Raw genomic sequence first — 56,223 nt, forward strand, 5'->3', positions numbered from 1 at the left:
CTCCCAGTGCCCGGGCACCACACGCCCCTCGGCGTTGACGGGGCGCTCGTCGATGTAGACGGGGTCCTTGATCCGCGGAGCCGGTGGTGGCTTCCGTCCGCCACGTCGAGTGGTGCGCCCGGAGCGCAGTGCTAGCAGCTCGCGGGCCAGGGTGGACACCGGGGTGGCATAGATCCACTGGTAGATCGCCTCGTGAGACACCCGGCAAGCCTGATCGTCGGGATACTCGGTCGGCAACCGGCCCGCGATCGAGGCCGGTGACCAGCCACGACGCAGCAGAGCGTGCACGATCCCGCGCAACCGCGGATAGCGGTCCACCGCGAGCTGCTTCGGGCGCGCCCGCGCCGCCTGGGCCCGTTCCTGCGCTGCCGCGGCCCGGTACTCGTGGCGTCCGCCGTGGCGACGGACCTCACGAGAGATCACCGACGGATCACGACCCACCACCGAGGCGATCTGCTTGTAGGACAAGCCTTCCGCCAGACCCCTCGAGATCTCCTCCCGATCCGACAACATCAACATTTCACGCACGGAACATCCTGTCCCGCCCAACTCGCCAAGATCAAGTGCTACGACCGGCAGAACTCACCAAGTTCTTGAACAGCATTGATGATGCCAGCCTTGAGAGCTCGATCATCTGCCGTACGACTACCATTCGGATCTGATCACTGGCTCCCGTCGCTCAAGGCGTACAGCTCGTGGAACGCCGACGGGAGCTCGCGGTGAATCGCGTGTTCCACCGCGGCCACTCGGTCGTGCGGGGCAGGCGGGTTCGGGGCGTGCATGTCATCGCTTGCGGCCCACGCGCTCAGGACGCTGGAAATGCGGAGTGACACGACGAGACCCTAGCTGGTCGTGACCGGACCCCGTCCTGATCGGATGACGACATCGGTGATGCCGACCCGGCCGCCGCGCACCAGGACACGGTGGCGCTCACGAGTCGGGACGGTCTCCCGGTCGGCAACCCGCGAATCGCGTCCTGTCCGTGGCGGCTCGCCCGGTGGTCATCGTCCGGCCGTCGCGGCGCGTTCGCGGTTGGCGCGGATCTCGTCGTGGTGGTCGGCAGCCCAGCCGATCAGCGACGTGACGATCTCGTGGAGGCCGTGCCCCAGCGGGGCGAGGGCGTACTCGACGCGCGGGGGGACCTCGGCGTAGGCGGTGCGGGTGATCAGGCCGTCCTGGTGGAGCTGGCGCAGGGTGAGGGTGAGCATGCGCTGGGAGATGCCGGGGACCTGTCGTTGCAGGTCGGTGTAGCGCAGTGGTCCTGACTGCAGGACCGCGATGATCAGCAGGCTCCACTTGTCGCCGACGCGGTCGAGGGTCTGGCGGATGAAGTCCATGTGTTCGGCAGGAATGGCCGCACACGGCCCGATCGCCGCCGCTCCTGCCGCCGTCTCTCGTTCCGCGGTCGTCTCCATGACGCACATTCCTCTCCGGCACGCACACCGATGTGCCTTTTGTATCGCCTCCCATGCTGGTCCATCATGGCGTTACGCACAAGTCGTAAGTAATGGAGGCGCGTGATGAAGGTGGAGATCTGGTCCGATGTGACCTGCCCGTGGTGCGGGCTGGGGAACCACCGGGTGGCCAGGGCCATCGAGCGGTTCGAACACGCGGACGAGGTGGACCTGGTCCATCACTCGTTCCCGCTCGGCGGCAGCTTCCCGGAGGGGCGCACCTTCTCCGTCCGTGAGGCCCTGCTCCGCCAGCACGGTATCGGCGGCGACCGGGCCGAGGCCTCGACCCGGCGGATCGAGAAGCTCGCCGAGAGCGAGGGCCTGACCCCCTACCGGGTGTTGGACAACGAGGTCGGCAACACCGATCTGGCGCACGAGTTCCTCGCCCACGCCAGCGCCCAGGGCCGCAACCGCGAGGCCTGGGACCTGATCTTCGGGACCTACTTCGGCAGGGCCGAGCCGGTCTTCTCCCTGGAGGACCTGCTGGGTCTGTCCGACGAGCTCGGCCTGGACCGCGAGCAGACCCGCCAGGCCCTGACCGACCGCCGCTACCGCCGGCAGGTCCGCGACGACGCGGCCCGCGCCCAGCGCCTGGGGGCGACCGGTGCGCCGTTCATCGTCGTCGACGGCCGTTACGGCGTGCCCGGCGCCCAGGACAGCGACAGCCTCCTCGAGCTGCTGCGCACGGCCTGGGACGACAGCCACCCCCTGACCCTCGCCACCGCCGGCGGCGATGCCCCGGTCTGCGGGCCGGACGGCTGCGCCGTCCCCGAGCGCGCCTGATCCACCCCTGAACTCCACCCCTGCACTCCTCGAAAGGCACTGCGATCACCATGAGCACCCTGCTGGTCCTCGGCGGCAGCGGCCGCACCGGCGCCCACGTGCTGGAGCACGCGGCCCGGCGCGGCCACCTCGTCCGCGCGCTGGTCCGCAACCCCGACGCGGTGCGGGCGCCGGCCGGCGTCGAGCTGGTCCAGGGCACCCCCGCGAACATCGACGACATCCGCCGGGCCGCGAAAGGCACCGAGGCGGTGATCAGCGTGCTGAACAACGCCCGCGCGTCCGACAACCCGTGGGCCAAGCCGGTCAGCCCGCCGACGTTCATGACCGACGCCGCCCGCGACACCCTCACCGTCATGGGCGAGCAGGGCATCCGCCGCATCGTGCTGACCTCCACCCAGGGCGCGGGCGACGACTGGGCCCGGCTCAACCCGCTGGTCAAGGCGTTCATCACGCTGTCGAACGTCAAGGTGGGCTTCGACGACCACACCGGCGTCGACCAGGTCGTGCGCGCCTCGTCCGACGTCGACTGGACCCTGGCTCGCGCCGTCGCCCTGACCGACAAGCCCGCCTCCGGTCCCGTGCGAGCGGCCGAGGCCGGCACCGAGAAGCCCGGCACGACGATCAACCGCGCCGACCTCGCCCGGTTCCTCGTCCAGACCGTCGAGGACGACGCCTGGATCCGCCAGGCGCCCCTGGTCTGGAACGCACGCCGCTGACCCACTCCGTGATCCACATCCGCCTCATGCGCAACAGCGCTCCGAGCTCGGATGCGCCGTCCGTCGATCGCGACGCCGGACCGGAGTGACCTGACAGCAACCGGCACCCCACCTCCCGAGGACCGCGAGGACACCAGCATGACCAGCACGCTCAGCGGCAAGACCGCCCTCGTCACCGGATCCAGTCGCGGCATCGGCCGGGCCATCGCCCTCGGCCTCGGCCGGGAGGGGGCCCTGGTTCTCCGCGATCGGCTTCAACGCCGTCCTGCTGGTCCTCGCCGTGCTGGTGGCCTGGAGCCGCTTCGGCCCGTACGGCCTCTGAAGCCGCCCGTCACGAGAAAGAGAGTTCCCTGGATGAATGCCGGACGGGTCAACGCCGATCGATCCTCGAAGAAGGCTCGGTTCATCAAGCTCGGGCCGGGCGAGGCCCTGGAGACCCGCGTCGACATCGCACCGCTCTACCTGCTCAAGGCGGGCGCGGCTCACACCGACGGCCAGTACTCGGTCCTCGAGGTGTCGGTGGGTCACGAACTCCCGCTCCACATCCATGAGACCGCCGACGAACTCTTCTTCCTGTTGGACGGCACCCTCCGGGTGACCTTCGACGACGAGCGGCACGAGGTCGGCCCGGGCAGCTTCATGTTCCTGCCGGCCGGGGTTCCCCATGCGATCAAGCCGGTGGGGGAGACCGTGCCGCGTGTTCTGCAGATCTCGGTTCCCGGAGGTTTCGAGCACTTCATCGAAGACATGGTCGAGCTCCAGGCCAAGGGTGACGCGATGGAAATCGATTCCGAGGAGTTCCGGGAGTTCGCGCGCAAGCACGACTGGACCCTGATCGGGTCGACCGGAAGCGCCGATCCCGACCCCGACCGACCGCAGGCCTCGTAGCCGCGGACGACGACCCACCGCCAGAAGGCCGGGCCCGACGGGGTCCGGCCGTACGGCGTCGCGGGCTACGGTCGCCGCATGGTCGCCCCGTCCGCACCCACCGTCCGTGCCGCCGTGCCGGCCGACGCTCCCGGCATCGCCGACGTGTGCACCCGGGCCTACCGGGCCACCTACCGGGACCTGCTGCCGGAGTCGTTCGTCGACGACGTCGTCGCCCGCTTCTACGACGAGGCGCGGGTCCGCGCCGAGACGGTCCCGGCCCCGCCGCACTGGCTGGGCTACGTGGTCGCCGAGGAGACCGGCTCCGTGGTCGGCGCGGCAGGCGGAGCGGTCACGGGCGAGTGGGTCGGCGAGCTCTACGTCCTCTACCTCGACCCGGACCGCCGGGGCGAGGGGATCGGCACCCGGCTGCTCGACCACGTCACCGGGCAGCTGCGCGGCCACGGCGCGACCGAGATGTGGGTGAGCGTCGCCGAGGGCAACGACCTGGGCATCCCGTTCTACCGGGCCCGTGGCTTCGTCGAGCACGACCGCGTCCCGATGCACACCTCCGACGTGGCCGACGGGCTGTGGTCGCTGCGCATGCGCAGGGACATCACCCGCCCGGACTATTGATGAGCCTAACCTCACCTGATGGGGTACGACGGCGCCGGCGAGGGACGCCGCCGTGGAGGTGGCGCAATGGTGCGGGCACGGGCACGACTGGGCGGACTGATCGCGACGGTGCTGGTCGCCGTCGTCCTGGCGGGGTGCGGTGGACCCGCCGCACCCGCCGCGGCACCCACCGGGGCGACGATCGAGCACCGCTACGGCACCACGACGGTTCCGGCGCAGGCCGAGCGCGTCGCCACGGTCGGCTGGAACGACCAGGACTTCGTGCTGGGGCTCGGGGTCGTCCCCGTCATGACCCGCTCGTGGTTCGACGCCTACTGGAGCTTCCCGTGGGTGCGGGCCGTGACGAAGGGGGCCGAGGTCCCGCGGTCCGGTGAGGACGGCATCGACCTGGAGGCCGTCGCCGCGAGCCGGCCGGACGTCATCATCGCGATCTACGAGGACATCGACGAGGACATGTACCGGAAGCTGTCCGCGATCGCGCCGACCGTCGTGCAGTCCTCCGCGTACCCGCCGGAGAAGACCCCGTGGGACGTGCAGCTGCTCACCACGGGCAAGGCCATCGGCCGGGAGGACCTCGCCGAGCGGCGTGCGGCCGGAATTCGTGACCGGATCGCCGCGGTCCGCGCGGCCCACCCGTCGTTCGCCGGGAAGGTGCTCGTCGAGGACTTCGGGCCGGAGAACGGCGGGCACTACCTGATCCCGGCCGGCGACCCGCGGCGCGCGCTGTTCGACGCGCTCGGCTTCGCGACGCAGGAGCACTCCGGGGACGTCAGCGAGGAGCGGCTGGACCTGCTCGACCGCGACGTGCTGTTCGTCAACGGCGCGACCGAGCAGCAGATGACGGCGTCGGTGCCGTTCGCCCGACTCGACGTCGTCCGTGAGGGCCGCACGCTCTACACGACGTTCTCCGACCCGCTGGGCGGCGCGTTGTCCTACGGCGGCCCGGACGCGTTGCTGTACGCGATCGACCAGCTGGAGCCGCAGCTCGCCGCCGCGACGACCCGCTGACCGCTCAGGCGGTGTGGGTGAGCGTGGCGGCCACCCCGGTCGCCCCGGCCAGCACCAGCACCTCCACTGCGGCCCACACCAGCACCGGGAGCCGCCCTGCCCGCAGCCGGGACCGGGTGATGCCACCGAGCGCGGCGGCGACCGCGAGCAACACGACCTTGGTGGCCACGACCGCGCCGTAGGCGGTCGTGACCAGCTCGACGGGTGCGGAGAGCCGTGCGGTGGCGGCCAGCGCCCCGGACACCCCCAACGCCACCACGGCGCCGAGCGCGAGCCGGGAGAACCGCGGCAGCGCGACCGCGAGCACGTCCGTGTCGCGAGCGGTGACCAGCACCGCGCCCAGCCCGCCGAGCCACAGCAGCGCCGCCGCGACGTGCACGACGACCGCGGGCACCGCGAACCAGGCGACCGTGGACGCCGCGGTGTGCCCGGTCGCCACCGGGGCCGCCGCTGCGACGACGACCAGCACCAGCGCGAGCGCGGCGGGCCCCGGCCCGGTGCCCGGCCGCGCGGGCCGCGACCCGGCGACCCCGGCCAACGCCAGCGCCGCGGCCACCGCGACGAGCTGACCGGTCCCGGCGCGGGGCCCGGTCAGGAACTCCAGCACGTCCGGTCCGCGGACCTCGGTGAGCCTCCGACCGGACACCAGCGCGCCGCGGACGAACGTCTCCGCCACCAGCACGGCCGACCACAGCGGGGCGGCGGCGGTCAGCACCCGGTCGGCACCCGGCGTCCGGCCGGGGGCGAGCAGCACGGCCAGTGCCGCCCCCGCCGCGACGACTGCGAGGAGGTCGGCCGCGGCCCGTGCCAGGGTCTGCGCGAGGTCCGCGGCGACCCCGTCCGGCCCGATCCCGCGGGTGACCACGGCGACGACGACCGCAGCCCCGAGCAGCACGGCACCCCACCCGGCGACGGCCGGAGCGGGCTCGCGCACCCGGCCGCCCGGCGTCCCGGCGCCACCGTCGCCCGGCACACCGTCTGGCGGGATGCCGTCGGCCGGGACGCCGTCGCCGTGGACGGAACCGGCGATGGTCAGCCCCGCGACCGGCGCAGCGCGAACGCCGCCCCGGCCCCGATCACCACGACGGCCGCCACGCCCCACGGCCAGACCGGCGGGCCGCCGTCGTCGGCCGCGGTGGGGACGGTCTGCGGCGCGGCCTCGGGCTCGGCGGCGGTCGCAGCCGCGGAGGTGCGCCCCGGGGTCGCGGCGGCCGCGCCCGGCCCGGGGGAGGTGAGGGTGAACGGCACCGTGCCCGAGACGGGGTGGCCGTCGTCGGAGACCACCCGGTAGGTGATCGTGTAGCCGCCGGCCGCACCGAGCGGGCGCAGCGGCACGGTGAGGGTGGCGCCGTCGCCGGTGGCGGGGCCCGCCGCGTAGTCGGTGCCGCCGGGGCCGGTCACCGAGACGGTGGCGTCGGCGGCCGCGATCTCCTCGGAGAAGGTCAGCGACACCGATGTCGGCGCGGTGCCGACCTGCGCGTTCGCGGCGGGACTGCTGGACTCGAGCTCGGTGTGCGCCCAGGCCGGCGAGGCCCCGACGAGGAGGGCGAGCAGCACGGCGGGGAGGGCGACCGCGAGGCGGCGGAGTACGGGGCTCACGCCGGGTTGGTCGTCGCGCGGTCGGCGCGGGTTCCGGAGGTCACCCGCACGGAGCAGCCGTCAGCGCCAGGACGGGAGCCACAGCTCGGCCTGCCAGTGCGCCGCGGTGATCGGGTCACCGACCAGGATCGGCCACAGCCACACGAAGTTGACCCCGATCAGCGCCACCCACGTCGCGACGACGAGCAACCCGTTCCGCCGCCGGCGTGCGCTCATCCGGGAGTGGCCCAGCATCTGCCCCATCGCCAGCACGACGCCCAGGACCAGGAACGGCACCACCGGCATCATGTAGAAGAAGTACATCTGCCGGTCGAGGTTGAGGAACCACGGGAGGAACCCGGCGCCGTAGCCGACGAGCACCGCCGTCCAGCGCCAGTCGACCCGGGTCACCGCCCGCCACAGCCCCCACAGCAGCACCGGGATCGCCGGCCACCACAGCGCCGGGGTGCCGATCAGCATGACCGCCGAGACGCACTCGGTCTCCCCGCAGCCGGTGGCGTCGTCGGCGTAGCGGTAGAGCATCGGGCGCAGCCCCATCGGCCACGTCCAGGGCTTCGACTCCCAGGGGTGCGCCCCCGCGGACCGGGTCGTCAGGTTCTCGTGGAAGGCCAGGGCCTGGCCGTGGTAGTACCAGAGCGAGCGGAGCGCGTCGGGCACCCAGGCGAACGCGCCGCCGGTCCCGATCTCCCGGCCGACCTGGTGCCGGTCGATCCCGGTCTCGCTGCCGAACCACGCCCACCAGGACCCGACGTAGGTCAGCACCGGGATCAGCACGAGCGCCCACAGCGCAGGGGCGACGTCGCGGACCATCGTGCCCACCCACGGACGGGCGACCCCCGCACGGCGGCGCACCGACACGTCCCACAGCACACAGAGCAGCCCGAACGCGGCGACGTAGTAGGCGCCGTTCCACTTCACCGCCGACGCCAGGCCGAGCGAGACGCCCGCGGCGAGCCGCCACCAGCGCACCCCCCACCGCGGGCCCCAGACGGTCTCGGCGACCCGCCCCTCGGCGACGACCCGCGCCATCCGGGAGCGGACGTCGTCGCGGTCGGCGAGCAGCGCGGCGAACGCGGCCACCACGAACAGCGCGGAGAAGACGTCGAGCATCCCCATCCGCGACTGCACGTGCGACAGCCCGTCCGCGCACAGCAGCAGCCCCGCCAGCCCACCGAGCGCGGTCGAGCGGGTCAGCCGACGGCCTGCGCGGACGACCAGCAGGACCGTGAGCACCCCGGCCAGCGCGGCCGAGACCCGCCAGCCGACGCCGTCGTAGCCGAACACCATCTGACCCAGCGCGATCAGCTGTTTCGCCAGCGGTGGGTGGACGATCTTCTCGTAGCCGGGGTTGCTCTCCACCCCGCCGTTGCGGACCATGTCCCACGCCTGCGGGACGTAGTGCTTCTCGTCGAAGACGGGCGTCCCGCGGTCGGTGGGCTCGCCGAGGTCGTAGAAGCGCAGCAGCGCCGCGACCAGCACGACCCCCGCGGTGACCAGCCATCCACGCAGCCGGTCCGACGGCGGCGGCGCACCGAGCCGCGCGGCCGGGCCGGGATCGGCGCGGCGCAGCGTGGGCGGGGTGCCCCGCGGGATCAGGCCGGGCTCGGGTGCCGCTCCGGCGACCCGGCTCCCGGGATCGGCGCTCGTGGTGGCCATCGCGTCCGATCGTAGGCTGGCCCGCGTGACTCCCGCCCCCGACTCCACGCCCGACACGGCCCCGACGACCGGTCGTCTGGTCCTGGCCGCGACCCCGCTGGGCGATCCGCGGGACGCGTCGCCGCGGCTGCGGGAGCTCATCGCCACCGCGGACGTGATCGCCGCCGAGGACACCCGCCGGTTCCGGCACCTCGCCGCGGCGCTGCCGGTCACCTACACGGGCCGGATCGTGAGCCACTACGACGCCGTCGAGGCCGAGCGGCTGCCCGGCCTGCTGTCCGCGGTCCGCGACGGCGCCACCGTGCTCGTCGTCTCCGACGCCGGGATGCCCGCGGTCTCCGATCCCGGATACCGGCTGGTCGCCGCGGCCGCCGCCGAGGACCTGCCGGTCACCTGCGCCCCCGGACCGTCCGCGGTGACGACGGCGCTGGTGCTGTCCGGGCTGCCGTGCGAGCGGTTCTGCTTCGACGGCTTCCCCCCGCGGCGCTCCGGTGAGCGCCGGCGCTGGCTGGAGACCCTGCGCGACGAGCGCCGTGCGGTGGTGTTCTTCGAGTCGCCGCGGCGCACCGCGGACACCCTCGCCGACGCCGTCGCGGTGCTGGGCGCCGACCGCCGCGCCGCGGTCTGCCGGGAGCTGACCAAGACCCACGAGCAGGTCGTCCGCGGCACGCTGGGCGAGCTGCACGAGTGGGCGGTCTCCGGGGACGTGCTCGGTGAGGTGACCGTGGTGCTGGCCGGTGCCGAGGCCCGCGAGGCCCCGCCGGTGGAGTCCCTGGTCGACGCCGTGCGCGAGCGCACCGACGACGGCGAGCGCCTCAAGGACGCCGTGGCCGCCGTGGCGGAGGCCGCGGGGGTGCCCAAGCGCGACCTCTACAACGCCACCCTCGCCGCACGGGACTGACGCCGCACCCCGCGGGCGGCCGTCGCACCCGTCGCGGCCGGTGCGAGGACGCCCGTCCGGGGTGCGCCGGCGGGCCGGGACGGGCGCGCCGTCAGGCGGTCGCGGGCGTGCGCGTCGGGAGCGCCCGCATGACGGGCTCGACGCAGCGCGCGGCGATCGGGCCCAGCACCGCCATGATCAGCACGTACGCCGTGGCCAGCGCGGACAGCTCGGCGGGCACGGCGGCGTAGCCGACGGCGAGCCCGGCGATGACGATGGAGAACTCCCCGCGCGCGATCAGTGCCGCCCCGGCGCGCGCCCGGCCCATCCGGCCGATCCGCGCCCGCTTCGCCGCCCACCAGCCCGTGGCGTACTTGGTCGCGGTGGTCGAGACGACGAGCACCAGCGCCCAGCCGAGCACCGGCGGGATCGCCCGCGGGTCGGTCGAGAGCCCGAACACCACGAAGAACACCGCGGCGAACAGGTCGCGCAGCGGCTCCAGCAGCTTGGTGGCGTTCTCCGCGGTGGACCCGGAGATCGCGATGCCCAGCAGGAACGCCCCGACCGCGGCGGAGACCTGCATGGCCTGGGCGAACCCGGCGACGAGCAGCGCGGCACCGAGCACCTTGAGCAGGAAGACCTCGCGGTCGTCGGAGTCGACGACCGCCGAGACGTAGCGGCCGTAGCGCAGCGCGACGACGAGCACCACCGAGATCACCGCGAGCGACACCGCGACCGCACCGACCCCGCCCCACAGCGTCACGCCGAGCAGCAGCGCGGTGAGGATCGGCAGGTACAGCGCCATGACGAGGTCCTCGAACACGAGCACCGACAGCACCACCGGCGTCTCCCGGTTGCCGAGCCTGCCCAGGTCGGACAGGACCTTCGCGACGATCCCGGAGGAGGAGATGTAGGTGACTCCGCCCAGCACCATCGCCCCGACCGCGCCCCACCCCAGGACCAGCGCGACCGCGACGCCGGGTGCCGCGTTGAGCACGATGTCGACGATCCCCGCGGTCCAGGACCGGCGCAGCCCGGTGACGAGCTCGACCGCGGAGTACTCCAGCCCGAGCAGCAGGAGCAACAGCACGACGCCGACCTCGCCTGCCAGCGAGGTGAAGTCGCCGATGTCGCCCAGCGGGACGACCCCGCCCGCCCCGAACGCGAGTCCGCCGAGCAGGTAGAGCGGGATGGGGGACAGACCGATCCGCTGGGCGAGCCTGCCGAGCAGTCCGAGCCCGAAGAAGACGGCGCCGAGTTCGAGCAGTTCGAGTGCGGTGTGGTCCACGGCTACCGGGGCGGCCTCAGCCGCGCGCGAGGATGTCGGCGGCCTGCTCCAGCTTCTCGGCCGTCCCGACGGCGATCACGATGTCCCCGGCCGCCAGCACGTGGGCCGGCGTCGGCGACGGGATCACCTGGCCCGCGCGCATGATCGCGACGACCGAGACCTGGGTGCGGGTGCGCAGCGCGGTGTCGCCGAGCGGACGGCCGTCGAACGGGCTGTTGAGCTTGATCGGCATCTTGCGGGTGGTGATGCCCGGCAGGTCCGCGTGCTCGTCCTTGAGCTGGTTGACCAGCTGCGGGGCGCCGAGCAGGTTCGCCAGTGCGCCCGCCTCCTCGGTGGTCAGCGGCAGCTCCGCGACGCAGGCGTCCGGGTCGTCGGCACGGGAGAGGATCAGGTCGATCTTCCCGTCGCGGTGCGCGATGACCCCGACCCGGCGGCCGCTGCGCAGCTCGATCTCCTTCCGCACCCCGATCCCGGGCAGCGGCGTCACGTCGACGTTCACCCCCGCAACGGTACGCCGCGCACGCCTGCCGGTGGAAACACGCTCGTGACCGGCACCGCCGAATGAGCGGGTCCGGCCGGGGGTAGCCGGAGACCATGCCTTCGGACCTGCCCCCGCACGTGATCGTGCTGTTCGGCGCCACCGGCGACCTGGCGAAGCGCAAGCTCTTCCCGGGCCTGCTCCACCTGCGCAACGAGGGACTGCTGCCCGAGGACTTCCGGGTGATCGGGTCCGGGCGGCACTCGCCCGGTTCCGACGACGAGTTCCGCGACCGCATCCGCGACGCCCTGCCCGACGACACCGGCTGGGACGCGTTCGCCCCGCGGCTGAGCTTCGTCGTCTCCGACGCCGAGGACGGTGCCGACCTGGCCGACGCCGTGCGCGCCGCGGAGAAGGAGCTCGGCGGCGACGACGCCGACGTGCGCCGGCTCGTCTACCTCTCCGTCCCGCCGGCCGCGATGACCCCGATGGTCGCGATGCTCGGGGAGACCGGGATCGCCGAGCGCTCCCGGCTGGTGCTGGAGAAGCCGTTCGGCACCGACCTGGAGTCGGCCCGGGAGCTCAACGCGGGCCTCAAGGAGGTCTACGACGAGCAGGACATCTTCCGCATCGACCACTTCCTGGGCAAGGAGTCGCTGCAGAACGTGCTCGCCCTGCGCTTCGCCAACGGCCTGTTCGAGCCGGTGTGGAACCGGCAGAACATCCGCTACGTGCAGATCGACGTGCCCGAGGAGATCGGGATCGAGGGCCGGGCGTCGTTCATGGAGTCCACCGGCACGTTCCGGGACATGATCTCCACCCACCTGTTCCAGATCCTGGGCTTCGTGGCGCTGGAGCCGCCGTACGAGATCGCGCCGGACGCGCTGCACACGGAGAAGGCGAAGGTCTTCCACTCGATCCGCCCGCTCGACCCGTCGCGGGTGGTGTTCGGCCAGTACGCCTCCTACCGCGACGAGGAGGGCGTCGCCGACGACTCGACCGCCGAGACCTTCGTCGCGCTGGAGACCTACGTGGACGACTGGCGCTGGTTCGGGGTCCCGTTCTTCCTGCGCACCGGGAAGCGGATGGGGGCGACCCGGCGCACCGTCACCATCGGTTTCGACGAGCCGGCGCTGACGATGTTCCCGGGCGGCTCGTTCACCGGCGCCGCCACCGGCAGCGCGCCGACCGAGCTGGTCGTCGAGCTGGCCGACCAGGTCACCGCCGAGCTCGACGTGCGGGCGAAGGTCCCCGGCCCGGAGCTGAAGGTCGGACGCGGGCGGATGCGGCTCGACCTCGACGGGATCGGCGACCCCGACGACGCGCTGGAGGCCTACGAGCGGCTGCTCCTGGACGTCATGAAGGGCGACCGCACGCTGTTCACCTCGACCGAGGAGGTCGAGCGGCTCTGGGAGCTGTGCGACCCGGTGCTCGCCGACCCGCCGCGGACGCAGACCTACGCCGACGGGTCCTGGGGCCCGCAGGACGCGCTCGACCTGCCCGGCCCGCGCGGCTGGCGGGTGCCGGAGTGAGCCCCACCCGTTCCGACGACTACCTGCCGATCGCCGAGCACGGCATCGTCGGGGACCTGCGTTCGGCGGCGCTGGTCGGCACCGACGGCACGGTCGACTGGTTCTGCCCCGGCCGGTTCGACGCACCCAGCGTGTTCGCCTCGCTGCTCGACGCCGGCCGCGGTGGGCACTGGCGGCTCGCGCCGTGCGTCGACGGGACCGAGCTCGCCAGCCAGCAGCAGTTCTACTACCCCGACTCCAACATCCTCATCACCCGCTTCCTCACCTCCGACGGCATCGTCGAGGTGCAGGACTTCATGTCGTTGCTGGGCCCGCACGACCCGGACCACCGCCAGCGCCTGGTCCGCCGGGTCACCGGCGTCCGCGGCTCGGTGCCGATGACGGTCGAGGTCGTGCCCCGGCCCGACTACGCCCGGGAGACACCGAAGGTGGAGACCGCCGGGGCGGGCATCCGGTTCACCGGCAGCGGCGTGACGCTGGACCTGACGTCGTCGGTGGAGCTGGAGGTCACCGACCACGCGGCGGGCGCGGAGTTCCGCACCGCCGAGGGCCGCACCGAGGTGTTCGTGCTGGAGGTCGACGCGACCGACGAGCCCACGGCCTGCGACGACGCCGCGGAGGAGCTGTTCACCGGGACGGTCGCGTTCTGGAAGGACTGGCTGGCGCACTCGTCGTACACGGGGCGGTGGCGCGAACGGGTGCACCGCTCGGCGCTCACCCTGAAGCTGCTCACCCACGAGCCGACCGGGGCGGTGATCGCGTCGCCGACGATGGGGCTGCCCGAGCAGCTCGGCGGCGAGCGCAACTGGGACTACCGCTACGTGTGGATGCGCGACGCCGCGTTCACCCTCTACGCCCTGCTGCGGCTCGGGTTCACCGAGGAGGCCGGGGCGTTCATCGGGTGGCTGTCCGGGCGGTTCGGCTCCACCCGCGACGGTGAGCAGGGCCCGCTGCGCGTGATGTACACGATCGACGGCGACGAGACCCCCGACGAGGTGGAGCTCGACCACCTCGAGGGCTACCGCGGCTCGCGCCCGGTGCTGGCCGGCAACGGCGCGTCCGCGCAGCTGCAGCTCGACATCTACGGCGAGATCATCGACTCGGTCTACCTCTACGACAAGTACGGCGACGGCGTCGGTCACGCGGACTGGTCCCACCTGTGCACGATCCTGGACTGGCTGCGCGAGCACTGGGACTCACCCGACGAGGGGATCTGGGAGACCCGGGCGGGACGCCAGGACCACGTGTTCTCCCGGCTGATGTGCTGGGTCGCGGTCGAGCGGATGATCCGGATGGCGCGCCGGCGGGGACTGCCCGGCGACGTGGGGGCCTGGACCACCACCCGCGACGAGATCTACCACCAGATCATGGACCGCGGCTGGGACCCGGACGTGGGACCGCGCGGGTCGTTCGTGCAGCGCTACGGCGCCCGCACGCTGGACGCGTCGGTCCTGCTCATGCCGATGGTGAAGTTCTGCGCACCCACCGAACCGCGGTTCCTCGCCACCCTGGACGCGATCAACGACGACCTCGTGGTCGACACCCTGGTGTTCCGCTATGACGTCGAGGACTCGCCCGACGGCCTCGACGGCGAGGAGGGGACGTTCTCGATGTTCTCGTTCTGGAACGTCGAGGCGATGACCAGGGCCGGGTGGCTGGAGCAGGCCCGGATCGCGCTGGAGAAGATGTTCTCCTACGGCAACCACCTGGGCCTCTACGCCGAGGAGATCGGCCTGACCGGGGAGCAGCTGGGCAACTTCCCGCAGGCGTTCACGCACCTGTCGCTGATCAGCTCGGCGATCAACCTGGACCGGGCGCTGGGGTGAGGCTCAGCGGGTGAACAGGCACGCCTCGTAGAGCCGGGCCCCGTGCTCCAGGGCCTGCTCCCGGGTGACCGGGCTCTCCGGGTCCAGCCAGGCGAGCACGGTCTCGCCCATCCCACCGAGGCAGAAGTGCCCGGCGACGCGCAGGTCGTCGGGCTCGATCCGGCTGTCGGCGGCGCCGGCGACCATGAGTTCGGCGAAGCCGCGGTTGGCGCTGCGCCGGCGCGCCACCAGCTCCGGGCAGCCGACCGCGTCGATCAGCGCGACCACCCGTCGCGGGTCGCGGTCGACGTCGTCGAACCACGCGGTGAGGGCGGCCCGGATCTGGGCGGCCGGGTTCGGGGCCGCCGACTGCACCGCGGCCATCGTGGCGGCGGCGCGCTCGTCGACGACGTGGTCGAACACCGCACACCCGAGCTCGACGCCCGAGGCGAACTCCGCCGCGGCCGAGGCGGGCAGCCCGGCCCGCTCCGCGGCGGCTCCGGGGTCGACGGCGGACCAGCCGCCGTCCACCCACTGCTGCAGGGCCGCGTCGAGGAGGGCCTCGCGGTCCCGTTCACCCCGCTCCATGGGCGTCACTATGGCACCGGCCGGGCGGGTGGCCCCGGTTTCCGGGCCCTATCACCATCTTTGGTGATGTGCCGCCGCAGAAGGCGTTGGCGGCGATGAATACGCTGGAGGGCATGAGCAAAGCCGTGCTGACCGCCGTGGCGTGGCCCTACGCCAACGGCCCCCGGCACATCGGCCACGTGTCCGGCTTCGGTGTGCCCTCCGACGTGTTCGCCCGGTACCGGCGGATGGCGGGGGACCGGGTGCTGATGGTGTCCGGCACCGACGAGCACGGCACCCCGATCCAGGTCCAGGCCGACGCCGAGGGGCTGACCCCGCGCCAGCTCGCCGACAAGTACAACGACGTGATCACCGACGACCTGCAGGGTCTCGGGCTGAGCTACGACCTGTTCACCCGCACCACGACGTCGAACCACTACCGCGTGGTGCAGGACATGTTCACCGCGCTGTACAAGAACGGCTACGTCGTCCCGAAGACCCAGCTGGGCGCGATCAGCCCGTCCACCGGCCGCACGCTGCCCGACCGCTACATCGAGGGCACCTGCCCGATCTGCGGCTACGACGGCGCCCGCGGCGACCAGTGCGACAACTGCGGCAACCAGCTCGACCCGGCCGACCTCAAGAACCCGCGCTCGCGGATCAACGGGGAGACCCCGAAGTTCGTCGAGACCGAGCACTTCTTCCTCGACCTGCCCGCCTTCTCCGAGGCGCTCGGCAGCTGGCTGTCGACCCGCACCGACTGGCGGCCCAACGTGCTCAGGTTCTCCGCGAACCTGGTGGAGAACCTCAAGCCGCGCGCCATCACGCGGGACCTGGAGTGGGGCGTGCCCGTCCCGCTCGACGTCTGGTCGGACAACCCGCTCAAGAAGATCTACGTCTGGTTCGACGCCGTCATCGGCTACCTGTCCGCCTCGGTGGAGTGGGCCCGCCGCGGCCCGGACCCGGACGCGTGGAAGCAGTGGTGGACCGACCCGGCCGCCGAGGCCTTCTACTTCATGGGCAAGGACAACATCACCTTCCACTCGGTGATGTGGCCGGCGATCCTGCTCGGGCAGAACGGCGCGGGCGACCGCGGCGGCGAGCCCGGGCCCTACGGGACGCTGGACCTGCCCAGCGAGGTCGTGTCCTCGGAGTACCTGACGATGAGCGGGTCGAAGTTCTCGACCAGCCGCGGGACCGTGATCTACGTCGGGGACTTCCTGCGCGAGTTCGGTCCGGACGCATTGCGCTACCACATCGCCGTCGCCGGGCCGGAGAGCCAGGACGTCGACTTCACCTGGGACGAGTTCGTCCGCCGGGTCAACTTCGAACTGGCCAACGAGTGGGGCAACCTGGTCAACCGCTCCATCTCGATGGCCCACAAGAACGTGGGTGCGATCCCGACCCCGACGGCGCCCCGGCAGGCCGACGCCGAGCTGCTCGCGTACTCCCGGGCCGGGTTCGACACCGTCGGCGGGCTGCTCGCCCGGAACCGGTTCAAGCAGGCCGCGGGCGAGGCGATGCGCGTGGTCACCGCGGCGAACCGGTACCTGTCCGACCAGGAGCCGTGGAAGCGCAAGGACGACCCGGAGCGCCGGGACACGATCCTGCACACCGCGCTGCAGGTCGTGCAGGACGCCAACACGCTGCTCACCCCGTTCCTGCCGCACGCCGCGCAGAAGGTGCACGAGGCGCTCGGCGGCACCGGGGTGTGGGCCGCGCAGCCGGAGAAGACGACCGTCGACGACCTCGGCGACGGCCCCGCCTACCCGGTCCTCACCGGTGACTACGCGGCCGAGCAGGCCCACTGGGGCTCCTCGCCGATCGAGGTGGGGCGTCCGCTGGCCAAGCCGTCGCCGATCATCGCCAAGCTCGCGCCCGAGCTGGGGGAGACCGGGCCGGAGTGGGCCCCGGTCCAGAAGTGAGCTCCGCGACGGGCGGGGACGCGGACCGGCCACCGGCGGGCCGGCGTCCCCGCCCCGAGCCGCCCGAACCGCTCGCCGCACCCACGATCGACAGCCACACCCACCTCGACGCCTGCGGCTGCGAGACCGACGCCGACGTCGTCGCCGCGATGGACCGGGCAGCGGCGGTCGGCGTCGTCGGCGCGGTCACCGTCGCCGACGACCTCGACGGCGCCCGGTCCGCGGTCCGGGCCGCGCACGCCGACGACCGGGTGTGGGCGGCCGTCGCGCTGCACCCCACCCGGACGGCGCGGGTCACCGCCGGAGATCTCGCCGAGATCGAGCGGCTGGCCGCCGACGAGCGTGTCGTGTCGATCGGCGAGACCGGCCTGGACTACTACTGGGACCACAGCCCGCCCGCCGCGCAGCAGGACGCGTTCCGCTGGCACATCGGGCTGGCCAAGCGCACCGGCAAGCCGCTGATGATCCACGACCGGGACGCCCACACCGACGTCCTGCGGATCCTGCGCGAGGAGGGCGCCCCGGAGACGGTGGTCTTCCACTGCTTCTCCGGGGACGCCGCGATGGCGCGGGAGTGCGCCGACGCCGGGTACGTCCTGTCCTTCGCCGGCCCGGTCACCTTCAAGCGCAACGACGAGCTGCGCGCCGCGGCGGCCCTCGTCCCCGCCGGTCAGTACCTCGTGGAGACCGACGCGCCGTTCCTCACCCCGCACCCGCACCGCGGCCGGGCCAACGAGCCCTACGTGCTGCCGTGGACCGTGCGCGGGGTCGCCGCGACCCGCGGGGAGCCCGAGGCACTGGTCGCCGAGACGGCCCGCCGCAACGCCGAACGGATCTTCCGGCTGCGCACGACCGATTGACGCCGTCCGCCGTGATGAGCGGCGGGGTTGTCGTCACTCACCGTCGATCCCCGGCCGCTCGTCGCCACGCGCGCGTCGGACACGCTGCTCCGGGTCACGGTCCGCTAACGTCCGTCGTCGTACCCGCCGGGACGGGGTCGCTCCCCCGACCCGCGGGACGACGACCGGTCCGCTCCCCAGCGACGGTTCCGCTCCCCGGCACCGCGCCGGTCGTCGTTCCCGCAGGTCATGACTCCTTCCCGGACAGCCGAGACCCCGGGAAGTCATGTCTTCGCGTCACGCCGCACCGCTCGCCGACGACGAGCTCACGCGACCGCTCCCCGCCGTCGCGCCCGCCGGTCTCGCCGGCGACGAGGCCGGGTTCGTCACCTACGAGGGCCGTCACCGCCCGGCCGCCGCCCGCTCCCGGGCCGGGGTCCGGACCGCCGCCGCGGCCGCGCTGTTCTCGGTCCCGACCGGTGGGCTCGCCGCCGCGGTGCTCTCCGCCCCCGCCGAGCAGCCCGCCCAGGAGCTCCATGCGGGGCTCGCCGCGAACGCCACCGATCTCGGCACGGCGTCGATGAACCTCGACCGGGCGTCCTCCCCGGCGTCGTTCGCCCCGGTCACCGCCCCGACCACCGGCTCGGACATCGTGAACGCCCAGATCGTCGAGTCCCAGAAGCTCCCGGTGCCGGAGCAGGAGGTGCAGGACCCGTCGCTCGACGAGGGCACCCGCACCGTCGTCGACCCGGGCCGCGAGGGCGCCCGCAGCATCATCTGGCGGGTCACCTACGACCAGGGCCGCGAGGTCGCCCGCGAGCGCATCGGCGCCGGTCAGGACACCCCGGCCCTGCCGCGCGTGGTGAAGGTCGGCACCAAGAAGAAGGTCGAGGAGATCGTCGAGAAGGCCGGCGCGAAGGCGACGTCCTCGGCGCCCGCCGTCTCCAACGGCGCGACCTGGGACAAGCTCGCCAAGTGCGAGTCCGGCGGGAACTGGAGCATCAACACCGGCAACGGCTACCAGGGCGGGCTGCAGTTCAACAAGCAGACCTGGCAGGCCTACGGCGGCGGGCAGTACGCCCCGACCGCGGACAAGGCCTCCCGCGAGGAGCAGATCGCGGTCGCCGAGAAGGTCAAGGACGACCGCGGCGGGTACAGCGCCTGGCCGTCCTGCTCGTCCAAGCTCGGCCTGAGCTGATCCCGCACGCATCCCGCCCGGGGTGCCCCGCGAGAATGGTTCCGTGAGCGACCACGGGACCGACGGCGGCCGGAGCCGCAGCATCGACGCCGACGGCGACCGGAGCACCACCACCGCACGCCTGCTGGGCCCGGCCGACGTCCGGGTGCTGGCCGAGCGGCTCGGTCTGCGTCCCACCAAGAAGCTCGGGCAGAACTTCGTCCACGACGCCAACACGGTCCGCCGGATCGTGAAGTCCGCCGGCGTCGACGGTGACGACGTGGTCCTCGAGGTCGGCCCCGGGCTGGGCTCGCTCACCCTGGCGCTGCTGCCGGTCGCGGCCCGGGTGCACGTCGTCGAGATCGACCCGGTGCTGGCGGGGCTGCTGCCCGAGACCGTCGCCGAGCGTGCCCCCGGGCTGGCCGGTCGCCTCACCGTGACCGGGGCCGACGCCATGCGGGTCGGCGCGGACCGGCTGGCGGCCGACGCCGGGCCCGGGGCGTCGCCGCCCACCGCGATCGTCGCGAACCTGCCCTACAACGTCGCGGTGCCGGTGATCCTGCACCTGCTCGCCGAGCTGCCGTCGCTGCGGACCGGGCTGGTCATGGTGCAGGCCGAGGTCGCCGACCGGCTCGCCGCGGGACCCGGCTCGCGCGAGTACGGCGCCCCCAGCGCCAAGCTCGCCTGGTACGCGGCGGCCCGCCGCGCCGGGCCGGTGCCGCGCGCGGTGTTCTGGCCGGTCCCCGGCGTCGACTCCGGACTGCTGGCCTTCACCCGGCACGACCCGCCCGCCGACGCCGACCGGGCGGCGACCTTCGCGGTCGTCGACGCGGCGTTCGCCCAGCGTCGCAAGGTGCTGCGCGGGGCGCTGTCGGGCTGGGCGGGTTCGGCCGCGGCGGCCGAGCAGGCCCTGCGCGCCGCCGGCGTCGACCCGACCGCGCGCGCGGAGACCCTCGCGGTGTCCGACTTCGCCCGGATCGCCCGGAACCGCCCGGCAGGGGACCCTCCCGCCTGAACCGACCGGCCCCGGGGCAGCGCATGATGGCGTGGTGACACGGTCGAGGGAACAGGTGGTCAGCGCCGACGGGACGAGCCCGTGGCCCGCGTTGTGGGCCCTGGTGATCGGGTTCTTCATGATCCTGGTCGACGCCACGATCGTCACCGTCGCGACGCCCGCGCTGCTGACGTCGCTGGACGCCGACGTCAACTCCGTGGTCTGGGTGACCAGCGCCTACCTGCTCGCCTATGTCGTCCCGCTGCTGGTCACCGGCCGGCTGGGGGACCGGTTCGGGCCCAAGCGCGTCTATCTCTGCGGGCTCGCGGTGTTCACCCTGGCCTCGCTGTGGTGCGGGCTCACGTCGACCGTCGGCGCCCTGATCGTCGCGCGGATCGCCCAGGGTCTCGGCGCCGCGATGATGACGCCGCAGACCATGGCCGTCATCACCCGGACCTTCCCGGCGGCCCAGCGCGGACGCGCGATGAGCCTGTGGGGCGCCGTCGCCGGCGTCGCGACCCTCACCGGGCCGATCGTCGGCGGGCTCCTCGTCGGCGGCCTCGGCTGGGAGTGGATCTTCTTCGTGAACGTGCCGGTCGGGGTGATCGCCTTCGTCGCCGCCTGGCGGCTGGTCCCCTCGCTCGAGACCTCGCGCCGCCGGTTCGACGTGGTCGGCGTGGTGTTGTCCGCCGTGGGCATGTTCCTGCTGGTCTTCGGAATCCAGGAGGGGCAGAAGTTCGGCTGGAGCGTCGGCATCTGGGCGCTGATCGGCAGCGGGGTCGTCGTGCTGGTCGCGTTCGTGTGGTGGCAGCGGGTCACCACCAGCGAGCCGCTGGTCACGCTGCGTCTGTTCCGAGACCGGAACTTCTCGCTGGCCAACATCGCGATCTGCACCGTCGGCTTCGCGATCACCGCGCAGGGCTTCCCGCTGATGATCTACGCGCAGAGCGTGCGCGGCTTCAGCCCCACCGAGGCGGCACTGCTGCTCGCACCGCTGGCGATCTTCTCCGGCGCACTCGCCCCGTACACCGGGCGGTTGACCGACCGTGTCCACCCGCGGCTGATCGGCGGATTCGGGATGTCGACGTTCGTCATCGCGCTGGTCTGGCTGGCGGGGGTGATGGGCCCGGACACCCCGGTCTGGCAGCTGCTGCTGCCGCTCACCCTGCTCGGGATCTCCAACTCCTGCGTCTGGGCGCCGATCTCCACCAGCGCCACCCGCAACCTGCCGATGGACCAGGCCGGATCCGGGTCGGGCGTCTACAACACGACCCGTCAGGTCGGCGCGGTGCTCGGCAGCGCGGGCATCGCGGTGCTCATGGAGTCGCGGATCGCCGCGCTCGTCCCGGGCGCGTCGACGACCGGCGGTTCCCCGGAGGTCGCCGCGGCCGGCGGGCCTCTGCCCGAGGCGCTGCGCGATCCCTTCGCGACGGCGATGGCCCAGTCGATGCTGCTGCCCGCGGCCGTGCTGGTCATCGGTGTCGTGGCCGTCGCCTGCTTCGCGACGCCGCGCCACCTGTCCGAGCGCCGCGCCGCCGCCGCGGAGCGTGCTGTCTCGGAGGACTCCCTCACCCGGTAGGCGCAGGCAGCACCGTCGTGCCACTCGCCGGGAACGGGCGTCGGCGTGGGCCGGGCGTCGGTCCTACCGGGTGCCGGTCGTACGGATTCGCTTACCCGGTAAGCGAGTTCGCACGAGAGGCGGTGTCGGTGTCGGCGGCGTCAGGTGGGGCGGCGGTGGCCGGCCTCCCGGTCGTCGCGGGTGCCGGTCCTCCGAGTTCGCTTACCGGGTAAGCGAGTTCGCCGGAAAGGGGTGCTCGTGGCGGGCCGGCCCGCCCCTGCCGCCGGGTCGGGGGCGCGTCGCCCGGAACCGGTGAGCCCGGCCACCCCGAGCGCCGGGCGGCGGCGGTCCGTCCCGTGCTGCCCGTAGGGTTGAGCAGTGCTGTCCGCCGTGCCGCGACCGGTCACCGTCCGGGTTCCCGCGAAGATCAACCTGCACCTCGCCGTGGGCGGGGTGCGGCCGGACGGCTTCCACGACCTGGTGACGGTCTTCCACACCGTCAGCCTGTTCGACGAGATCTCGGTCGAGCCGGCGCAGGAGCCCGCGTTGGAGGTGCACGGCGACGGCGTGGCCGAGGTGCCGCTGGACGCCACCAACCTGGCCTGGCGGGCGGTCGAGCTGCTCGCGGAGCGGGCCGGGCGCGCCCCGGACGTGCGGGTGACCCTGCGCAAGGGCATCCCGGTCGCGGGCGGGATGGCGGGCGGCTCCGCCGACGCTGCGGGCACGCTCGTCGCGCTGTCGTCGCTGTGGCGGCTGGAGCTGGGCCGCGACGATCTCTCCGAGCTGGCCGCCGAGCTCGGATCGGACGTCACGTTCGGTCTGCACGGCGGCACCGCGCTCGGCACCGGCCGTGGCGAGAAGATCATCCCGGTGCTCGCCCGGCACCGGCTGCACTGGGTGATCGCGCTGGCCCGCGGTGGGCTGTCCACCCCGGCGGTGTTCGCCGAGCTGGACCGGCTGCGCGGCGACGGCCCGATCACCGAGCGGCCGGTCGAGCCCGTCCTGGAGGCACTGTCCTCGGGTGACCCGCGCCGGCTCGCGCTGAACCTGGGCAACGACCTGCAGGTCGCCGCCGTCTCGATGGCCCCGGACCTGCGCCGCACCCTGCGCGCCGGGGTCAACGCCGGAGCGCTCGCCGGTCTGGTGTCCGGCTCCGGGCCGACGTGCGCGTTCCTGTGCGCCGACGCCGACTCCGCCGTCGAGGTGGCGACCGAGCTCGCCGGCATGGGGGTGTGCCGCACGGTGCGGGTCGCCCACGGCCCGGCCGGCGGCGCCCGCATCGTCGACACCTCGGAGACGGGCGGCGACCACCCCCCCGACCGCGGCGGCCCCTCGAGCTCCGGCTCATGGCCCCCGGTCCGTGCCTGACCTTCCCGACGGTGGAGACGTAGTTGCCCGAGAACCTGCTCAACCTGGAGAACGTCACCGCACACGTGCCCGGTGACGCCTCCCGCGTCCTGCTCGACGGCGTCTCGCTCGGCGTCGAGCGCGGCGACCGGATCGGCGTCGTCGGCCTCAACGGCGGCGGGAAGTCGACCCTGCTCGACGTGATCACCGGCGACCGCCCGGTCGAGGGCGGCCGGGTCAGCCGCCTCGGCGGCCTGCGGATGGCGCACCTGGTGCAGCACGACCGCTCCCCCGCCGGGTCGACGGTGCGTGACATCGTCCTCGCCGAGTACGGCGCCGACCACGAGTGGGCCGCCGACGCCCGGGTCCGCGACGTCCTCGACGGGCTCGCCATCTCCGACATCGAGCGGCCCACCGACGGCCTGTCCGGTGGCGAGAAGCGCCGGGTCGCGCTCGCCGCGGCGCTGATCGGGGAGCTCGACCTCGTCGTCCTCGACGAGCCGACCAACCACCTCGACGTCGAGGGCATCGGCTGGCTCGCGACGCACCTGACGTCGCGGCGGATCGCACTCGTCGTCGTCACCCACGACCGCTGGTTCCTCGACACCGTCTGCACCCGCACCTGGGAGGTCGCGAACGGCCGGGTCGAGTCCTACACCGGTGGCTACGCCGACTGGGTCTACGCCCGCGCCGAGCGCGGCAGGCAGGCCGACGCCGCCGAGCAGCGCCGCCGCAACCTGGCCCGCAAGGAGCTGGCCTGGCTGCGCCGCGGCCCGCCCGCCCGGACGTCGAAGCCCCGGTACCGGATCGAGGCCGCCGAGGCCCTGATCGCCGACGTGCCCGCGCCGCGCGACACCGTCGAGCTGATGGCGTTCGCGACGAACCGGCTCGGCCGCACCGTGCTGGAGCTGGAGGACGTGACCGTCTCCGTCGCCGGGCGCACCCTGCTCGACGGCGTGACCTGGCGGCTCGGCCCGGGCGACCGGGTCGGCATCGTCGGGATCAACGGCTCCGGCAAGACGACGCTGCTGCGCGCACTGTCCGGGGAACGCGCGCTCGACTCGGGCAGGCGCATCCAGGGCAGCACCGTGAAGATGGCGCAGCTGTCCCAGGAGCTCGTCGACCTGCCCGCCGAGATGCGCGTGCTGGAGGCCACCGAGGCCGTCGCCAAGTACGTGCGGTTCGGCAAGCAGGAGATGACCGCGTCGCAGGTGCTGGAGCGGCTCGGCTTCCCCGCGGCCCGCCAGTGGACCCCGGTCGGACGCCTGTCCGGTGGCGAGCGCCGGCGGCTGCAGCTGACCCGGCTGCTGATGGACGAGCCCAACGTCCTGCTGCTCGACGAGCCCACCAACGACCTCGACGTCGACACCCTCGCCGGGCTGGAGGACCTCCTCGACGGCTGGCCGGGCACTCTGGTGGTCGTCAGCCACGACCGGTACCTCACCGAGCGTGTCTGTGACCAGGTCGTCGCCCTGTTCGGCGACGGCCGCCTCACCCACCTGCCCGGCGGGATCGGCGAGTACCTGACCCGCCGCGCCGCCATGGGCCGTGGGCCGGCCGGGGCCGCACCGACCGCGCCGGTGCCGGCGGGAGCGCCCGTCGCGCAGGCGGCCGGGCCGAAGGCGAGCGCCGCGGAACAGCGGGCCGCCCGCAAGGACGCCCAGCGCCTGGAGCGGCGGATGGGGCAGCTCACCGCGCAGGAGGAGAAGCTGCACGCCAAGCTCGCCGAGGCCGCGACCGAGCCCGGCCGGCTGATGGAGCTGGACCGGGAGCTGAAGGCCGTCGTCGCCGAGCGCGAGAGCGTCGAGCTGGAGTGGCTCGAGGCCGCCGAGCGCGCCGAGGGGTGAGGGGTCTCTCCTACCCTGGTAGGAGAGACCCCGGGTAAGAGATCGGTAGTTCGACCGATCCGCGGCCCCTGGCGCGCCGATACCGTCGTACTCGCGTCACGGCGGGCTGGGGAGCCTCGCCGGAGGCGCGGGGGGATGGACGGGCCGGTTCCGTCGCCACGGTCGGGGGGTGGCGACGGGACCGGGCCCGTGCCGACACCACCCGCAGCCCAGGGTCCGCGGCCGTCGCCGCGATGCCACGGTTCTCTGCCGCCGCCTCTCTGCCGCCGACGCGGTGCCACAGCCGTGCCAGCGCCGTGCCAGGGCCGTGTCAGCGCCCGGGCGCACGCTCGGCGGCATGAACACTCCCGCAATCGAGGTCGACGGCCTGGTCCGGACCTTCGGTGAGGTCCGCGCCGTCGACGGGATCTCCTTCTCCGCCGGGCGCGGACAGGTCCTGGGCCTGCTCGGCCCCAACGGCTCCGGCAAGACGACGACCGTCCGCATGCTGGCCACGCTGCTCCCGCCGTCGGCCGGCCGGGCCGCGGTGCTCGGCCGCGACGTCGTCGGCGACGCCGCCGGGGTCCGCTCCCTGATCGGCCTCACCGGCCAGTACGCCGCCGTCGACGAGGCCCTGACCGGCCGCGACAACCTCTACCTGATCGGCAGGCTGCTCGACCTGCCACGGTCGGCCGCCCGGGCCCGCGCCGCCGAGCTGATCGACCGCTTCGGGCTCACCGACGCCGCCGGGCGCCGCGCTGGCACCTACTCCGGCGGCATGCGCCGCCGGCTCGACCTGGCAGCGAGCCTCGTCGGACGCCCCGAGGTGCTGTTCCTCGACGAGCCCACCACCGGGCTGGACCCGCTGCACCGCAACGAGGTCTGGGACGCCGTGCGGCGACTCGCCGAGGACGGTGTCACCGTCCTGCTCACCACCCAGTACCTGGAGGAGGCCGACCAGCTCGCGCACGACCTCGTCGTCCTGGACCAGGGGCGGGTCATCGCCTCCGGCACGGCCGCCCAGCTGAAGTCCCGGGCCGGCGGCCGGCGCCTGCACGTCCGCGCCGAGCTGCCACGCGAGGTGCCGCTGGTCGCCGCCGTCGTCGCCCAGGAGACCGGCGCCGAGCCGACGGTCGAGCCGTCCGGGGAGGTCACCGCGGCCGTTGCCGACCACGGCGCGCTGCGCCGCACCGAGGACCGGCTGGTCGCCGAGGGCGTCGCCGTCGCCGAGATCGGCCTGCGGCTCCCCAGCCTCGACGACGTCTTCCTCTCCCTCACCGGCCACGCGGCCGAGACCACCTCCGGAGGCCCCCGATGACCGCCACCCTCGACACCCCGCCCACCACCCCGAGCTCCGGCCGGGCGTCCACCTCGGCCCCGCTGCTGCCCTCGACGCTGAGGCACGGGCTGTCGCTGGCCCGCCGCGGGATCGTGAAGACGATCCACTCGCCGGAGGCACTGATCGACGTCACCCTGCAGCCGGTGATCTTCCTGCTGCTGTTCGTCTACGTCTTCGGCGGCGCGATCGCCGGCAACAGCACGGAGTACCTGCACTACGCCCTGCCCGGTGTGCTGCTCCAGACGGTGGTGTTCGCCTCCGCGGGCACCGGCGTGGGATTGGCCGAGGACCTCAAGACCGGGATCTTCGACCGTTTCCGCAGCCTGCCGATCTCCCGCGCCGCCCCACTGGTCGGCGCGATCGGCGCGGACCTCGTCCGCTACCTGACCTCGGGGGTGATCATGCTGGCGTTCGGGTTCGCGCTCGGCTACCGCACCCCGGCGGGTCCGCTCGGGATTCTCGCCGCGTTCGGGCTGGTCGTCGCGTTCGCGTTCGGCCTCTGCTGGGTGTTCACCGCACTCGCGATGGTCGTGAAGCAGCCCCGCTCGGTGCAGGGGCTGTCCGCGCTGATCATGCTGCCGCTGACCTTCGCCAGCTCGGTGTTCGTCCCGACGCAGACGATGCCCGGCTGGCTGCAGGGCTTCGTCGCGGTCAACCCGGTCTCGCGGACCGCGGACGCCGTGCGAGCCCTGCTCGACGGCGCGCCGGCGGGAGGCGCGGCGACGGTGTCGCTGCTGACCTCCGCGGGCCTGGTCGTGGTCTTCGCGCCGCTGGCCGTGGCGCTCTACCGGCGCCGCACCTGAGCGCTCACGGCACCGGGGGCGCGTCCCGGCTCCAGGCCCGGCCACGGTCGACCGCAGCGTCGGCCGCGGCCGGGCCCAGCCGCGCGCGGACCCCCTCCAGCGTCGCGACGACCTCGGGCAGCCCCAGGTGCAGCGCCCCACGGCGGGCCAGGGCGACGCCGAGCAGCTCACCGGCCCGCTCCGCGTCCCCCGCGTCCAGGGCCCACCGGGCGGAGGTCTCGGCGACCACGCCGAGGACCGGCCCGTCGTCGGCGGCGACGGCGGCCTTCCCGGCATGCTCCAGCCGCTCGCGGGCCTCGTCCGGGCGGCCGAGGGCCATCAGTGCCGACGCGATGAGCGTGTGGGTCGCGGCCTCCCGCTGGAACCGTCCGGGACCGGGCAGGACCGGCACGTCGCACTCGCGGAGCAGCTCCAGGGCCCCGTCCGGGTTCCCGAGCCGCAGCTCGACCTCGGCCCGTCCCCACCGCAGGGCGAAGCTCGCCCGGAGGTCGTCGGGGATGTCCTGGGCGAAGGCCAGGCGCAGGTGCTCGCGGGCCACGATCTCGTCGCCGCGGCGGGCGGCGAGCCGGGCCAGCTGCAGGTTGAACTGCGGGACGTCGTCGGCGTTGCCGAGCTCCGCGGACAGCGCCACCGCCGCGGACCAGGCCCGGCGAGCGGCATCGGTGTCCCCGGCGTAGTCCTCCAGCTCGCCGAGTGCGAACGTCGTCATCCCGAGCCCGAAGCGGTCCCCGGCCCGGGCGAACAGGTCGCGTGCGGCCCGCAGCCGGACTCGCTGCACCCCGAGGTCGCCGGCGTTCTCGGCGTGCGCGGCGATGATCTGCGACGCCGCCGCCCGCAGCCAGGTGTCGCCGTCGCCGTCGGCGATGGCCGCGAGTGCGGAGCGGTCCCCCTCGCCGAACAGCAGCCCGGTGGGCGGGGCGAGCTCGACCACCGGGTGCCGTGGTTCGGGCAGCTCCGGCCACAGCGCGACGACGGCGTCCAGCTCCGCCTGGGCGGCACCCTGATCGTCGCCGAACCCGATGTGGACCATCGCGCGGATCGTGCGGGTGACCGCGACCGCGGCGGCCGGCGCTGCCGCCGGGACCGTCGCGACCCGGTCGGACCAGGGCTTCAGCGAGCCGAGGTCGCCGCGGACCATCCAGCTCCAGGCCAGGGCCGCGAACAACCGGTGCGCCCGGGGGCCGTCGCCGGCGTCGACGGCGCGGTCCAGCGCGCGGACGGCCTCGCCCTCCACCCGCCGCACGACGGCGAGCTGGTCGAGCTGGTCACCGCCGCGCAGCCGCGGCTCCCCGGGCTCCAGCACCGCGAGCAGGTGGTCGGCGTGCGCCGCGGTCACGGCGTCGTGGTCCGGCGCGTCGGCCAGCCGCGCGGCCGCGTACTCGCGGATCGTCTCCAGCATCCGGTAGCGGGTCGCACCGTCCTCCGCCCCGTCCACGGGGACGACCAGCGACTTCTCCACCAGCGCCGGGAGCAGGTCGAACGCGTCGTCGCCGCAGACGGCCTCGACGGTGGCGGCGTCGACCGGGCCGGCGAACACCCCGAACCGGGTCGCGAGCGCACGCTCGGCGGGGGAGAGCAGGTCCCAGCTCCAGTCGACGACCGCCCGCAGCGTCTGGTGGCGGGGCAGCACGGTCCGGGCACCGGAGACCAGCAACCGGAAGCGGTCGGCGAGCCGGTCGGCGATCTCGGCCGGGCTCATGCTGCGCACCCGGGCCGCCGCGAGCTCGATGGGCAGCGGCTGACCGTCGAGACGACGGCAGATCTCGGCGACGGCCGGGGCGTGGTCGGCCGGGTCGAAGTCCGGCCGGACGGCGACGGCGCGCTCGGCGAACAGCCGCGTCGCCTGCGCCGGATCCAGCGACCCGAGCGGGTGCAGGACCTCGCCCGGTACGCCGAGGGGCTCCCGGCTGGTCGTCAGCACCCGCAGCCCGGGAAGCCGGGCGAGCAGCTCGTGGACCAGGCCCGCGACGTCGTCGACCAGGTGCTCGCAGTTGTCCAGCAGCAGCACCAGCTCGCGACCGGTCAGCGCGGACACCAACCGCGCCAGGGCGTCCGGCCCGTCCCGGTCCGCGACCGACAGCTCCGGCCCGCCGACGGCGTGCAGCGCGGCCGGAACGACCTGGTCACCGCCGGTCAGCGCGGCCAGCTCGACCACGGCGACGGCCGGGCCGACGTCGCGGACGGCCTCCTGCGACAGGCGGGTCTTCCCGGCCCCGCCCGGCCCGACCACGGTGACCAGCCGCGCCGAGCCGAGCAGCGACCGTACCCGGGCCAGGTCCGTCTCGCGGCCGACGAACGAGGTGAGCGCCACCGGCCGGGGCCGGTCCGGCGGGGGAGCCGGTCGCCGTACGGGGATCGCGGTGGCGGGCGGGTCGTCGCGCAGCAGCTCGGTGCGGGTCCGCAGCAGCTCCGGGCCCGGGTCGACGCCGAGCTCCTCGGCCAGCGCGGCCCGGGTCCGGTCCAGCACGGCCAGCGCGTCGGCCCGCCGCCCGGACCCGTGCAGCCCGCGGGCGAGCGCGACGGCGGTGGTCTCCCGCAGCGGCTGCTCGGCGAGGACCGCGGTCAGCGCGTCCAGACCCGCGGTGGGGGTCCCTGCCGCGAGCCCGCGGGCGGCCAGCTCCTCGGCGGCGCCCGCGCGGGCGTCTGCGAGCCGGGTGGCGGCCGGCCCGGTGAACGCGAGCCCGTTCAGCCCGCCCAGCGGCGGACCGTGCCACAGGCCCAGGGCCTCGGTGAGCAGGGCGCCGGCGCGGCCGTCGTCGGGTTCGGCCGCCGCGGCCCGGCGGAGCGCGGCGAACCGCAGCGCGTCGACCTCGTCCGGGTCGACGGCGAGCAGGTAGCCGCCGGTCGCGGTCCGCACCCGCTCGGCGCCGATCGCGCGGCGCAGCCGGGTCGCCAGTGACTGGAGCGCGTTCGCCGTCGACGGTGGGTCGTCGCCCCACAGCGCGTCGACCAGCGTCGCGGTGTCGACGGGGTGCCCGGCGTCGAGCGCGAGCCGGGCGAGCAGACCCCGTACCCGGGCGCCGGCGGGCAGCAGATCACGCCCGCCGGCGTCGGTGACGGAGACGGGGCCGAGCAGCCGGATCGACATCACCGGCCATTCTGCCCCGCGACGGCGACCGGGTCTCCGCCGATCGGGTCAGCTCGACCGCCGGACCACCTGCGCCAGTTCGTCGAGCTTCGTGAGGGTCTCGGACTCCGGCAGGGTCGGGAGCAGGAAGGTGACCCGCTCGACGCCCGCCTCGGCGTACCCGGCGACGACGTCGGGGTCGGGCTTCCCGCCGAACACCGTCGTCGGCACGTCCGGCTTGCCACGCTCGGCCAGGTCGGCGCGGACCCGGCGGATCTCGTCGACGGAGGTGTGGGAGCGCGGCAGCCAGGCGTCGCCGACCTCGGCGAGCCGGTTCAGCGCGGCCTCGCTCTCGCCGCCCAGGTAGATCGGCGGGGTCCGGACCGGCTTCGGCCAGCAGTACGAGCGCGCGATGTCGACGTGCTCGCCGTGGAACTCGGCCTCGTCCTCGGTCCACAGTGCCCGCAGCGCGTGGAGCTGCTCGGTCATGAGCGGCCCGCGGACCCGGGGGTCGACGCCGTGGTTGCGCATCTCCTCGCGGTTCCACCCGGCCCCGACGCCGAACAGCAGCCGCCCGCCCGACACCAGGTCCAGGCTCGCGGTCTGCTTGGCGGTGTGGATGACGTCGCGCTGGGGCAGCAGCGCGATGCCGGTCCCGAGGAGCAGGTCGGTGGTCGTCCCGGCCATCGCGGTGAGCGCGACGAACGGGTCGAGCGTGCGGTAGTAGACCCGCGGCAGGTCACCGCCGCCGGGGTAGGGGGACTCGCGGCTGGTGGGGATGTGCGAGTGCTCGGCGAGGAACACCGAGTCGAAGCCGCGCTCCTCCAGCGCACGGCCCAGCGGTCCGGGGCGGATGCCCTCGTCGGTCACGAACGTGGCGATGCCGAACTTCATGACCGCGGGTACCCGCCCGGCGCGGCCCGCACGCGGGGCGCGCCCCTCAGCCCGACGACGCGGCCGATGGACCGCTCCCGCCGAGCCGGGCGGAGAGCTCGTCGGACGCCTCGCGGAGCATCGGGACGAACCCGACGAGCTCGTCGCGCCCGGCCCGCACGGCCGGCACCGACACCGACAGCGCGGCGACCGCCCCGGTGTGGTCGAAGACCGGCACGGCCACGGCCACGACCCCGGGGACGCGCTCCTCCAGCGAGATCGCGTAGCCGTCGTGGCGCACCTGCTCGATCTGCCGGTCCAGCCGTTCCTGCGCGGACGGGTCCCCGGCGAGCCGGCCGCGGGCCGCGGCGAGCCGGCCGGGGTCGACGTGGGCGAGCAGCGCCTTGCCGGGCGCGCCCTCGTGCGGGGGCCGCGGAGCACCGAGGTCGGTGTAGATGCGGCGCAGCGGTTGCTGGGACTCCACCTGGGCGATGGTCCGGCGGCTGGGCTCGGCGTCGAGCACGTGCAGCCCGACGGTCTCCCCGGTCCGGTCGCGGAGCCTCGTCATGATCGGGACGGCCTGTGACTCCAGCGACAGCTGCTCGCGGGCGACCTCGCCGAGTCCGAGCAGCCGCGGGCCGAGGGAGTAGGCGGTCGACCCCGGCGCCTGGGCCATGAAGCCGTGGCTGGCGAGCGCGCTCACCAGGCGGTGGGTCGTGCCCCGGGTCAGTCCCGTGAGCCGGGCGATCTCGGTGATCCCGGCGATCGGCCGGGCACGGGAGAAGACGGACAGGATCGCGACGGCCCGGTCGATCGACTGGACCCCGCCCCCGGTGGCCTGCTCCCCGGCGTCGTCGCGTCGTGCCTCCACGGGGCCGGAGCTTAACGACGTCCCGCAGGACCGACCGTTGCCCGGGCGCCCACCCGTCGTCTACGGTGCCCGTATTACGAGACATCGTTCCGGAAGCTGGGCACTATGGCAGTGCAGTCAGGGCCTCGCGCCGATGCGGCGGAGGCACCCGAGGCGGACCGGTCGACCGGGACCAGCCGTTTCGACACCGTGCGCGCCCGGATCGGGCTGCCCGTCGGGCCGCTCGGGTTCCTCGCGGTCCTCCTGCTCGCGGACGGGCTCGTCTGGCCCCAGCGGGCACTCGCGGCGGTGTTCGTGCTGGTCATGGTCTGGTGGGTCACCGAGGCGCTGCCGCTGGCGGTGACGGCGGTCTTCGCGGTCCTGCTGTGCGTCTTCCTCGGCGTCGCCGACGAGGAGACCGTGCTCGGGGCCTTCGGGACCGACACGATCTTCGTGTTCCTGGGCGGCTTCGTGATCGCCCGGGCGATGAGCGTGCACGGGCTCGACCGCCGGATCGCCCTCCGTGCGCTCTCGGTCCCGGGCATCGCCGGGTCCCCGGTGCGGACCATGATCGCGTTCGGCGTGCTGGCGGCGGCGATCTCGGCGTTCGTGTCCAACACCGCGACGGTGGCGATGCTGCTGCCGATCGGGATCGGCATCGTCCGCTCGGTGAGCACGGTCAGCACCCGCGAGGGCGGCCCGGACCTGTCGCGCTCGCGCTGGGCGACGTCGGTGATGCTGATGATCGCCTACGGGGCGTCGATCGGGGGTCTCATCACGCCGGTGGGTGCGCCGCACCAGCTGATCGGCCGCGACCTGATCGAGTCGCAGACCGGCCGCACCATCGGCTTCGTCGAGTGGGTGACGATGTTCCTGCCCATCGTGCTGGTCATGTTCGTGGTGCTGGCCGTGCTGCTGCTCCTGCTCAACCGGCCCGAGGTCACCCGGCTGGAGGGCGCCGCCGAGTTCGTCGCCGAGCAGCGGGCGTCGCTGGGCGGTGTGACCCGCGGGGAGAAGAACACCGTCGTCGCGTTCGGTGTCGCCGTCGTGCTCTGGACCACCCCGGGTGTCCTCGGGGCCGTGATCGGCGAGGACACCGCGCCCGTGCTCTGGCTCACCGAGCACGTGACCGAGGGGGTCGCGGCCGTCTTCGCGGCCACCCTGCTGTTCCTCCTGCCGGCGCGGTCCGCGAACGGTGGTGGCCTCGTCCCGACGCTCACCTGGGCCGAGGCGGTGAAGATCGACTGGGGCGTGATCCTGCTCTTCGGCGCCGGCACCGTGCTCGGGTCGATGTCCTCGGAGACCGGCCTCGCGCGGACCTTCGGCGACGGCATCGCCACCGGGCTCGGGGTGTCGTCGCTGGTGGCGGTGACGGTGCTGGCGGCCGTCATGGCCCTGCTCGTGTCCGAGACGACCAGCAACACCGCGAGCGCCGGGATCGTCGTGCCGATCGTGGTCCCGATCGCGGTCGCCATCGGTGTCGACCCGCTGATCCCCGGGCTCGTCGCGACCGCGGCGGCCGGGTACGGGTTCATGCTCCCGGTCTCGACCCCGCCCAACGCCATCGTCTACGGCTCCGGCCTCGTCCCCCTCACGAAGATGATCCGCAGCGGCGTCGTCTTCGACGTCGTCGGCGTGGCGGTGCTCGTCGTCGGAGTCCTGCTCATGGCCCCGCTGGTCGGACTGTGACCGGCCGCCCCACCCCGCACCCCACGACCCAGGAGAGAACCGTGTCCCACCCCCTGCAGACCCTCGTCCGGCGGATCCTCGACCGGACCGGTCCGCTGCCGGACGAGGTGCTCGCCGCCGCCCGGCGCACCATCGCCAACGTCGCCGCCACCGCCGTCGGCGCGGCCGGCGCCCCGGCCGTGAACGCGGTCGTCGCGGCGTCCACCGCGATGGCGCCGGGCGGCGACGCGGTCGTCCCCGGCCGTCCCGAGCGGCTGCACCCGCTCGACGCCGCCCTGGCCACCGGGCTCGCCGCGCACCTCGACGACTTCGACGACACCCACCTGCGCACCGTGATCCACCCCGGCGCCGTCGAGCTGGCGACGCTGGTCGCCCTGCAGGACGGGCCGGCAGCCGGCGACGCCGACGAGGTGCTCACCGCCGTCGCCTGGGGCGTCGAGGCGCAGCTGCGGCTGGGCAACGCGATCTCGCCCGAGCACTACGACGCCGGCTGGCACATCACCGGCACCTGCGGCCCGGTCGGCGCCGCGGTCACGGCGGGCCTGCTGCGGGGGCTCGACGCGGACCGCCTCGCCGTCGCGGTGGCGCTCGCGGCGGGCGGCCCCGTCGGCAACCGGGAGGGCTTCGGGTCGATGACCAAGCCGTTCCACCCCGGGCAGGCGGCCGTCGTCGGGCTGCGTGCGGTGCAGGCCGCCCTCGACGACGCACCGTGGCCGGGTGACGTCCTCACCGGCCCGGCGGGACTCGCGACCCGGCTCGCCGCCGGGGTGTTCCGGCCCGGCGAGCTCCTCGACGACCTCGGCATCCGGTGGGAGCTGTGCGCGAACACCTTCAAGCCCTACCCCTGCGGCATCGTGACCCACCCGGCGATCGAGGCCGCCGAGGCGCTGCACGCCGGGCTCCCGGGCGGTGACACCCGCGTGATCGAGGAGATCGAGCTCGTCTGCCACCCGCTCGTCCCCGAGCTCACCGGCAACCCCGACCCCGCCGACGGGCTGCAGGCTCGCTTCTCGACCGCGCACGGCATCGCGGCCGGTCTCCTCCTCGGGCAGGTCGGCCTCCCCGCCTACGACGACGACCTGGTGCGCAGCGACGAGGCCGTCCGGCTCCGCTCGCTGGTCCGCTTCGACGCCGTCGACGACTGCGCCCGCGACGCCGCCCGCCTGCGGATCCGGATCGGGGACGCATGGCGCCACCACGACGTCGAGCACGTCCGGGGGAGCCTGGCCCGCCCGATGACCGACGACGACCTGGCGACGAAGGCCCGCGCGCTGGTCGAGCCGGTTCTGCCCGGGCGCGCCGCGGAGCTGGAGCGGGCGTGCGGGGCCACCGGCCCCGGCTGGGTGCCCGCGCTGCTGGCCGCGACCACGCCCGACCGGGAGCTGCCCCGCCGGGCACCGGAGTCCGTGGTCCCGGTCGTCGGGGCCGACCCGGCGCTGGCGCAGCTCGTCGCGGAGCGCGCGGTCCGGCCCGGCCCGCGGGCCGCGGAGCTGCTGGGTCACCTGGCCGACCGGGGACGGTCCGCCCTGGACGACACCGAGCACGAGGCCGACCCGCGTCGCCGGGCCCTGGTGGTCGCGCGTGCGCTGGGGAGCGAGCACGACCCGGCGGTCACCGCGGCGGTTGCCGCCGCCCTGGCCTGCGGGGACGGCACCGACGCGGTGGCACCCGCCGTCGCCGGGGCCGGCGTCGCCCTCGACCTGGCGCGGGTGCTGGAGGTGCCCTCCCGCGCGGTCGTCCGGGTGGCCGCGGCGCTGGCCGCCGCCGTCGCGGCAGGCTCGTCGCCCCGGGTGGTGTTGCACGCCCTCGGGCTGTCCGCCACCCAGGTCACCGGGGTGGCGGGCGATGCCGGGGGCGACGCGCTGCACGCACGGTCCCAGGCCGACGCGGTGGTCGACGGCGTCGCCGCGGCCCGACTGGCCGCGGCCGGGGTCACCGGCCCGGCGCAGCCGTTGCACGGCAGGCGCGGCGTGCTCGCCCTGCTGGGCGCCGGGGACGCGGGGCGGTGGGAGTCGACCGCGGCGACCGCGTCGGCGGCGCTGGAGGAGGCGGCGTCGCCGGTCGCGGCCCCGCTGTGACGGGTCCGGGCGCGGCTCTCAGCCGCGCCCGCCCAGCCGCGCCAGCAGCAGTGCCTCGGCCAGCACCCCGCGCCCGAACATGCCCAGGTGCAGGCTCTCGTCGATCCCGTGCCAGCGGCTGGCCGGGTCCCCGACGCCGGTGACCAGCACCGCCGCGCCCGGGAACGTCCTGGCGAACTCGGCGATGAACGGGATGGACCCGCCGATGCCGGTCTCGACCGCGTCGTTGCCGTAGGCGGCCGAGAACGCGGCGCGGGCGTGGTCGTAGACCTCACCGGTCGAGGACAGGCTGAACGGCTCCGCGACCCCGCCGCCCGGGGTCACCGACACGTGCGCGCCCCACGGCACGTTGCGCTCCAGGTGCCCGGCGAGGGCCTGCTGTGCCTCGCGGGCGTCCTGGCCGGGGGCCAGCCGCATGCTGACCATCGCCCGGGCCCGGGGGAGCAGCACGTTGGAGGCCTCGGCGACCTTCGGCGCGTCGATCCCCAGCACCGCGACGGCGGGGGCGTGGTTGACCCGGTCCGGGATCGACCCGGTGCCGAGCAGCTCGACACCGTCGAGCAGGCCGGCGTCGGAACGGTAGGTGGCCTCGTCCGGCTCGGGGGCGTCGGAGCTGCCGCGCACCAGGCCGGGGACGGCGACCTCGCCCTTGTCGTCGTGCAGGGTGGCCAGGGTGCGGCACAGCGCGGTGAGCGCGTCGCCGATCGGGCCGCCGTAGACCCCGGAGTGCACCGGTCGTTCCAGCATCGAGACCTCGACGACGACGTCGACCAGGCCGCGCAGGCTCGTGGTCAGCGCGGGGACGTCGACGGCCGGGTTCGCGGCGTCGGCGATCACGATGACGTCGGCCGCGAGCTTCTCGTGGTGCTCGGCGAGCAGCGCGGTCAGGGTGGGGGAGCCGGACTCCTCCTCGCCCTCGATGAACAGCACGACCCCGACCGGGGGCTTCCCGTCGTAGGCGCGCAGCACGGCGAGGTGGGTCATCACGCCGGCCTTGTCGTCGGCGTCGCCGCGACCGTAGAGCCGGCCGTCGCGCTCGGTCGGGGTGAACGGCGGGCTGGTCCACTCGTCGTCGCCGCCGGTGGGCTGGACGTCGTGGTGGGCGTAGAGCATCACCGTGGGCGCGCCCTCGGGCGCGGGCCAGTGCGCGACGACGGCCGGGGCCCCGCCGTCGGCGGACAGGATCTCGACCGAGGCGGCACCGGCGTCGCGGGCCAGCGCGGCGACCGCGTCCGCCGAGCGCCGGGTGTCCTCGGCGTGTGCCGGGTCGGCCCAGATGCTCGGGATGCGGACCAGCGCCTCGAGATCCGTGCGCGCGCCCGGCAGGACGGCGTCGACGGCAGCGGAGAGCGCTGCGGGAGCGGGGTCGGTCTGCGGCTCGGCCATGCGTTCGGATGCTACGCGGGCCCGGCGGGGCCGCACCGGTCGCCGATCGTGCCGCCACGCACGGGCGGTTCGTCGCTACATTCGGGCGCATGTCCCGATTCCTGGCGACGTTGCTGGAGTCCGCGACCGGTCCCGACGGGTCCGCCCGCGGGATGACGACGGGGGAGCCGCGCGAACCCGTGCGGCGTTCCTGGGCGGAGGTGCACGGGACGGCCCGCGGGATCGCGGACGCCCTGCGACGCCCCGGCGACGACGGTGGCCCGGCCCTCCCGTTCGGCGGCGCGGTCGGGGTGCTGGCGGGGGAGCCCGCGGCGATCGCCCCGGCCGCGCAGGCGGTGTGGCTGTGCGGCGGCAGCGTGACGATGCTGCACCAGCCGACCCCGCGCACCGACCTGGCCGAGTGGGCCGCCGACACCGTCGCCACGCTGACGATGATCGACGCCGCGATGGTGCTGCTCGGCCCGCCCTTCGACGCCCTCGCCCCGGTCCTGACCGAGCGCGGCATCCCGTTCCGGATGCTCGACTCGTTGACCGGCGACCCGACCGCGTTCGTCGCGGACGCCGCCGTCGCCGACGAGGGCGACACCGCGTTGCTGCAGCTCACGAGCGGTTCCACCGCGGCCCCGAAGGCCGTGCGGATCACCCATGCGAACCTGCACGCCAACATCGGGGCGATGGTGACCGCGTCGGCGCTGGACGTCGCGACCGACCGGATGGTGTCGTGGCTGCCGCTGTTCCACGACATGGGCATGGTCGGGTTCCTGACCGTCCCGATGACGGTCGGGCTGGACCTGGTCACCGTCACACCCGCGGACTTCCTGGGTCGCCCGCGACTGTGGGCCGAGCTGATCTCGTCCTACCGCGGCACCGTCACCGCGGCCCCGAACTTCGCCTACGCCGTGCTGGCCCGCCAGCTCGCCCGGGTCGACGACGGCGCGCTCGACCTGTCCACGTTGCGCATCGCCCTCAACGGCGCCGAGCCGGTCGACCCGGCCGCGGTGGCGGCGTTCACCGACGCCGGCGCCCGCTTCGGACTCCGGCCGGAGTCGGTGCTGTGCGCCTACGGGATGGCCGAGACCGCGCTCGGGGTGTCCTTCGCGCCCGTCCACACCGGACTGACGGTCGACCGGGTCGACGCCGAGTCGCTGGAGTCGCACCGGCGTGCCGAGCCCGCGGGCGCCGGTCCGGTGCGGGAGTTCCCCGAGCTCGGACCGCCGCTGCCCGGGATCGAGGTGAAGGTCGTCGGCAGCGGTGGTCGCGTGCTGGGACCCCGGGAGGTCGGGGTGATGCACCTGCGCGGCGACGCCGTGACGCCCGGCTACCTCACCGTCGACGGCCCGGTGCCCACCCAGGACCGGGACGGCTGGTTCGACACCGGTGACGAGGGCTACCTGACACCCGAGGGCGCCGTCGTCGTGTGCGGCCGCACCAAGGACGTGATCATCATGGGTGGGCGCAACATCTACCCGACCGACATCGAACGGGCCGCCGGTGCGGCCGAGGGCGTGCGCGCGGGCAACGTCGTCGCGGTCCGGATGGCCGCGGGGCAGGGGCGGCACCGGGAGTCGTTCGCCGTCGCCGTCGAGGCCCGTGGGGACACCGATGCCGACACCGTGCGCAGGATCCGCGACGACGTGATCCGCCGTGTCGTCTCCGCGGTGGGGGTGCGACCCGCCGAGGTCGCGGTCCTGGCTCCGGGAAGCCTGCCCAAGACCCCGTCCGGGAAGCTCCGCCGCGCCGCGACGGCGGACCTGCTCACCGCCCGCCGCTGACCCGGACGCACGAGAGCCCCGGTCCCAGCGGGACCGAGGCTCTCGTGGAGGACGGGCTCAGCCCGACAGCGGGTGGAACCGGTTCTGCGCCGGCTCCAGGCCCTCGGACAGCAGGGCCTCGGCGGCGTCCGCGGCGAGGTCCAGACCGAGGTCGAGCTCCTTGTTCTCCACACCGGAGAACCGCTTGAGCACGTAGTCCGCCGGGTCCTGACGACCCGGTGGGCGACCGATGCCGAACCGCACGCGCAGGTAGTCCTTCGTGCCGAGCGCCTTGCTGATCGAGCGCAGGCCGTTGTGCCCGCCCTCGCCGCCGCCGCGCTTGAGGCGGATCACGCCGAAGTCGAGGTCCAGCTCGTCGTGGACGACGATCACCTCGGTCGGCGGGATCGAGAAGTACTGCACCAGCCCGGCGACCGGGCCCCCGGAGAGGTTCATGTACGTCCGCGGGACGGCCACGGTCACCGGGCGACCGGCCAGCCGGCCCTGCGCGATGTCGGCGTTCGACCGCTTGTGCGCGGAGAACCGGCCGGCGCCGGCCCGCGTCGCCAGCAGCGCGGCGACGCGGGTACCGACGTTGTGCCGGGTGCCCTCGTACTCCGGACCCGGGTTCCCGAGTCCGACGACGAGGGCCGGCCCCGGCACGGGGCTCACTTGTCGGAGGACTCGGAGTCGCCCTCGGAGTCCGCGGAGCCCTCGGCGGAGTCGCTCTCGCCCTCGGCGGCCTGCTCCTCGTCGGACGGCTCCTCGACCACGCCGGCACCCTCGGTGTCGACCTCGGCCTCGAGGTCCTCCTCGGTCGGGGCCGCGACGACCTGCACGACGAGGTACTCCTCGTCGGTGCGCAGCTCGACGCCGCCGGGGAGCTTCAGGTCCTTGGCGAAGTACTGGGTGCCGATCTCGGCGTCCTCCACGGAGATCTCGATGTTCTCCGGGATGTTCAGCACGTCGGCCTCGACCAGGACGGTGTTGAGGTCCTGGGTGACCAGCGAGCCGGGGGCGGCCTCGCCGGTGACGACGACGTCGAGCTCGACCTCGACCTTCTCGCCACGCTTGATGACGAGCAGGTCGACGTGCTCGATGTAGGGGCGCAGCGGGTGCACGACCACGGTCTTGGTCAGCGCGAGCTGCGGCTGCGCACCGTCGACGTCGAGCTCCAGCACCGCGTTGCGGCCCTGCTCGCGGACGACCGCGGCGAACTGCAGCGACGGCAGCGACAGGTGGACGGGGTCGGTCCCGTGGCCGTAGAGGACGGCGGGGATCTTGCCGGCACGACGGGTGCGACGGGCGGCGCCCTTGCCGAACTCGGTCCGGGTCTCGGCGGGAATGCGGGTCTGGGCCACGGCTGCTTGCTCCTCGAAAGACGTTCTGCGACAGGTGCGCGCGGCGAGGAGCCGACCGGGATCGGCCCACGTCGATCACGGCGGGTCTAGGTGCACCCGCCCTCGCCGCGGAGATGCCGAGAAGAGTACGCCAGGCCCGTGGGCGTCCCGGGGTCAGCCCCCCCGCGACGACCACGGGCCCCGCTGGTCAGGCCACCGAGTGGGGGACTCCCGGACCCGGGTCGATGCGGTGTGGGCCGTTCTTGCCGGGCTTGACGTCGAAGTCGAAGATCCCGGTCGGGAGGTAGACCGTGGAGCAGGAGTTCGGGATGTCGACGACGCCGGAGAGCCTGCCCTCGATCGGTGCGGCCCCGAGGATCATGTACGCCTGGATCGGGGAGTAGCCGAAGTTCGTCAGGTAGTCGATCGCGTGCAGGCAGGCCCGCTGGTAGGACAGGTGCGAGTCGAGGTAGCGCTGCTCGCCGTCGAGGGTGACCGAGGTGCCGGAGAACGCGATCCACTCGCTGTACTGCGGGTCGGTGTTGCCGGGCACGAAGATCGCGTTCTCGCTCACGCCGTAGGTCGCCATCCCGCCCTTGATGACGTCGACGTGCAGGTCGATGAAGCCGCCCATCTCGATGGCGCCGCAGAAGGTGATCTCACCGTCGCCCTGGGAGAAGTGCAGGTCGCCCATCGACAGGTTCGCGCCGTCGACGAACACCGGGTAGAAGACCCGGCTGCCCTTGGTGAGGTTCTTGATGTCCTGGTTGCCGCCGTTCTCCCGGGGCGGTGCGGTGCGCGCGGCCTCTGCGGCGGCCCGGTCGAAGTCGGCTCCGGTCAGCGAGCCGAGGATCGCCGAGCCGGGGTTGGGCGGCAGGGCCAGCGGCGGCACCCGGTCCGGGTCGGTGTCGATCAGCGCCTGCTCGCGGGCGTTCCAGCGGCCGAGCAGCTCGGGCGAGGGCGCGGTCCCCATCAGTCCGGGGTGGACGATCCCGGTGAACGACACCCCCGGGACGTGCCGGGAGGTGGCCGTCCCGCCCCGGAAGTCCCAGATGACCTTGTAGGCGTCGGGGAACTGCTCGGTGAGGAAGCCGCCGCCGTTGCGGGTGGCGAACACGCCGGTGTAGCCCCAGCCCTGCCCGGCCAGTGGTCCGGAGTCCTCCTGGGGGATCGGGCCGACGTCGAGGATGTCGACGATCAGCAGGTCACCCGGCTGCGCCCCCTCGACGGCGATCGGCCCGGACAGCACGTGCACCCCGTCGAGCGGGGCGTCGAGGATGTCGTCGGCGGAGTCGTCGTTGTGGATGGCGCCGTCGAACCACTCGCGGCAGTCGACGCGGAAGGTGTCCCCGGGCTTGACGTGGACCTGCGCCGGGATGTCGGGGTGCCACCGGTTGTGGCCGGTCAGCTGCTGGTCGGTGAAGGACCTGGTGCTGTCGAGGGGGAAGACGTTCCTGGGCATCGGGCACTCCCGGGGTCGGTGCGGACGCGGGCGGGGCGGTCAGGGTCGCGGCAGGCCGCGGGTGGCCGGGTGCAGCGGCGGCCCGCCGGGGCGCAGCGGACGCGGCGGCGGGGCGGAGACGACCTGGGGCTCGTGGGCCGTCGCCGTCGTGCGGTCGATCAGGGCGACGCGGCCGCGGTCGGCGAGGCCGAGCATCGGCGCGGTGATGACGCGCGGGGACGCCTCCCCGCAGGTGGGGCAGCGCGCCGTCGCGGGGGCGCTGCCGATCGGGTGCCGTTCCTCGACGGGGCCGTCGGCCCCGCACCGGTAGACGTAGAGCGCCACGGTCGTACCTCCCGGCACGTCGGGCGACCCGACATGCATCCGAGGAAATAATTTCCTGGGAAAGTACGACCGACGGGCCGGGGTGTCAACGCGGGCGTCAGAGTTGCTGGACGACGTCCCACGCCACCCCGTCGGCGACGGCGAGGAACACCTGCTGGCGCAGGTGCCGGCCGTGCACCTCGACGGTCCCGCGCGGGCTCTCGTAGGCCAGCCCCTCGGCGACCGCGGTCATCGCCGGCACCTCCGGCGACCCGGCCCGGCGCATGAGCTCGGTCAGCAGCCGGACACCCTCGTAGCAGGACTCGCCGAGGCTGTTGAGCACCGGTGCGTCCGGGCCGAAGCGGTGGGCGTGCGCGGCCGCGAAGTCCAGCCCCGACGCCGTCGCCAGGTCCTCGAAGTAGCCGGCCGAGGTGAGCAGGCCGCGGGTGTTCTCCGGGCCCGAGGCGAGCAGCACGTTCTCCTCGATCAGCGAGCTGAAGCGCAGGATCTCCCGGTCCAGCCCGACGGCCCCGAAGGCCCGGTTGAACTCGACGGCGTCGTTGCCGATCAGGAGCATCAGGACCGCGTCGCAGCCGCTCGCCTCGACCCGGTGCAGCACGCGGGAGAAGTCCTCGGTGCCGAGCGGGACGTACATCTCGTCGCAGACCGTCCCGCCGATCCGGCGCAGGTGCTCGGTCGCGACCCGCGCGGACCGGCGGGGCCACACGTAGTCGTCGCCGACGATCGTCCAGCGGCGCACCCCGGCGGCCGCGGCGAACCAGCTCAGCGACGGGCCCAGCTGCAGGTCCGGGGTCTCCCCGGTCAGGAACAGCCCCGGCCGCTGCTCGCCGCCCTCGTACAGCGCCGTGTAGGCGTAGGGCACGCGCCCGCGGATCCGGGGTGCGACGGCCTCGCGGACCGCCGAGATGTGCCAGCCGGTGACCGCGTCCACGGCCCCCGCGCTGACCAGTGCGTCGAGCTCCGCGGCGACGACGGCGGGTGGCGCACCGCCGTCGACCGGCACCAGGTTCAGCTCCCGGCCGAGCACCCCGCCCGCGGCGTTGACCTCCTCGGCCGCGAGCGTCGCGCAGGACTCGCACGACGGGCCGAAGATGCCGGCCGGACCCTGGAGCGGGACGACCAGCGCCACGTTGAGCACCTCGCTCCCGCGCGCCGGCACCGCCGTCGCGCGCCCGGGGGCCGGGGTCGGAGTCATGCAGGTGACGCTATCCATCGTGGCCTCGCCCACCCACCCCCTCGGGCGAAAACGTCCGGTTACGATGCGCTCATGGCGGAGCCCGCGGAGCACGTGCGGCCGTCCGGGGACGAGTCGCTGCGGCTGCTCTGCGCGGTGGGCCGGGCCCTGGACCAGGAGCTCGACGACGCGCTGCAGGCCTGTGGCTCCGAGGTCGAGCAGTGGCGGGTCCTGGGGTTCGTGGCGCGGGGCGGCGCGACGATGAGCGCGCTCGCCGAGCACGCACTGCTGCTGGCGCCGCGGGCGACCAAGCTCGTGGACCGGATGACCGCGGCGAACCTCGTGCACCGCAGGCCGGACGCCGTCGACCGGCGCCGGGTGCTGGTCGTCGCCACCGAGCGGGGCCGCGCGGCGCTCGCGGAGTGGGACGCGGCGGCGGCCGGGGTGCTGGAGCGCTACCGGGACCTGCTGGGCCCCGACGCCGCCCTGTTCGACGACGTCCTGGGCCGCCTGCAGGGCGCGACCGGGCGGCCCGGTGTGCCGGGGCAGGCCGGGCTCGTCGCGACCGAGCGCTGACCCGGACGACCGACGGCGCCCCACCCGGAGGCGGAGCGCCGTCGGCGGACGCGCGGGGTGCTCAGGCGTTGCCGTCGAACAGGCTCGTGACCGAGCCGTCCTCGAACACCTGGTGGATCGCCTCGGCCAGCAGCGGGGCGATCGGGAGCACGGTCATGCTGTCGAAGCGCTTCTCGTCCGGGATCGGCAGCGAGTCGGTGAAGATGACCTCCGACGCGCCGCAGTTGGCCAGGCGCTCGGTGGCCGGGCCGGACAGCACACCGTGGGTGGCGGCCACGATCACGTCCGAGGCGCCCTCCTTGAGCAGCACCTCGACCGCCTTCGCGACGGTGCCACCGGTGTCGATCATGTCGTCGATGACCACGCAGCAGCGGCCCTCGATCTCACCGACCACCCGGTTCGCGACGGCCTCGTTCGGCTTGCGCGGGTCCCGGGTCTTGTGGATGAACGCCAGCGGGGTCCCGCCGAGGGTCTCGGCCCAGCGCTCGGCCAGGCGCACCCGGCCGGAGTCGGGGGAGACGACGGCGAAGTTCCCGTTCGGCCGGGTGCTCTTGATGTGCTGGGCGAGCACCGGCAGCGCGAACAGGTGGTCGACGGGGCCGTCGAAGAAGCCCTGGATCTGCGACGTGTGCAGGTCCACGGTCAGGATCCGGTCGGCACCGGCGGTCTTGAACATGTCCGCGACGAGGCGGGCCGAGATGGGCTCGCGGCCGCGGTGCTTCTTGTCCTGACGGGCGTAGCCCCAGAACGGCATGACCGCGGTGATCCGCTTGGCCGACCCGCGCTTGAGCGCGTCGACCATGATCAGCTGCTCCATGATCGCGTCGTTGATCGGGGCGGAGTGCGCCTGGATCACGAACGCGTCGCTCCCGCGGACCGACTCCTCGAAGCGGCAGAAGATCTCACCGTTCGCGAAGGAGTAGGCGGACTGCGGGGTGACCGTGACGTCGAGCTCCTTCGCCACGTGCTCGGCGAGCTCCGGGTGCGCCCTCCCCGAGAACAGCATCATGTTCTTCTTGGGAGTGCCTGCGATCGCGCTCACCGTGCGGTGCCTCCTCGGCTGAGGTCTCTCGGGTCTGTCGTACCGGCGGAGGTGGTGTGACCTGCGCCGTCGCTGCTGGTCGTGCCGTTCGTGGACGGGTCGCTGCCCGCCCGCTGTGCCGCCTCGGCGGCGGGGGTGCCGGGCCGCTTGCGCGGCACCCACCCCTCGATGGTGCGCTGTGGCCCACCGGACACCGCGAGCGCCCCCGGTGGGACGTCGGCGCGGAGCACGGTCCCGGCGCCGGTGTACGCGCCGTCCCCGACCGTGACGGGGGCGATGAACATGGTGTCCGACCCCGTCCGCACGTGGGATCCGATGACGGTCCGCTGCTTGCGGACGCCGTCGTAGTTGACGAACACCGACGAGGCGCCGATGTTGCTCATCTCGCCGATCGTGGCGTCGCCGACGTAGGTCAGGTGCGGGACCTTGGTGCCCGCGCCGATGTCGGAGTTCTTGACCTCGACGAACGTGCCGATCTTGCCGCGCTCGCCGAGGACGGCGCCCGGGCGGAGGTAGGCGAACGGCCCGACCGAGGCGCCGGGGCCGATCCGGGCCTCCGACCCGTGGGTGCGGACGACGCTCGCGCCGGCCCCGACGACGGTGTCGGTGAGCGTCGTGTCGGGACCGATGACCGCGGCCTCGCCGACCTCGCACGCACCGTGCAGCTGGGTGCCCGGGTGCAGCACGACGTCGGGTGCCAGCCGCACGTCGACGTCGACCCGGGTGGTGGCGGGGTCGACCACGGTGACCCCGGCCAGCATCCACTCACGCAGCACGCGGCGGTTCAGCTCGGCGCCGAGCTCGGCGAGCTGGACGCGGTCGTTCACGCCGCGCACGCGCCACTCGTCGTCGCAGCGGAGGGCGTGCACCGTCCGGCCCGCGGCGACGGCGGCGGCGACCAGGTCGGTGAGGTAGAGCTCCTGCTGGGCGTTGTGCGCGGCCAGGCCCGTGATGCCCGCGCGCAGGAACTCCGCGTCGAAGGCGTAGACCCCGGAGTTGATCTCGTTGATCGCGCGCTGTTCCGGGGTCGCGTCGGCGTGCTCGACGATGCCGGTGACGGAGCCCCCGCTCCCGCGCACGATCCGGCCGTAGCCGGTGGGGTCGGGGACCTCGCAGGTCAGCAGGGTGACCGCGGCGCCGTGGTCGGTGTGCTCGGTGACCAGCGCGGACAGGGTCGCGGTGTCGAGCAGCGGGACGTCGCCGTAGGTGACCAGGACGGTGCCGGTCAGGTCCGCGGGGAGCGGGGTGAGGCCGCTGCGGACCGCGTCGCCGGTGCCGAGGCGCTGCTCCTGGACGGCGGTGGTGGCGGTGCGTCCGAGGGTGGCGGAGATGTCGCGGACGGCCCGCTCCACCCGTTCACGCTCGTGTCCGACGACGACCACGAGGTGCTCGGGTGCGGTACCGGCCAGTGCGTGCGCGGCGTGGCCGAGCATGCTGCGCCCGCCCAGCTCGTGGAGCACCTTCGGCGTCGACGACCGCATCCGCGAACCCGCACCCGCCGCGAGGACGATGCCGGCCGCGACCGCCGCCGTTCCGGGGGCCGGTCGGTCACCGGTGCCGGCCCGGTCGGGTTCGGGCATGTTCGGTTCCTCCTGCCGGACTCGCCGCCCGTGCCGGGCGGTGGACGCGGGACGCGCCGTGCCGGTACGGCATCGTACGGGGACGGCCCCGGGGAACCCGGCGGGCCCGTCGCCCGGTGGTGACGGCGTCCAAACCCAAGATCAACCCTTCGGGTGGTAACCGGTCGGTCGCCGGTCTCGTTCCACGGTTCAGACGACGGCGACCGACCGGTCACCGTCCGCGATGCGGATGAGCGGAGTGCGATGACGCGCGAGGTCGAGGGACGCCGTCGGCGGCCCCGGGTGATGACGGTCCTGGCCACGGTGGTGGCCCTGGTGCTGGCCGGGCTGACCGCCGGGATGATCGGGACCGCGTCCGCGGCGCCGACGGAGTCCGACGCCGGGCCGGGCCGCACCGAGGGCACGCCGTGCTCGGCGGCCGCGCGCGCCTGCGTCGACCTCGCGAACAGCACGGCATGGCTGATCCGCGACGGGAAGATCGAGGCGGGACCGGTGCCCGCGTCGTTCGGCAAGAAGGGGCAGCGCACCCCGGCGGGGGTCTTCCAGGTCCAGTGGAAGAACAAGGACCACCGCAGCCGGGAGTTCAACAACGCGCCGATGCCGTTCGCGGTCTTCTTCGCCCCCGGCGGCATCGCCTTCCACGAGGGCAATACCGAGACCGAGTCCGCGGGCTGCGTCCGGCTGTCGCGGGAGAACGCCGAGCGCTGGTTCAACTCGCTGCAGGTCGGCGACCGGGTCGAGGTCACCAACATTCCGCAGTGACGTGTGGCGTTGTTTCCGCCCCAGGGGTGGCGGGAACGGCTCGGGCGGAGAACACTTCCGACTGATCGGTTGTGCAAAACCGATTCTGACGACACGGAGGACTCATGCCCACGCGCAGCGCCCGCACCGCCTGGAACGGCACCCTGGAGCAGGGATCCGGCCAGGTGGAGCTGTCCAGCTCCAAGGTCGGCACCTACGAGGTCAGCTTCCCGAAGCGTGCCGCCGCCGAGGCCGGCGGCACGACCAGCCCGGAGGAGCTCATCGCGGCGGCCCACTCGGCCTGCTTCGCGATGCAGCTCTCGGCGAACATCGCCGAGGCCGGCGGGACCCCGGAGTCGCTGGAGGTGTCGGCCGACGTCTCGCTCGGCCCGGACAAGGACAACGGCGGCTTCAAGCTGACCGGCATCACCCTGAAGGTGCGCGGTGAGGTCTCCGGCCTCGACGCCGACGGCTTCGCCAAGGCCGCCGACGCCGCGAAGGCCGGCTGCCCGGTCTCCAAGGCACTGACCGGCGTCGACATCACGCTGGACGCCGCTCTCGAGAGCTGAGAACACCCCCGCGACGCCCCCGCCCGGACCTCGGACGGGGGCGTCGTCGTGCCCGGGGCGGTCGCCGTCGGACATCCGCCGCAGCACGGCGACCGCGCAGGCGGGCTCCCCGGGGCGGGCTCAGCGACTACGCAGCAGCCGGTCCAGCGTGCGCAGGCCCAACCTGCTCAGCGCCGGGGCGGAGGTCCGGTAGTACCAGCCCAGGCCCATCGCCTGCGCGAACGCCCAGGCCCGTCCCCGCGCCCACTCGACGGGGCCGCAGCCCAGCTCCGTGCGCAGCAGCTCCCGCGGCCCGTCGTCGAGCAGGTGCCACGCCGCGACGAGGTCGAGCGCAGGGTCGGCCGGGCCGAATCCGCCGCCGTCGAGGAGGCCGGTGAGCCGGCCGTCGGCGACGACCACGTTGCCGGGGATCAGGTCGCCGTGGGACATCACGTCCGGCCCGGCGCGGGGCAGCACCCGGAACTCCGCCCACATCCGACGGAGCGGGCCGACGTCGAGCAGGTCGGCGGACTCGGCGAGACACGTCGCCATCCAGGCGTCCTGGTCCGGCAGGTGCCCGCCGCGGCCGTCACCCGCGAACCGGCGCCCGCGGGTGTCGGCGGCGCGCAGGCGGCGCAGCAGACCGGCCAGGTCGACGGCGAATGCGGCCGACCGGCCGGGGTCGTCGGCGTCGGCGGTGCGGCCCGGCACCCAGGTCTGGACCGACCACGGCAGCGGGTAGCCCCGTGTCCGGGGTTGCCGATCCCGACCGGCTCGGGCGTCGGGACCGGGCTGCAGGCGGCGAGCTCCCGGGCCGCGGTGGCCTCGGCCACCAGCCGCTCGCGCACCGCCGCGGTGTCGTGGCCCTGCAGCGGGAACCGGGCCGCGAGGCCGTCCCCGACCCGGTGTATGGCGTGCACGGTGCCGCTGCCGGGGGCCGGGCGCACGGGCAGGTGGCGCAGCGCGGGGAACGAATCGTCGACCAGACGGCGGGCGGTGGTGGCGTCCACCCGCGCCTCGTCGATGTGCATCATCGCGGGGGAGTGCACCACCGGGACGGTGCGGCGGGCGAGCGGATTACGTCCGCGGGCGGAGGTGTGGGTGCGCGGCTTGCTCCGCCGCCAGGATTCGAACCTGGACCATCGGAACCAAAATCCGAGGTGCTGCCGTTACACCACGGCGGATCGTGGGCCCCGCCATCGTGACACGTGCGCGACGGCGTCCTCGCAGCGCACCCGCCCCGCGCAAAGCCTGTGCATGGTCCTGATCACGGACAAACACCCACGAATGGGTGACATTCACCCCGGGCGTGCCGCCCGCGCGTCGAGTTGTCAGACTCGCTGCGTGCTGAACACGGATGCCTCCGGGACGACGTCGTCGATCGGGTCCGGAACCGCGTTGACGTGCCGCCTCTGCGGCACGACCGACCTGCGCAGCTTCTGCGACCTGGGTGCCACGCCGCCCTGCGAGCTGTTCCTCACCGAGGAGACGGCACAGCAGCCCGAGCAAACCTTCCCGCTGCACGTGCGGGTGTGCAACTCGTGTCTGCTCGCCCAGCTGCCGCCGGAGATCAGCCCGGAGGAGACGTTCTCCGAGTACGCGTACTTCTCCTCGTTCAGCTCGTCGTGGGTGGAGCACGCCCGGCGCTTCGTCGACTCCGCGCAGCAGCGGGCCGGGCTGGACTCGGGTTCGTTCGTCGTCGAGGTCGCGTCGAACGACGGCTACCTGCTGCAGCACGTCGTCGCGAAGGGCATCCGCTGCCTGGGGGTCGAGCCGAGCGTGAACGTCGGGGAGGCCGCCAGGGAGAAGGGCGTGCCGACGCTCACCGCGTTCCTCACCCCGGAGACCGGCGCCCGGGTGCGTGCCGAGCACGGCCCGGCGGACCTGGTCTGCGGCAACAACGTGTTCGCCCACATCCCCGACGTCGTCGGCTTCGCGCAGGGACTGCGCGCCATGGTCGCCGACGACGGCTGGGTCTCCATCGAGGTCCAGCACCTGCTCACGCTCGTCGAGCGCAAGCAGTTCGACACGATCTACCACGAGCACTTCCAGTACTACACGCTGCTCACCGGGCAGCGGGCGCTCGCCGCGGGCGGGCTGACCCTGGTCGACGTCGAGCTGCTCGACACCCACGGCGGCTCGATCCGCATGTGGGCGCGCCCGGCCGAGATCGCCGGCGAGCCGAGTGCGAAGGTCAGCGAGGTCCTGGCTGCCGAGGCAGCGGCCGGGCTGCACACGCCGGAGGGCCACGACGGGTTCGCCGAGGCCGTCTCCACCATCCGCGACGACCTCGTCGCCTTCCTCATCGACGCCCGCCGCCAGGGCAAGCGCGTCGTCGGCTACGGCGCCCCGGGCAAGGGGAACACCCTGCTCAACTACTGCGGCATCCGGCCCGACCTGGTCGAGTACACCGTCGACCGCAACCCGTACAAGCACGGGCGGCTAACGCCGGGGACCCGGATTCCGATCTCTGCCCCGGAGCGGATCGCGCAGGACCGCCCCGACCACGTCCTGATCCTGCCCTGGAACCTGCGCACCGAGCTGATCGAGCAGCTGTCCTACGTCCGTGAGTGGGGCGGCACGCTGGTCTTCCCGATCCCGTCGCTCGAGGTGGTCTGACGTGAAGGTCGTCCTGTTCTGCGGTGGATACGGCATGCGGATGCGTGACGGCGCCTCCGACCTCCCGAAGCCGATGCACCCGGTGGGCCCGCGGCCGCTGATCTGGCACGTGATGCGCTACTACGCCCACTTCGGCTACACGGACTTCGTCCTGTGCCTGGGCTACGGCGCGCACCACATCAAGAACTACTTCCTCCACTACGACGAGACCGAGTCCAACGACTTCGTGCTGCACCAGGGCGAGGTCGAGCTCATGGGCAGCGACGTCCAGGACTGGAACATCACGTTCGTCCACACCGGTCTGGACTCGCCGATCGGTGAGCGCCTGCGCCGGGTGAAGGCGCTGGTCAAGGACGAGGAGATGTTCCACGCGAACTACGCCGACGTCCTCACCGACGCCCCGCTTGACCGGATGGTCGAGCAGTTCGCCGGCACCGACGCCGTCGGGCAGCTGATGGCGGTGCCGCCGCAGTCGGCGTTCCACTGCGTCGACGTCGACGACAACGGCAGGCTCGAGTCGATCACCACGCTGCAGGAGATGCCGATCTGGGGAGAACGGCGGCTATCTCATGTTCCGGCCGGAGATCTTCGACTACCTGGAGAAGGACTGCGACCTGATCGCCGACGCCGCCGCCCCGCTCGCGCGCAAGGGACGCATGTCGGCCTACCGGCACCGCGGCTTCTGGCAGCCCGCCGACACCGTCAAGGAGCGCAACGCGCTGGAGGCGGCGTACCAGAGCGGTGCGCGGCCGTGGATGCTGTGGGAGTCCTACGAGGCCGACCAGGACCCGCTGCAGGCAGCCATCGCCCAGATGCACCGCAGCAGCCACCAGCGCGACTGAGCGAGCCGTCGGTACGAACGACCACTGCTCGCGGAACTCCGGGGGGAACGAGAGACCGTGCTGAACCTGCTGCCCGAGCGGTTGGACCGCATCCTGCTGCTCGGCGCCCACTGTGACGACATCCCGATCGGGGCCGGCGGGATGCTCCTGGAGCTGTGCCGTGCCTACCCGGGGGTGCACGTCACCGCGCTGGTCCTGACCGGTGCGGGGTCGCTGCGCGAGGAGGAGGAACGGGCCGCGCTGGCCGCGTTCACCCCCGGCGCGCACCTCGACGTCATCGTCATGGACCTGCCCGACGGCCGCGTCCCGCAGCACTGGGAGCGGGCGAAGATGGCGCTGGAGGACCTGCGCAGCCGCAGCGAGCCGGACCTGGTGATCGGCCCGTCGCCGCACGACGCCCACCAGGACCACCGGACGCTGTCGCAGATGATCCCGACCGCGTTCCGCGACCACCTGACGCTCGGCTACGAGATCCTCAAGTGGGAGAGTGACCTCGCCCAGCCGACCGTCTTCCTCCCGCTGCCGGAGCCGGTGCTCACCGAGAAGATCGCCAAGCTCCACGAGCACTACGGCAGCCAGCGCGACCGGACCTGGTTCGACGACGAGACCTTCCGCGGCCTGGCCAGGGTGCGTGGCGTGCAGTGCCATGCCCGCTACGCCGAGGGCTTCCACGTCCAGAAGCTGACGCTGTCGCCGGCGCCGATGGTCGGCTCCGAACCCGGCGGCTTCTGACCCCGCACACACTCCGAGAAAGGGACATACATGCGCGTACTGCTCACCGGGCACCAGGGCTACCTCGGGACCGTGATGGCGCCCCTGCTGGCGGCCGCGGGTCACGAGGTGACCGGCCTGGACTCCGGGCTGTTCGCCGACTGCGTGCTGGGTTCGCTGGACACCCCCGACGTCGAGGGCTTCAGCACCGACCTCCGCGACGTGACCGTGGAGCAGCTCTCCGGGTTCGACGCCGTCGTCCACATGGCCGCGCTGTCGAACGACCCGCTGGGCTCGCTCGCGCCGGAGATCACCTACGACATCAACCACCACGCGTCGACCCGGCTGGCCCGGCTGTCGAAGGAGGCAGGCGTCGGCCGCTTCGTCTACGCCTCCACCTGCTCGGTCTACGGCGCCCAGTCCGGCGACGACCTCGTCGACGAGGACGCCCCGCTCAAGCCGGTCACCCCGTACGCGATCTCCAAGGTCCGCGTCGAGGACGACCTGGCCGAGCTCGCCGACGCCGACTTCGTGCCGGTCTCGATGCGCAACGCGACCGCGTTCGGGTTCTCGCCGCGGCTGCGCGCCGACATCGTGCTGAACAACCTGGTCGGCCGCGCGATCCTGACGAACGAGGTCACGGTGCTCTCCGACGGCACCCCGTGGCGCCCGCTCGCGCACGCCGAGGACATCGCCGGCGCGGTGGTCGCCGCGCTGGCGGCTCCGGCGGACGTCGTCCGGGCCCGGGCCTACAACGTCGGCACCGAGCGGAACAACCGGACCGTCGCCGAGATCGCGCAGGCCGTGATCGACGCCGTCCCCGGCTCGACGCTCAACATCACCGGCGAGGCCGGCAACGACCCGCGCAGCTACCGGGTCGACTTCGCCCGGGCCCGCAAGGAGCTCGGCTTCGAGGCGTCCTGGACGATCCCGGCCGGTGCCGAGCAGCTCGCCACCGAGTACCGGAACCGCGGCCTCACCCAGGACGCGTTCGACAAGTCCTTCACCCGGCTCGCGGTGCTCAACCGTCGTCAGGCGGCGGGGGAGCTCGACGGGTCGATGCACGTCGTGAAGTAGGACCGCTCGGCCGACGGCCCGTTCCGCGCTACGGTCGCGGGGCGGGCCGTCGACGTCTCCAGGAGCCGGGTCTTCAGGGGCCCGCGGCCCGGCTCACGTCTCCGGATCGATCAGGATGACGCGGGTACTCACGCCCCCACGTGCAGGTCGACGACGATGCCGGTCTCGTACCGCCCCGGCTGTGGCACCCCTGCGAAGAACCGCTGTCCCGACCGGGCCGGGGCGCCCACTCGCGGCGCGGGCCGGGCGAACCAGCGCGGGCTCGCGTCGACGTCCCGGACGGCCACGCTGCCGGGGACGGGGCTCAGCGCGTACGTGCCCCCGGGATCGGCTGCGAGCTCGTAAGAAAGGACCCGGAGACGGCGCACCCGGCCGGTCACCGGGGGGAGGTCCTCGGGGAACACGTGAGCGGCACCGGACAGGTGGCCGCGCAGGCGGTGCTCACCGGGTGGCGGTGCCGCAGCGGTGTGGCCGCCGCCCCAGGCCGCGACCACGCCGTCGCGGTGCAGTCGGGGCGCGGGATCGTGCGGCACGACGGACCACAGGTGTTCGGCGGAGAAGGGGTGATCGGTGGACGGGACGAAGAGCACCCGCCAGGTGGCCTGCTCACCCACCACGGGCGGTGGGGCGCAGCACTCGATCTCCCAGGACTCGACGACGATCTCGATGACAGGGTCGGACATCGGTGAGAAGCCGGCGCACTCGACGAGCCGGGGCGCGACGGCCCCGGGCACCGGGGCCACGACGGTAACCCGGCCGGTGCCCCCGTGGCACCCCGGTTACTGCGTCGACCGGCCGCCGCGCGCTACCGTCGCGGGGCGGGCCGTCGACGTCTCCAGGGGGAGCCATGTGCCGCAACATCCGGACCCTGCACAACTTCGAGCCGCCGGCCACACCCGACGAGGTGGATGCCGCCGCGCTGCAGTACGTCCGCAAGATCTCGGGGGCGGCGAAGCCCTCACAGGCCAACGCCGAGGCGTTCGAGAGGGCGGTCGCCGCCGTCGCCGAGGCGACGAGGGAGCTGCTCGACGGGCTCACCACCACCGCCCCGCCGAAGGACCGCGAGGTGGAGGCGGCGAAGGCCCGGGCGCGGGCGGAGCTGCGTTACGCGCGCTGATCCAGCGCGAGGTCGAGCAGCAGGCCCGTCTCCGTGCGGCCGGGGCCGGTCGTCCACGCGAACCGGTCCGGTCCCTCGGCGACGTCGCGCAGCTCGACCGATCCCGGGACGCGCTCGAAGGCGTTCGTGCCGTGCCACGGGGCCCGGCGCATCTCGTGCGACATGACCCGGATTCGCTCGATCCGGCCGCGCACCGCGCCCGGGTCCTCGGGACGGCGACCCCCGTGCGCGGTCGCGAACAGCGCACCGTGCAGCAGTCGGATCCCCGGGGCGGGTGGCGGTTCGTACTCGGACAGCCAGCGGGCGTGGAGGCCGTCGCCGCCGTCGAGCCAGATCTGACCGCCCCGGGCCGGGGTGTCGTGGGTGACGGTCCAGAGCAGCTCGCATGCCGGGTCGTAGCCGGGGCAGAGGTCGAGCCACCACTCGGAGAGGTCCCCGAGCCGCGGAGGCGGCAGGCAGCAGCCGTACTCCCACTCGCTGACCTGGACCTCGACGACGTGACGCGGCACGTGTGGAGCCTCGCACGCGACGGACCACCGCTCGACACCCACCGAGACGCACGTTTCCGCCCTGCCGGGGGCGAGAACGTGCGTCTCCACGAGCCCTACGCGGCGGGAGCGGCCAGGGCGTCGATCTCCACCAGCATCTCGGCGTGGGGCAGGCCCACGAAGACCGTCGTCCGTGCGGGGAGCGCGGCGCCCTCCGGGACGTAGCGGGAGACGAACTCGCCGTAGGCCTCGTTCATCGCGGTGAAGTGCTCCCGCTCGGTGAGGTACACCCGGAACATCAGGACGTCGCCGACGGACGCGCCGCCCGCCTCCAGGATGGCGCGGACGTTCTCCAGGGTGCGCAGGGTCTGGGCGTGCACGTCGCCGGGCGCGATGTACTGCTTCGTGGCCGGGTCCATCGGGCCCTGGCCCGAGACCTGCAGCAGCCCGCCCCGGCGGACGCCCTGGCTGAAGGTGTGCGCCGGCGCGGGCGCGTCGGGGGTGGAGACGGCGCCGTCGGCGGTCGTGCTCATACGGGGGGTTCCTCTCGGGTCGGGCGCCAGCCGAGGTCGCGGGAGATCGTCCCGGTGACGGCCAGCAGTGACGGGACCAGCTCCATCAGCTGGTCGTAGCCGGCGACGATGGTCGGTACGGACACCGACACCGCCGCGACGACGGTTCCGGCCGGTCCGCGGACCGGCGCCCCGATGCAGTTGATCGAGGCCTCGTTCTCCTCGCGGTCCTGCGCCCAGCCCTGCTCGCGCACGCGGGCGAGCTCGGCCAGGTAGGTCTCGCGGTCGGTGATCGTGTTCGGGGTGCGGGTGGGGAAGTCGATCTCGTCGAGCACCCGGTTCCGCTCGGCGGCGGGCAGGTCGGCGAGCAGCACCTTCCCGGCGGCGGTGGAGTGCACGGGTCCGCGCAGACCGACCCGCGACGCCATGCGCACGTTGTCGAGGGACTCCAGCTTGTCGATGTAGACGATCTCGTCGCCGTCGCGCTCGGACAGGTGCACGGTGTGGCCGTGGGCCCGGTTGAACGCCTGCAGGTGCGGTGCGGCGACCGTGCGCACCTCGCGCTGGTCCAGCCCGCGCGAGGACAGCTCGAACAGCCGCGAGCCGAGCCGGTAGCGGTGGTGGTCGTCGCGGTGCACGAAGTGCTCGTCGGCCAGGGTGCGCAGCAGGCGCAGGACGGTCGTCTTGTGCACCTCGAGCGCCGTGGCGAGCTCGTCGAGCGAGGCCGGGCCCTCGCCGAGGAGCACCAGGATCCGCAGCGCCTTGGTCAGGCTGGTGCTCACCCGGCCCACCGGTCGGCGGTCACGCGCAGGGCCGCCCAGGCGTCGTCGTCGAGGTCGAGCAGATGCTCGGGCAGTGGAGCGGCGGAGTCCCCGGGGACGACGAGCACCGCGGCGGCGCCGAGGTGGCCGCGGCGCAGGCAGCGGCCCACGTCCTCGCCGCGGACCAGGCCGGTGAGCAGACCGGCGGCGAACGCGTCGCCCGCCCCCACCGGCTCGACGACGTCGACGACCAGCGCCGCGCGCTCGGTGACCGCGCCGTCGCGGTGCACGGCCAGCGCGCGCCGAGGACCGTCCTTGACCACGACCAGCTCCGGATCGGGCAGCGGTGCGCGCAGCCGCGCCGGGTCGTCGGTGCCGAACACCCGTTGCGCCTCGTCCGCGCCGACCAGGAGGACGTCGGCCCGGCCGGCCAGCGCGACCACCGGGGCGGGGTCGCCGTCGGGCCACATCTGCTCGCGCCAGTTCACGTCGAACGACACCCGGTACCGGCGCGGGTGGGCCAGCAGCGTCTCCAGCG

Annotated in this window: 52 protein-coding genes, 1 tRNA gene and 1 pseudogene (1 of these 54 cut by a window edge); 28 read left to right on the forward strand and 26 right to left on the reverse strand. The window is 73.8% G+C overall.

Features of this window, described 5'->3' with window-relative positions; all coding sequences use genetic code 11:
- Together Ae505Ps2_RS30320 and Ae505Ps2_RS11095 are read right to left on the reverse strand one after the other, a co-directional pair.
- Positions 1–519: IS30 family transposase (locus tag Ae505Ps2_RS30320; protein ID WP_139320239.1), on the reverse strand; the 519-nt coding region annotated here is incomplete at its 3' end.
- Between the two features lie 482 nt (positions 520–1,001).
- Positions 1,002–1,415, reverse strand: a complete 414-nt coding sequence (locus tag Ae505Ps2_RS11095) for a helix-turn-helix domain-containing protein (protein ID WP_337819612.1) — start codon at positions 1,413–1,415, stop codon at positions 1,002–1,004.
- Positions 1,416–1,520: 105 nt separating this feature from the next.
- Between Ae505Ps2_RS11095 and Ae505Ps2_RS11100 the strand changes: the two genes are divergently transcribed.
- From Ae505Ps2_RS11100 to Ae505Ps2_RS11120, 5 genes are all read left to right on the forward strand, one after another.
- Positions 1,521–2,237: a DsbA family oxidoreductase gene (locus Ae505Ps2_RS11100; RefSeq protein WP_075308409.1), complete on the forward strand. Its 717-nt coding sequence runs from the start codon at positions 1,521–1,523 to the stop codon at positions 2,235–2,237.
- A 50-nt stretch (positions 2,238–2,287) separates the two neighbouring features.
- Positions 2,288–2,953: an NAD(P)H-binding protein gene (locus tag Ae505Ps2_RS11105; protein WP_075308407.1), complete on the forward strand. Its 666-nt coding sequence runs from the start codon at positions 2,288–2,290 to the stop codon at positions 2,951–2,953.
- Between the two features lie 138 nt (positions 2,954–3,091).
- A complete protein-coding gene (locus Ae505Ps2_RS31945) occupies positions 3,092–3,841 on the forward strand; it encodes a cupin domain-containing protein (RefSeq protein WP_170917033.1) in 750 nt (249 codons plus the stop codon).
- 78 nt (positions 3,842–3,919) lie between these two features.
- Positions 3,920–4,456 (forward strand): GNAT family N-acetyltransferase, encoded by a 537-nt coding sequence (locus Ae505Ps2_RS11115; protein WP_075308404.1) that lies wholly within the window; start codon positions 3,920–3,922, stop codon positions 4,454–4,456.
- Positions 4,457–4,474: 18 nt separating this feature from the next.
- The gene (locus Ae505Ps2_RS11120; RefSeq protein WP_233147412.1) at positions 4,475–5,464 is read left to right on the forward strand and encodes an ABC transporter substrate-binding protein; all 990 of its coding nucleotides are present in this window, start codon (positions 4,475–4,477) and stop codon (positions 5,462–5,464) included.
- Positions 5,465–5,468: 4 nt separating this feature from the next.
- On the opposite strand, the gene Ae505Ps2_RS11125 is transcribed toward Ae505Ps2_RS11120, so the two are convergent.
- The 3 genes from Ae505Ps2_RS11125 to Ae505Ps2_RS11135 form a co-directional block, all read right to left on the reverse strand.
- The gene (locus tag Ae505Ps2_RS11125) at positions 5,469–6,398 is read right to left on the reverse strand and encodes a CopD family protein (RefSeq protein WP_170917034.1); all 930 of its coding nucleotides are present in this window, start codon (positions 6,396–6,398) and stop codon (positions 5,469–5,471) included.
- A gap of 98 nt (positions 6,399–6,496) precedes the next feature.
- Positions 6,497–7,063 (reverse strand): copper resistance CopC family protein, encoded by a 567-nt coding sequence (locus Ae505Ps2_RS11130; RefSeq protein WP_075308400.1) that lies wholly within the window; start codon positions 7,061–7,063, stop codon positions 6,497–6,499.
- A 60-nt stretch (positions 7,064–7,123) separates the two neighbouring features.
- Entirely contained in the window at positions 7,124–8,719 is a 1,596-nt protein-coding gene (locus tag Ae505Ps2_RS11135) for a phospholipid carrier-dependent glycosyltransferase (protein ID WP_075308398.1), read from the reverse strand.
- Between the two features lie 25 nt (positions 8,720–8,744).
- Between Ae505Ps2_RS11135 and rsmI the strand changes: the two genes are divergently transcribed.
- The gene (gene rsmI / locus Ae505Ps2_RS11140; RefSeq protein ID WP_075308396.1) at positions 8,745–9,620 is read left to right on the forward strand and encodes a 16S rRNA (cytidine(1402)-2'-O)-methyltransferase; all 876 of its coding nucleotides are present in this window, start codon (positions 8,745–8,747) and stop codon (positions 9,618–9,620) included.
- A 91-nt stretch (positions 9,621–9,711) separates the two neighbouring features.
- Here the strand turns inward: rsmI and Ae505Ps2_RS11145 are convergent, their stop codons facing one another.
- Both Ae505Ps2_RS11145 and Ae505Ps2_RS11150 read right to left on the reverse strand, forming a co-directional pair.
- Entirely contained in the window at positions 9,712–10,887 is a 1,176-nt protein-coding gene (locus Ae505Ps2_RS11145; RefSeq protein ID WP_075308394.1) for a cation:proton antiporter, read from the reverse strand.
- 16 nt (positions 10,888–10,903) lie between these two features.
- A complete protein-coding gene (locus Ae505Ps2_RS11150) occupies positions 10,904–11,386 on the reverse strand; it encodes a cation:proton antiporter regulatory subunit (RefSeq protein ID WP_075308392.1) in 483 nt (160 codons plus the stop codon).
- 95 nt (positions 11,387–11,481) lie between these two features.
- On the opposite strand from Ae505Ps2_RS11150, the gene zwf reads away from it, so the two are divergent.
- Both zwf and Ae505Ps2_RS11160 read left to right on the forward strand, forming a co-directional pair.
- Positions 11,482–12,897, forward strand: a complete 1,416-nt coding sequence (zwf, locus tag Ae505Ps2_RS11155) for a glucose-6-phosphate dehydrogenase (RefSeq protein WP_075553602.1) — start codon at positions 11,482–11,484, stop codon at positions 12,895–12,897.
- Positions 12,894–14,723 carry a glycoside hydrolase family 15 protein gene (locus Ae505Ps2_RS11160; RefSeq protein ID WP_075553603.1) on the forward strand — a complete coding sequence of 610 codons (1,830 nt, stop codon included), beginning with the start codon at positions 12,894–12,896 and terminating at the stop codon, positions 14,721–14,723. Before zwf ends, Ae505Ps2_RS11160 begins: the two co-directional genes overlap by 4 nt.
- 3 nt (positions 14,724–14,726) lie before the next feature.
- On the opposite strand, the gene Ae505Ps2_RS11165 is transcribed toward Ae505Ps2_RS11160, so the two are convergent.
- Positions 14,727–15,290: a TetR/AcrR family transcriptional regulator gene (locus tag Ae505Ps2_RS11165; protein WP_075332965.1), complete on the reverse strand. Its 564-nt coding sequence runs from the start codon at positions 15,288–15,290 to the stop codon at positions 14,727–14,729.
- 113 nt (positions 15,291–15,403) lie between these two features.
- On the opposite strand from Ae505Ps2_RS11165, the gene metG reads away from it, so the two are divergent.
- From metG to Ae505Ps2_RS11210, 9 genes are all read left to right on the forward strand, one after another.
- The gene (gene metG, locus Ae505Ps2_RS11170) at positions 15,404–17,194 is read left to right on the forward strand and encodes a methionine--tRNA ligase (protein WP_075308385.1); all 1,791 of its coding nucleotides are present in this window, start codon (positions 15,404–15,406) and stop codon (positions 17,192–17,194) included.
- A gap of 86 nt (positions 17,195–17,280) precedes the next feature.
- A complete protein-coding gene (locus Ae505Ps2_RS11175; protein WP_233147720.1) occupies positions 17,281–18,054 on the forward strand; it encodes a TatD family hydrolase in 774 nt (257 codons plus the stop codon).
- Positions 18,055–18,319: 265 nt separating this feature from the next.
- Positions 18,320–19,231: a resuscitation-promoting factor gene (locus Ae505Ps2_RS33995; protein WP_075308381.1), complete on the forward strand. Its 912-nt coding sequence runs from the start codon at positions 18,320–18,322 to the stop codon at positions 19,229–19,231.
- A 121-nt stretch (positions 19,232–19,352) separates the two neighbouring features.
- Positions 19,353–20,225, forward strand: coding sequence for a 16S rRNA (adenine(1518)-N(6)/adenine(1519)-N(6))-dimethyltransferase RsmA (rsmA, locus tag Ae505Ps2_RS11185; RefSeq protein WP_217695651.1), 873 nt, complete (start codon positions 19,353–19,355; stop codon positions 20,223–20,225).
- Positions 20,226–20,259: 34 nt separating this feature from the next.
- On the forward strand, positions 20,260–21,783 hold the full coding sequence (locus Ae505Ps2_RS11190) for a DHA2 family efflux MFS transporter permease subunit (protein ID WP_233147413.1): 1,524 nt from the start codon (positions 20,260–20,262) through the stop codon (positions 21,781–21,783).
- Between the two features lie 357 nt (positions 21,784–22,140).
- Positions 22,141–23,130, forward strand: a complete 990-nt coding sequence (locus Ae505Ps2_RS11195; RefSeq protein ID WP_075553604.1) for a 4-(cytidine 5'-diphospho)-2-C-methyl-D-erythritol kinase — start codon at positions 22,141–22,143, stop codon at positions 23,128–23,130.
- 23 nt (positions 23,131–23,153) lie between these two features.
- A complete protein-coding gene (locus tag Ae505Ps2_RS11200) occupies positions 23,154–24,956 on the forward strand; it encodes an ABC-F family ATP-binding cassette domain-containing protein (RefSeq protein ID WP_075308375.1) in 1,803 nt (600 codons plus the stop codon).
- 337 nt (positions 24,957–25,293) lie between these two features.
- Complete coding sequence (locus Ae505Ps2_RS11205) at positions 25,294–26,253, forward strand: daunorubicin resistance protein DrrA family ABC transporter ATP-binding protein (RefSeq protein ID WP_020623370.1); 960 nt, start codon at positions 25,294–25,296, stop codon at positions 26,251–26,253.
- On the forward strand, positions 26,250–27,077 hold the full coding sequence (locus Ae505Ps2_RS11210) for an ABC transporter permease (RefSeq protein WP_020623369.1): 828 nt from the start codon (positions 26,250–26,252) through the stop codon (positions 27,075–27,077). Before Ae505Ps2_RS11205 ends, Ae505Ps2_RS11210 begins: the two co-directional genes overlap by 4 nt.
- Before the next feature lie 4 nt (positions 27,078–27,081).
- On the opposite strand, the gene Ae505Ps2_RS11215 is transcribed toward Ae505Ps2_RS11210, so the two are convergent.
- From Ae505Ps2_RS11215 to Ae505Ps2_RS11225, 3 genes are read right to left on the reverse strand one after another with little or no spacing between them, the layout of a single operon-like run.
- Positions 27,082–30,165, reverse strand: a complete 3,084-nt coding sequence (locus Ae505Ps2_RS11215; protein WP_075312394.1) for a BTAD domain-containing putative transcriptional regulator — start codon at positions 30,163–30,165, stop codon at positions 27,082–27,084.
- A 48-nt stretch (positions 30,166–30,213) separates the two neighbouring features.
- Positions 30,214–31,038, reverse strand: a complete 825-nt coding sequence (locus Ae505Ps2_RS11220; protein WP_020626945.1) for an LLM class F420-dependent oxidoreductase — start codon at positions 31,036–31,038, stop codon at positions 30,214–30,216.
- Between the two features lie 46 nt (positions 31,039–31,084).
- A complete protein-coding gene (locus tag Ae505Ps2_RS11225; protein ID WP_075332968.1) occupies positions 31,085–31,888 on the reverse strand; it encodes an IclR family transcriptional regulator in 804 nt (267 codons plus the stop codon).
- 105 nt (positions 31,889–31,993) lie between these two features.
- Here Ae505Ps2_RS11225 and Ae505Ps2_RS11230 point away from each other — a divergent pair, with 105 nt between their 5' ends.
- Together Ae505Ps2_RS11230 and Ae505Ps2_RS31130 are read left to right on the forward strand one after the other, a co-directional pair.
- Entirely contained in the window at positions 31,994–33,556 is a 1,563-nt protein-coding gene (locus tag Ae505Ps2_RS11230) for a DASS family sodium-coupled anion symporter (RefSeq protein WP_075308371.1), read from the forward strand.
- 41 nt (positions 33,557–33,597) lie between these two features.
- Positions 33,598–35,634: an MmgE/PrpD family protein gene (locus Ae505Ps2_RS31130; protein ID WP_075308369.1), complete on the forward strand. Its 2,037-nt coding sequence runs from the start codon at positions 33,598–33,600 to the stop codon at positions 35,632–35,634.
- Positions 35,635–35,652: 18 nt separating this feature from the next.
- Here Ae505Ps2_RS31130 and Ae505Ps2_RS11240 read toward each other — a convergent pair whose 3' ends face one another.
- Positions 35,653–37,020, reverse strand: a complete 1,368-nt coding sequence (locus tag Ae505Ps2_RS11240; RefSeq protein ID WP_075553605.1) for a dipeptidase — start codon at positions 37,018–37,020, stop codon at positions 35,653–35,655.
- Positions 37,021–37,109: 89 nt separating this feature from the next.
- Here Ae505Ps2_RS11240 and Ae505Ps2_RS11245 point away from each other — a divergent pair, with 89 nt between their 5' ends.
- Positions 37,110–38,792: a fatty acyl-AMP ligase gene (locus tag Ae505Ps2_RS11245; protein WP_075332970.1), complete on the forward strand. Its 1,683-nt coding sequence runs from the start codon at positions 37,110–37,112 to the stop codon at positions 38,790–38,792.
- A gap of 57 nt (positions 38,793–38,849) precedes the next feature.
- On the opposite strand, the gene pth is transcribed toward Ae505Ps2_RS11245, so the two are convergent.
- From pth to Ae505Ps2_RS11270, 5 genes are all read right to left on the reverse strand, one after another.
- Positions 38,850–39,443, reverse strand: a complete 594-nt coding sequence (gene pth, locus Ae505Ps2_RS11250) for an aminoacyl-tRNA hydrolase (RefSeq protein ID WP_020623872.1) — start codon at positions 39,441–39,443, stop codon at positions 38,850–38,852.
- Positions 39,440–40,132 carry a 50S ribosomal protein L25/general stress protein Ctc gene (locus tag Ae505Ps2_RS11255; protein ID WP_020623871.1) on the reverse strand — a complete coding sequence of 231 codons (693 nt, stop codon included), beginning with the start codon at positions 40,130–40,132 and terminating at the stop codon, positions 39,440–39,442. Before Ae505Ps2_RS11255 ends, pth begins: the two co-directional genes overlap by 4 nt.
- Before the next feature lie 187 nt (positions 40,133–40,319).
- Positions 40,320–41,573 (reverse strand): formamidase, encoded by a 1,254-nt coding sequence (gene fmdA, locus Ae505Ps2_RS11260; protein ID WP_075332971.1) that lies wholly within the window; start codon positions 41,571–41,573, stop codon positions 40,320–40,322.
- Between the two features lie 39 nt (positions 41,574–41,612).
- Entirely contained in the window at positions 41,613–41,897 is a 285-nt protein-coding gene (locus tag Ae505Ps2_RS11265) for a zinc ribbon domain-containing protein (RefSeq protein ID WP_083695556.1), read from the reverse strand.
- Positions 41,898–41,994: 97 nt separating this feature from the next.
- Positions 41,995–43,092 carry a substrate-binding domain-containing protein gene (locus Ae505Ps2_RS11270; protein ID WP_075308357.1) on the reverse strand — a complete coding sequence of 366 codons (1,098 nt, stop codon included), beginning with the start codon at positions 43,090–43,092 and terminating at the stop codon, positions 41,995–41,997.
- A 72-nt stretch (positions 43,093–43,164) separates the two neighbouring features.
- On the opposite strand from Ae505Ps2_RS11270, the gene Ae505Ps2_RS11275 reads away from it, so the two are divergent.
- Positions 43,165–43,647 carry a MarR family winged helix-turn-helix transcriptional regulator gene (locus Ae505Ps2_RS11275; RefSeq protein ID WP_075308355.1) on the forward strand — a complete coding sequence of 161 codons (483 nt, stop codon included), beginning with the start codon at positions 43,165–43,167 and terminating at the stop codon, positions 43,645–43,647.
- Positions 43,648–43,708: 61 nt separating this feature from the next.
- Here Ae505Ps2_RS11275 and Ae505Ps2_RS11280 read toward each other — a convergent pair whose 3' ends face one another.
- Both Ae505Ps2_RS11280 and glmU read right to left on the reverse strand, forming a co-directional pair.
- The gene (locus Ae505Ps2_RS11280) at positions 43,709–44,689 is read right to left on the reverse strand and encodes a ribose-phosphate diphosphokinase (protein WP_020623866.1); all 981 of its coding nucleotides are present in this window, start codon (positions 44,687–44,689) and stop codon (positions 43,709–43,711) included.
- Positions 44,686–46,269 (reverse strand): bifunctional UDP-N-acetylglucosamine diphosphorylase/glucosamine-1-phosphate N-acetyltransferase GlmU, encoded by a 1,584-nt coding sequence (gene glmU, locus Ae505Ps2_RS11285; RefSeq protein ID WP_083695557.1) that lies wholly within the window; start codon positions 46,267–46,269, stop codon positions 44,686–44,688. The genes Ae505Ps2_RS11280 and glmU overlap by 4 nt, the downstream gene beginning before the upstream one ends.
- 243 nt (positions 46,270–46,512) lie before the next feature.
- On the opposite strand from glmU, the gene Ae505Ps2_RS11290 reads away from it, so the two are divergent.
- Both Ae505Ps2_RS11290 and Ae505Ps2_RS11295 read left to right on the forward strand, forming a co-directional pair.
- The gene (locus Ae505Ps2_RS11290; RefSeq protein WP_226363057.1) at positions 46,513–47,031 is read left to right on the forward strand and encodes a L,D-transpeptidase; all 519 of its coding nucleotides are present in this window, start codon (positions 46,513–46,515) and stop codon (positions 47,029–47,031) included.
- A gap of 104 nt (positions 47,032–47,135) precedes the next feature.
- Positions 47,136–47,579, forward strand: a complete 444-nt coding sequence (locus Ae505Ps2_RS11295) for an OsmC family peroxiredoxin (protein ID WP_075553606.1) — start codon at positions 47,136–47,138, stop codon at positions 47,577–47,579.
- Positions 47,580–47,699: 120 nt separating this feature from the next.
- Here the strand turns inward: Ae505Ps2_RS11295 and Ae505Ps2_RS11300 are convergent, their stop codons facing one another.
- Positions 47,700–48,269: a phosphotransferase gene (locus Ae505Ps2_RS11300; RefSeq protein WP_233147414.1), complete on the reverse strand. Its 570-nt coding sequence runs from the start codon at positions 48,267–48,269 to the stop codon at positions 47,700–47,702.
- A gap of 402 nt (positions 48,270–48,671) precedes the next feature.
- Positions 48,672–48,742 (reverse strand) — tRNA-Gln (locus tag Ae505Ps2_RS11305).
- Between the two features lie 160 nt (positions 48,743–48,902).
- On the opposite strand from Ae505Ps2_RS11305, the gene Ae505Ps2_RS11310 reads away from it, so the two are divergent.
- The 4 genes and pseudogenes from Ae505Ps2_RS11310 (at position 48,903) to Ae505Ps2_RS11325 (ending at position 52,807) form a co-directional block, all read left to right on the forward strand.
- Positions 48,903–50,177 carry a class I SAM-dependent methyltransferase gene (locus Ae505Ps2_RS11310; RefSeq protein WP_233147415.1) on the forward strand — a complete coding sequence of 425 codons (1,275 nt, stop codon included), beginning with the start codon at positions 48,903–48,905 and terminating at the stop codon, positions 50,175–50,177.
- 1 nt (position 50,178) lies between these two features.
- Positions 50,179–51,019: pseudogene (locus Ae505Ps2_RS11315) on the forward strand (sugar phosphate nucleotidyltransferase).
- Positions 51,020–51,076: 57 nt separating this feature from the next.
- A complete protein-coding gene (locus Ae505Ps2_RS11320; protein WP_075553607.1) occupies positions 51,077–51,751 on the forward strand; it encodes a PIG-L family deacetylase in 675 nt (224 codons plus the stop codon).
- Between the two features lie 30 nt (positions 51,752–51,781).
- Positions 51,782–52,807, forward strand: a complete 1,026-nt coding sequence (locus Ae505Ps2_RS11325) for an SDR family oxidoreductase (protein ID WP_075308347.1) — start codon at positions 51,782–51,784, stop codon at positions 52,805–52,807.
- Between the two features lie 128 nt (positions 52,808–52,935).
- On the opposite strand, the gene Ae505Ps2_RS11330 is transcribed toward Ae505Ps2_RS11325, so the two are convergent.
- Positions 52,936–53,490 carry a DUF6578 domain-containing protein gene (locus Ae505Ps2_RS11330; protein WP_139320165.1) on the reverse strand — a complete coding sequence of 185 codons (555 nt, stop codon included), beginning with the start codon at positions 53,488–53,490 and terminating at the stop codon, positions 52,936–52,938.
- A gap of 164 nt (positions 53,491–53,654) precedes the next feature.
- On the opposite strand from Ae505Ps2_RS11330, the gene Ae505Ps2_RS11335 reads away from it, so the two are divergent.
- Complete coding sequence (locus Ae505Ps2_RS11335; protein ID WP_075308343.1) at positions 53,655–53,924, forward strand: DUF2277 domain-containing protein; 270 nt, start codon at positions 53,655–53,657, stop codon at positions 53,922–53,924.
- Here Ae505Ps2_RS11335 and Ae505Ps2_RS11340 read toward each other — a convergent pair.
- The 4 genes from Ae505Ps2_RS11340 to Ae505Ps2_RS11355 form a co-directional block, all read right to left on the reverse strand.
- Entirely contained in the window at positions 53,912–54,433 is a 522-nt protein-coding gene (locus Ae505Ps2_RS11340) for a DUF6578 domain-containing protein (RefSeq protein ID WP_139318819.1), read from the reverse strand. The genes Ae505Ps2_RS11335 and Ae505Ps2_RS11340 overlap by 13 nt on opposite strands.
- A gap of 95 nt (positions 54,434–54,528) precedes the next feature.
- Positions 54,529–54,945, reverse strand: a complete 417-nt coding sequence (locus Ae505Ps2_RS11345) for a RidA family protein (protein ID WP_075308339.1) — start codon at positions 54,943–54,945, stop codon at positions 54,529–54,531.
- Positions 54,942–55,706, reverse strand: a complete 765-nt coding sequence (locus Ae505Ps2_RS11350; RefSeq protein ID WP_075312388.1) for an IclR family transcriptional regulator — start codon at positions 55,704–55,706, stop codon at positions 54,942–54,944. Before Ae505Ps2_RS11350 ends, Ae505Ps2_RS11345 begins: the two co-directional genes overlap by 4 nt.
- Positions 55,703–56,223 carry the 3' portion of a sugar kinase gene (locus tag Ae505Ps2_RS11355; RefSeq protein ID WP_212567630.1) on the reverse strand. Its footprint extends 454 nt past the window's final position, so the window shows 521 of its 975 coding nt (coding positions 455–975); the start codon falls outside the window, past its right edge; its stop codon occupies positions 55,703–55,705. The genes Ae505Ps2_RS11350 and Ae505Ps2_RS11355 overlap by 4 nt, the downstream gene beginning before the upstream one ends.

It is taken from the genome of Pseudonocardia sp. Ae505_Ps2, from assembly GCF_001932425.1.
Lineage (GTDB): Bacteria > Actinomycetota > Actinomycetes > Mycobacteriales > Pseudonocardiaceae > Pseudonocardia.

Bases quoted from the DNA above. Each gene is read 5' to 3' on its own strand.
- Ae505Ps2_RS11295 (WP_075553606.1), top strand. From the start codon at position 47,136: ATGCCCACGCGCAGCGCCCGCACCGCCTGGAACGGCACCCTGGAGCAG.
- Ae505Ps2_RS11325 (WP_075308347.1), top strand. From the start codon at position 51,782: ATGCGCGTACTGCTCACCGGGCACCAGGGCTACCTCGGGACCGTGATG.
- Ae505Ps2_RS11215 (WP_075312394.1), bottom strand. From the start codon at position 30,165: ATGTCGATCCGGCTGCTCGGCCCCGTCTCCGTCACCGACGCCGGCGGG.
- Ae505Ps2_RS11165 (WP_075332965.1), bottom strand. From the start codon at position 15,290: ATGGAGCGGGGTGAACGGGACCGCGAGGCCCTCCTCGACGCGGCCCTG.
- Ae505Ps2_RS33995 (WP_075308381.1), top strand. From the start codon at position 18,320: ATGTCTTCGCGTCACGCCGCACCGCTCGCCGACGACGAGCTCACGCGA.
- fmdA (WP_075332971.1), bottom strand. From the start codon at position 41,573: ATGCCCAGGAACGTCTTCCCCCTCGACAGCACCAGGTCCTTCACCGAC.
- zwf (WP_075553602.1), top strand. From the start codon at position 11,482: ATGCCTTCGGACCTGCCCCCGCACGTGATCGTGCTGTTCGGCGCCACC.
- Ae505Ps2_RS11220 (WP_020626945.1), bottom strand. From the start codon at position 31,038: ATGAAGTTCGGCATCGCCACGTTCGTGACCGACGAGGGCATCCGCCCC.
- Ae505Ps2_RS11105 (WP_075308407.1), top strand. From the start codon at position 2,288: ATGAGCACCCTGCTGGTCCTCGGCGGCAGCGGCCGCACCGGCGCCCAC.
- Ae505Ps2_RS11335 (WP_075308343.1), top strand. From the start codon at position 53,655: ATGTGCCGCAACATCCGGACCCTGCACAACTTCGAGCCGCCGGCCACA.
- Ae505Ps2_RS11275 (WP_075308355.1), top strand. From the start codon at position 43,165: ATGGCGGAGCCCGCGGAGCACGTGCGGCCGTCCGGGGACGAGTCGCTG.
- Ae505Ps2_RS11330 (WP_139320165.1), bottom strand. From the start codon at position 53,490: ATGTCCGACCCTGTCATCGAGATCGTCGTCGAGTCCTGGGAGATCGAG.
- Ae505Ps2_RS11245 (WP_075332970.1), top strand. From the start codon at position 37,110: ATGTCCCGATTCCTGGCGACGTTGCTGGAGTCCGCGACCGGTCCCGAC.
- Ae505Ps2_RS11135 (WP_075308398.1), bottom strand. From the start codon at position 8,719: ATGGCCACCACGAGCGCCGATCCCGGGAGCCGGGTCGCCGGAGCGGCA.
- Ae505Ps2_RS11345 (WP_075308339.1), bottom strand. From the start codon at position 54,945: ATGAGCACGACCGCCGACGGCGCCGTCTCCACCCCCGACGCGCCCGCG.
- Ae505Ps2_RS11210 (WP_020623369.1), top strand. From the start codon at position 26,250: ATGACCGCCACCCTCGACACCCCGCCCACCACCCCGAGCTCCGGCCGG.
- Ae505Ps2_RS11095 (WP_337819612.1), bottom strand. From the start codon at position 1,415: ATGGAGACGACCGCGGAACGAGAGACGGCGGCAGGAGCGGCGGCGATC.
- Ae505Ps2_RS11270 (WP_075308357.1), bottom strand. From the start codon at position 43,092: ATGACTCCGACCCCGGCCCCCGGGCGCGCGACGGCGGTGCCGGCGCGC.
- Ae505Ps2_RS11120 (WP_233147412.1), top strand. From the start codon at position 4,475: ATGGGGTACGACGGCGCCGGCGAGGGACGCCGCCGTGGAGGTGGCGCA.
- Ae505Ps2_RS11290 (WP_226363057.1), top strand. From the start codon at position 46,513: ATGACGCGCGAGGTCGAGGGACGCCGTCGGCGGCCCCGGGTGATGACG.
- metG (WP_075308385.1), top strand. From the start codon at position 15,404: ATGAGCAAAGCCGTGCTGACCGCCGTGGCGTGGCCCTACGCCAACGGC.
- glmU (WP_083695557.1), bottom strand. From the start codon at position 46,269: ATGCCCGAACCCGACCGGGCCGGCACCGGTGACCGACCGGCCCCCGGA.
- Ae505Ps2_RS31945 (WP_170917033.1), top strand. From the start codon at position 3,092: ATGACCAGCACGCTCAGCGGCAAGACCGCCCTCGTCACCGGATCCAGT.
- Ae505Ps2_RS11230 (WP_075308371.1), top strand. From the start codon at position 31,994: ATGGCAGTGCAGTCAGGGCCTCGCGCCGATGCGGCGGAGGCACCCGAG.
- Ae505Ps2_RS11100 (WP_075308409.1), top strand. From the start codon at position 1,521: ATGAAGGTGGAGATCTGGTCCGATGTGACCTGCCCGTGGTGCGGGCTG.
- Ae505Ps2_RS11115 (WP_075308404.1), top strand. From the start codon at position 3,920: ATGGTCGCCCCGTCCGCACCCACCGTCCGTGCCGCCGTGCCGGCCGAC.
- Ae505Ps2_RS11205 (WP_020623370.1), top strand. From the start codon at position 25,294: ATGAACACTCCCGCAATCGAGGTCGACGGCCTGGTCCGGACCTTCGGT.
- Ae505Ps2_RS11240 (WP_075553605.1), bottom strand. From the start codon at position 37,020: ATGGCCGAGCCGCAGACCGACCCCGCTCCCGCAGCGCTCTCCGCTGCC.